The 57,671-nt window shown below is 72.7% G+C and carries 46 protein-coding genes and 2 pseudogenes (1 of these 48 only partly in view); 33 read left to right on the plus strand and 15 right to left on the minus strand.

Annotated elements, in window-relative coordinates; translation table 11 throughout:
- From JD77_RS33950 to istA, 6 genes and pseudogenes are all read left to right on the plus strand, one after another.
- Nucleotides 1-1,797, plus strand: partial view of a WD40 repeat domain-containing protein gene (locus JD77_RS33950; protein WP_246141329.1) — the 3' portion only. It extends 1,305 nt beyond the left edge of the window; the window shows 1,797 of its 3,102 coding nt (coding positions 1,306-3,102); its start codon lies off the left edge, out of view; its stop codon occupies nucleotides 1,795-1,797.
- A 95-nt stretch (nucleotides 1,798-1,892) separates the two neighbouring features.
- Nucleotides 1,893-2,135 (plus strand): annotated as a pseudogene (locus JD77_RS35585) (hypothetical protein); the annotation flags it as partial.
- 130 nt (nucleotides 2,136-2,265) lie between these two features.
- Nucleotides 2,266-3,879, plus strand: coding sequence for a WD40 repeat domain-containing protein (locus tag JD77_RS22275; protein ID WP_145776024.1), 1,614 nt, complete (start codon nucleotides 2,266-2,268; stop codon nucleotides 3,877-3,879).
- Nucleotides 3,876-11,453 (plus strand): WD40 repeat domain-containing protein, encoded by a 7,578-nt coding sequence (locus tag JD77_RS33955; RefSeq protein WP_246141330.1) that lies wholly within the window; start codon nucleotides 3,876-3,878, stop codon nucleotides 11,451-11,453. The genes JD77_RS22275 and JD77_RS33955 overlap by 4 nt, the downstream gene beginning before the upstream one ends.
- Nucleotides 11,336-14,776: a WD40 repeat domain-containing protein gene (locus tag JD77_RS22285; RefSeq protein WP_246141331.1), complete on the plus strand. Its 3,441-nt coding sequence runs from the start codon at nucleotides 11,336-11,338 to the stop codon at nucleotides 14,774-14,776. Before JD77_RS33955 ends, JD77_RS22285 begins: the two co-directional genes overlap by 118 nt.
- 675 nt (nucleotides 14,777-15,451) lie before the next feature.
- Nucleotides 15,452-16,243 (plus strand): IS21 family transposase, encoded by a 792-nt coding sequence (gene istA / locus JD77_RS22290; RefSeq protein WP_246140622.1) that lies wholly within the window; start codon nucleotides 15,452-15,454, stop codon nucleotides 16,241-16,243.
- On the opposite strand, the gene JD77_RS22295 is transcribed toward istA, so the two are convergent.
- On the minus strand, nucleotides 16,232-17,638 hold the full coding sequence (locus tag JD77_RS22295) for an IS4 family transposase (protein WP_145773096.1): 1,407 nt from the start codon (nucleotides 17,636-17,638) through the stop codon (nucleotides 16,232-16,234). The two genes, istA and JD77_RS22295, sit on opposite strands and share 12 nt — an antisense overlap.
- A 113-nt stretch (nucleotides 17,639-17,751) precedes the next feature.
- On the opposite strand from JD77_RS22295, the gene JD77_RS22300 reads away from it, so the two are divergent.
- From JD77_RS22300 to JD77_RS22310, 3 genes are read left to right on the plus strand one after another with little or no spacing between them, the layout of a single operon-like run.
- On the plus strand, nucleotides 17,752-18,417 hold the full coding sequence (locus JD77_RS22300) for a Mu transposase domain-containing protein (protein WP_246140623.1): 666 nt from the start codon (nucleotides 17,752-17,754) through the stop codon (nucleotides 18,415-18,417).
- A complete protein-coding gene (gene istB, locus JD77_RS22305; RefSeq protein WP_013289162.1) occupies nucleotides 18,414-19,175 on the plus strand; it encodes an IS21-like element helper ATPase IstB in 762 nt (253 codons plus the stop codon). Before JD77_RS22300 ends, istB begins: the two co-directional genes overlap by 4 nt.
- Nucleotides 19,175-19,426 (plus strand): hypothetical protein, encoded by a 252-nt coding sequence (locus tag JD77_RS22310; protein WP_145776027.1) that lies wholly within the window; start codon nucleotides 19,175-19,177, stop codon nucleotides 19,424-19,426. The genes istB and JD77_RS22310 overlap by 1 nt, the downstream gene beginning before the upstream one ends.
- Before the next feature lie 21 nt (nucleotides 19,427-19,447).
- Here the strand turns inward: JD77_RS22310 and JD77_RS33960 are convergent, their stop codons facing one another.
- The 7 genes and pseudogenes from JD77_RS33960 to ccsA form a co-directional block, all read right to left on the minus strand.
- Nucleotides 19,448-19,864, minus strand: a complete 417-nt coding sequence (locus tag JD77_RS33960; protein ID WP_246140835.1) for a tryptophan-rich sensory protein — start codon at nucleotides 19,862-19,864, stop codon at nucleotides 19,448-19,450.
- Between the two features lie 48 nt (nucleotides 19,865-19,912).
- The gene (locus JD77_RS22325) at nucleotides 19,913-20,842 is read right to left on the minus strand and encodes a cytochrome c-type biogenesis protein CcmH (protein ID WP_145776028.1); all 930 of its coding nucleotides are present in this window, start codon (nucleotides 20,840-20,842) and stop codon (nucleotides 19,913-19,915) included.
- A complete protein-coding gene (locus JD77_RS22330; protein WP_145776029.1) occupies nucleotides 20,839-21,393 on the minus strand; it encodes a TlpA family protein disulfide reductase in 555 nt (184 codons plus the stop codon). The genes JD77_RS22325 and JD77_RS22330 overlap by 4 nt, the downstream gene beginning before the upstream one ends.
- Nucleotides 21,390-23,441, minus strand: a complete 2,052-nt coding sequence (locus tag JD77_RS22335; protein ID WP_145776030.1) for a heme lyase CcmF/NrfE family subunit — start codon at nucleotides 23,439-23,441, stop codon at nucleotides 21,390-21,392. The genes JD77_RS22330 and JD77_RS22335 overlap by 4 nt, the downstream gene beginning before the upstream one ends.
- Complete coding sequence (locus tag JD77_RS22340) at nucleotides 23,431-23,841, minus strand: cytochrome c maturation protein CcmE (protein ID WP_145776031.1); 411 nt, start codon at nucleotides 23,839-23,841, stop codon at nucleotides 23,431-23,433. Before JD77_RS22340 ends, JD77_RS22335 begins: the two co-directional genes overlap by 11 nt.
- Complete coding sequence (locus JD77_RS22345) at nucleotides 23,838-24,119, minus strand: hypothetical protein (protein ID WP_145776032.1); 282 nt, start codon at nucleotides 24,117-24,119, stop codon at nucleotides 23,838-23,840. The genes JD77_RS22340 and JD77_RS22345 overlap by 4 nt, the downstream gene beginning before the upstream one ends.
- Before the next feature lie 104 nt (nucleotides 24,120-24,223).
- Nucleotides 24,224-24,715, minus strand: a pseudogene (ccsA, locus tag JD77_RS35590) (cytochrome c biogenesis protein CcsA); the annotation flags it as partial.
- A gap of 15 nt (nucleotides 24,716-24,730) precedes the next feature.
- Here ccsA and coxB point away from each other — a divergent pair.
- From coxB to JD77_RS22400, 10 genes are all read left to right on the plus strand, one after another.
- Entirely contained in the window at nucleotides 24,731-25,774 is a 1,044-nt protein-coding gene (gene coxB / locus JD77_RS22355; RefSeq protein ID WP_145776033.1) for a cytochrome c oxidase subunit II, read from the plus strand.
- A gap of 11 nt (nucleotides 25,775-25,785) precedes the next feature.
- Nucleotides 25,786-27,711, plus strand: a complete 1,926-nt coding sequence (gene ctaD, locus JD77_RS22360) for a cytochrome c oxidase subunit I (RefSeq protein ID WP_145776034.1) — start codon at nucleotides 25,786-25,788, stop codon at nucleotides 27,709-27,711.
- Complete coding sequence (locus JD77_RS22365; RefSeq protein WP_145776035.1) at nucleotides 27,708-28,334, plus strand: cytochrome c oxidase subunit 3; 627 nt, start codon at nucleotides 27,708-27,710, stop codon at nucleotides 28,332-28,334. The genes ctaD (JD77_RS22360) and JD77_RS22365 overlap by 4 nt, the downstream gene beginning before the upstream one ends.
- On the plus strand, nucleotides 28,334-28,732 hold the full coding sequence (locus JD77_RS22370) for a hypothetical protein (protein WP_145776036.1): 399 nt from the start codon (nucleotides 28,334-28,336) through the stop codon (nucleotides 28,730-28,732). The genes JD77_RS22365 and JD77_RS22370 overlap by 1 nt, the downstream gene beginning before the upstream one ends.
- The gene (locus JD77_RS22375; protein ID WP_145776037.1) at nucleotides 28,720-29,631 is read left to right on the plus strand and encodes a cytochrome c oxidase assembly protein; all 912 of its coding nucleotides are present in this window, start codon (nucleotides 28,720-28,722) and stop codon (nucleotides 29,629-29,631) included. Before JD77_RS22370 ends, JD77_RS22375 begins: the two co-directional genes overlap by 13 nt.
- Complete coding sequence (locus JD77_RS22380) at nucleotides 29,628-30,020, plus strand: c-type cytochrome (protein WP_145776038.1); 393 nt, start codon at nucleotides 29,628-29,630, stop codon at nucleotides 30,018-30,020. Before JD77_RS22375 ends, JD77_RS22380 begins: the two co-directional genes overlap by 4 nt.
- A gap of 29 nt (nucleotides 30,021-30,049) precedes the next feature.
- Complete coding sequence (gene qcrC / locus JD77_RS22385) at nucleotides 30,050-30,883, plus strand: cytochrome bc1 complex diheme cytochrome c subunit (protein WP_170286511.1); 834 nt, start codon at nucleotides 30,050-30,052, stop codon at nucleotides 30,881-30,883.
- The gene (locus tag JD77_RS22390; protein ID WP_170286512.1) at nucleotides 30,880-31,791 is read left to right on the plus strand and encodes a QcrA and Rieske domain-containing protein; all 912 of its coding nucleotides are present in this window, start codon (nucleotides 30,880-30,882) and stop codon (nucleotides 31,789-31,791) included. The genes qcrC and JD77_RS22390 overlap by 4 nt, the downstream gene beginning before the upstream one ends.
- Nucleotides 31,788-33,563, plus strand: a complete 1,776-nt coding sequence (gene qcrB / locus JD77_RS22395; protein WP_145776041.1) for a cytochrome bc1 complex cytochrome b subunit — start codon at nucleotides 31,788-31,790, stop codon at nucleotides 33,561-33,563. The genes JD77_RS22390 and qcrB overlap by 4 nt, the downstream gene beginning before the upstream one ends.
- A gap of 82 nt (nucleotides 33,564-33,645) precedes the next feature.
- A complete protein-coding gene (locus tag JD77_RS22400; protein WP_145776042.1) occupies nucleotides 33,646-34,098 on the plus strand; it encodes a PPC domain-containing DNA-binding protein in 453 nt (150 codons plus the stop codon).
- Between the two features lie 171 nt (nucleotides 34,099-34,269).
- Here the strand turns inward: JD77_RS22400 and ctaD (JD77_RS22405) are convergent, their stop codons facing one another.
- On the minus strand, nucleotides 34,270-36,273 hold the full coding sequence (ctaD, locus tag JD77_RS22405; protein ID WP_145776043.1) for an aa3-type cytochrome oxidase subunit I: 2,004 nt from the start codon (nucleotides 36,271-36,273) through the stop codon (nucleotides 34,270-34,272).
- A gap of 576 nt (nucleotides 36,274-36,849) precedes the next feature.
- Here ctaD (JD77_RS22405) and JD77_RS33970 point away from each other — a divergent pair.
- From JD77_RS33970 to JD77_RS22430, 6 genes are all read left to right on the plus strand, one after another.
- Nucleotides 36,850-37,206, plus strand: a complete 357-nt coding sequence (locus JD77_RS33970; protein ID WP_246140838.1) for a hypothetical protein — start codon at nucleotides 36,850-36,852, stop codon at nucleotides 37,204-37,206.
- Nucleotides 37,203-37,346, plus strand: coding sequence for a hypothetical protein (locus tag JD77_RS32415; RefSeq protein ID WP_170286313.1), 144 nt, complete (start codon nucleotides 37,203-37,205; stop codon nucleotides 37,344-37,346). Before JD77_RS33970 ends, JD77_RS32415 begins: the two co-directional genes overlap by 4 nt.
- Before the next feature lie 222 nt (nucleotides 37,347-37,568).
- On the plus strand, nucleotides 37,569-38,483 hold the full coding sequence (locus JD77_RS22415) for a hypothetical protein (RefSeq protein ID WP_145776044.1): 915 nt from the start codon (nucleotides 37,569-37,571) through the stop codon (nucleotides 38,481-38,483).
- A 134-nt stretch (nucleotides 38,484-38,617) separates the two neighbouring features.
- Nucleotides 38,618-44,446 carry a hypothetical protein gene (locus JD77_RS22420; RefSeq protein ID WP_145776045.1) on the plus strand — a complete coding sequence of 1,943 codons (5,829 nt, stop codon included), beginning with the start codon at nucleotides 38,618-38,620 and terminating at the stop codon, nucleotides 44,444-44,446.
- 21 nt (nucleotides 44,447-44,467) lie between these two features.
- Nucleotides 44,468-44,725: a hypothetical protein gene (locus JD77_RS22425; protein WP_145776046.1), complete on the plus strand. Its 258-nt coding sequence runs from the start codon at nucleotides 44,468-44,470 to the stop codon at nucleotides 44,723-44,725.
- A 545-nt stretch (nucleotides 44,726-45,270) separates the two neighbouring features.
- Nucleotides 45,271-45,762 carry a type II toxin-antitoxin system PemK/MazF family toxin gene (locus JD77_RS22430; protein WP_145776047.1) on the plus strand — a complete coding sequence of 164 codons (492 nt, stop codon included), beginning with the start codon at nucleotides 45,271-45,273 and terminating at the stop codon, nucleotides 45,760-45,762.
- A 106-nt stretch (nucleotides 45,763-45,868) separates the two neighbouring features.
- Here JD77_RS22430 and JD77_RS22435 read toward each other — a convergent pair whose 3' ends face one another.
- The gene (locus JD77_RS22435) at nucleotides 45,869-46,534 is read right to left on the minus strand and encodes a GGDEF domain-containing protein (protein WP_145776048.1); all 666 of its coding nucleotides are present in this window, start codon (nucleotides 46,532-46,534) and stop codon (nucleotides 45,869-45,871) included.
- Between the two features lie 264 nt (nucleotides 46,535-46,798).
- Between JD77_RS22435 and JD77_RS22440 the strand changes: the two genes are divergently transcribed.
- The 3 genes from JD77_RS22440 (at nucleotide 46,799) to JD77_RS22450 (ending at nucleotide 49,782) form a co-directional block, all read left to right on the plus strand.
- On the plus strand, nucleotides 46,799-47,038 hold the full coding sequence (locus JD77_RS22440) for a DUF397 domain-containing protein (protein ID WP_145776049.1): 240 nt from the start codon (nucleotides 46,799-46,801) through the stop codon (nucleotides 47,036-47,038).
- A gap of 145 nt (nucleotides 47,039-47,183) precedes the next feature.
- Nucleotides 47,184-48,071 carry a helix-turn-helix domain-containing protein gene (locus JD77_RS22445; RefSeq protein ID WP_145776050.1) on the plus strand — a complete coding sequence of 296 codons (888 nt, stop codon included), beginning with the start codon at nucleotides 47,184-47,186 and terminating at the stop codon, nucleotides 48,069-48,071.
- Between the two features lie 151 nt (nucleotides 48,072-48,222).
- On the plus strand, nucleotides 48,223-49,782 hold the full coding sequence (locus tag JD77_RS22450; RefSeq protein ID WP_145776051.1) for a serine/threonine-protein kinase: 1,560 nt from the start codon (nucleotides 48,223-48,225) through the stop codon (nucleotides 49,780-49,782).
- 3 nt (nucleotides 49,783-49,785) lie between these two features.
- Here JD77_RS22450 and JD77_RS22455 read toward each other — a convergent pair whose 3' ends face one another.
- Genes JD77_RS22455 through JD77_RS22460 form a run of 3 tightly spaced genes read right to left on the minus strand, consistent with a single transcriptional unit; the run spans nucleotide 49,786 to nucleotide 51,633 of the window.
- Nucleotides 49,786-50,607: an alpha/beta fold hydrolase gene (locus JD77_RS22455; RefSeq protein WP_145776052.1), complete on the minus strand. Its 822-nt coding sequence runs from the start codon at nucleotides 50,605-50,607 to the stop codon at nucleotides 49,786-49,788.
- A gap of 52 nt (nucleotides 50,608-50,659) precedes the next feature.
- A complete protein-coding gene (locus JD77_RS34830; RefSeq protein ID WP_281292112.1) occupies nucleotides 50,660-50,794 on the minus strand; it encodes a hypothetical protein in 135 nt (44 codons plus the stop codon).
- On the minus strand, nucleotides 50,791-51,633 hold the full coding sequence (locus JD77_RS22460) for an IS5 family transposase (RefSeq protein ID WP_145773437.1): 843 nt from the start codon (nucleotides 51,631-51,633) through the stop codon (nucleotides 50,791-50,793). The genes JD77_RS34830 and JD77_RS22460 overlap by 4 nt, the downstream gene beginning before the upstream one ends.
- Nucleotides 51,634-51,747: 114 nt before the next feature.
- Between JD77_RS22460 and JD77_RS22465 the strand changes: the two genes are divergently transcribed.
- From JD77_RS22465 to JD77_RS22480, 4 genes are all read left to right on the plus strand, one after another.
- Entirely contained in the window at nucleotides 51,748-52,500 is a 753-nt protein-coding gene (locus JD77_RS22465; RefSeq protein ID WP_145776053.1) for a DedA family protein, read from the plus strand.
- Between the two features lie 533 nt (nucleotides 52,501-53,033).
- Nucleotides 53,034-53,633: a hypothetical protein gene (locus tag JD77_RS22470; RefSeq protein ID WP_145776054.1), complete on the plus strand. Its 600-nt coding sequence runs from the start codon at nucleotides 53,034-53,036 to the stop codon at nucleotides 53,631-53,633.
- 88 nt (nucleotides 53,634-53,721) lie between these two features.
- Nucleotides 53,722-54,693, plus strand: coding sequence for a pirin family protein (locus tag JD77_RS22475; protein ID WP_145776055.1), 972 nt, complete (start codon nucleotides 53,722-53,724; stop codon nucleotides 54,691-54,693).
- Nucleotides 54,694-54,758: 65 nt separating this feature from the next.
- Nucleotides 54,759-55,424: a hypothetical protein gene (locus JD77_RS22480; RefSeq protein ID WP_145776056.1), complete on the plus strand. Its 666-nt coding sequence runs from the start codon at nucleotides 54,759-54,761 to the stop codon at nucleotides 55,422-55,424.
- Between the two features lie 242 nt (nucleotides 55,425-55,666).
- On the opposite strand, the gene JD77_RS22485 is transcribed toward JD77_RS22480, so the two are convergent.
- Both JD77_RS22485 and JD77_RS22490 read right to left on the minus strand, forming a co-directional pair.
- Nucleotides 55,667-56,365, minus strand: coding sequence for a DUF1345 domain-containing protein (locus JD77_RS22485; protein ID WP_211372631.1), 699 nt, complete (start codon nucleotides 56,363-56,365; stop codon nucleotides 55,667-55,669).
- Entirely contained in the window at nucleotides 56,362-56,637 is a 276-nt protein-coding gene (locus tag JD77_RS22490) for a DUF2795 domain-containing protein (RefSeq protein WP_246140840.1), read from the minus strand. Before JD77_RS22490 ends, JD77_RS22485 begins: the two co-directional genes overlap by 4 nt.
- 168 nt (nucleotides 56,638-56,805) lie before the next feature.
- On the opposite strand from JD77_RS22490, the gene JD77_RS22495 reads away from it, so the two are divergent.
- Nucleotides 56,806-57,219, plus strand: coding sequence for a DUF2267 domain-containing protein (locus tag JD77_RS22495; RefSeq protein WP_145776057.1), 414 nt, complete (start codon nucleotides 56,806-56,808; stop codon nucleotides 57,217-57,219).
- The last annotated feature ends 452 nt before the right edge of the window (nucleotides 57,220-57,671 follow it).

The following is a 57,671-nucleotide window of genomic DNA, read 5'->3' on the forward strand; positions in this document are numbered from 1 at the left end:
CGGATCTGGGATGCGGCCGACGGCCGCCTGGTCCGGACGTTGGAAGGCCACACCGACTGGGTGTCGGCGGTGACGTCGTGGCAGGAGGAGTCGGGCCGGCGGCTGCTGGCCTCCGCCGGCGACGATCGGACGGTGCGGATCTGGGATGCGGCCGACGGCCGCCTGGTCCGGACGTTGGAAGGCCACACCGACTGGGTGTCGGCGGTGACGTCGTGGCAGGAGGAGTCGGGCCGGCGACTGCTGGCCTCCGCCGGCGACGATCGGACGGTGCGGATCTGGGATGCGGCCGACGGTAGCCTGCTCCGGACGTTGGACGGCCACACCGACCCGGTGTGGGCGGTGACGTCGTGGCAGGAGCAGTCGGGCCGGCGGCTGCTGGCCTCCGCCAGCATGGATCAGACGGTGCGGATCTGGGATGCGGCCGACGGCCGCCTGCTCCGGACATTGGAAGGACACACCGACCCGGTGTGGGCGGTGACGTCGTGGCCGGCGGGGCCGGGCCGGCGGCTGCTGGCCTCCGCCAGCGGGGATCGGACGGTGCGGTTGTGGCCCCTGCCGGATGGTGCTGCGGGGCTGGCGGGGTTGCCTGCCGTGCCGGGTGGGCGGGTTGCCGCTGGAAACAACCCCGCACCTGTGCCCGCGACCAGTGTCGGGGAGTTGAGCGGCCGGATTGGCCAGGGTGAGGCAGCGACCGCGGAGTCGGACGTGCACGTCGGGCAGGCTCCCGCCGGTGCTGCCACGCCGCCGCCGGCGGTGGTGTCTCCGCAGTTGCTGACCGGCCACACCGGCGCGGTGTGGGCGGTGACGTCGTGGCAGGAGGAGTCGGGCCGGCGGCTGCTGGCCTCCGCCAGCACGGATCGGACGGTGCGGATCTGGGATGCGGCCGACGGTCGCCTGGTCGGGACGTTGGAAGGCCATACCGGCCCGGTGCGGGCGGTGACGTCGTGGCAGGAGGAGTCGGGCCGGCGGCTGCTGGCCTCCGCCGGTGCGGATCGGTCGGTGCGGATCTGGGATGCGGCCGACGGTCGCCTGGTCGGGACGTTGGAGGGCCATACCGGCCCGGTGTTGGCGGTGACGTCGTGGCAGGAGGCGTCGGGCCGGCGGCTGCTGGCCTCCGCCAGCGGGGACGAGACGGTGCGGATCTGGGATGCGGCCGACGGCCGCCTGCTCCAGACATTGGCAGGCCACACCGACGAGGTGTCGGCGGTGACGTCGTGGCAGGAGGCGTCGGGCCGGCGGCTGCTGGCCTCCGCCAGCGACGACGAGACGGTGCGGATCTGGGATGCGGCCGACGGCCGCCTGCTCCAGACATTGGCAGGCCACACCGACGAGGTGTCGGCGGTGACGTCGTGGCAGGAGGCGTCGGGCCGGCGGCTGCTGGCCTCCGCCAGCGACGACGAGACGGTGCGGATCTGGGATGCGGCCGACGGTAGCCTGCTCCGGACGTTGGACGGCCACACCGGCGCGGTGTGGGCGGTGACGTCGTGGCAGGAGCAGTCGGGCCGGCGGCTGCTGGCCTCCGCCGGCACGGATGGGACGGTGCGGATCTGGGATGCGGCCGACGGCCGCCTGCTCCGGACGTTGGAAGGCCACACCCGCGCGGTGTTCGCGGTGACGTCGTGGCCGGCGGGGCCGGGCCGGCGGATGCTGGCCTCCGCCAGTCATGACCGGACGGTGCGGTTGTGGACCCTGCCGGATGGTGCTGCGGGGCTGGCGGGGTTGCCTGCCGTGCCGGGTGGGCGGGTTGCCGCTGGAAACGACCCGAACCTGTGCCCGCGACCAGTGTCGGGGCGTTGAGTGGCCGGATTGGCCAGGGTGAGGCAGCGACCGCGGAGTCGGACGCACACGTCGGGCAGGCTCCCGCCGGTGCTGCCACGCCGCCGCCGGCGGTGGTGTCTCCGCAGTTGCTGACCGGCCACACCGGCGCGGTGTGGGCGGTGACGTCGTGGCAGGAGGCGTCGGGCCGGCGGATGCTGGCCTCCGCCGGTGCGGATCGGTCGGTGCGGATCTGGGATGCGGCCGACGGTCGCCTGGTCGGGACGTTGGAAGGCCATACCGGCACGGTGTCGGCGGTGACGTCGTGGCAGGAGGCGGGCCGGCGGCTGCTGGCCTCCGCCGGTGCGGATCGGTCGGTGCGGATCTGGGATGCGGCCGACGGTCGCCTGGTCGGGACGTTGGAAGGCCATACCGGCACGGTGTGGGCGGTGACGTCGTGCAGGAGGGGCGGGCCGGCGGCTGCTGGCCTCCGCCGGTGCGGATCGGTCGGTGCGGATCTGGGATGCGGCCGACGGTCGCCTGGTCGGGACGTTGGAAGGCCACACCGGCACGGTGTGGGCGGACGTCGTGGCAGGAGGCGGCCGGCGGCTGCTGGCCTCCGCCGGTGCGGATCGGTCGGTGCGGATCTGGGATGCGGCCGACGGTCGCCTGGTCGGGACGTTGGAAGGCCACACCGGCACGGTGCGGGCGGTGACGTCGTGGCAGGAGGCGTCGGGCCGGCGGCTGCTGGCCTCCGCCGGCGAGGATCGGTCGGTGCGGATCTGGGATGCGGCCGACGGCCGCCTGGTCGGGACGTTGGAAGGCCACACCGACCCGGTGTGGGCGGTGACGTCGTGGCAGGAGGCGTCGGGCCGGCGGCTGCTGGCCTCCACCAGCGGGGATCGGACGGTGCGGATCTGGGATGCGGCCGACGGCCGCCTGCTCCGGACGTTGGAAGGCCACACCGGCCCGGTGTTGGAGGTGACGTCGTGGCCGGCGGGGCCGGGCCGGCGGATGCTGGCCTCCGCCAGTCATGACCGGACGGTGCGGTTGTGGACCCTGCCGGATGGTGCTGCGGGGCTGGCGGGGTTGCCTGCCGTGCCGGGTGGGCGGGTTGCCGCTGGAAACAACCCCGCACCTGTGCCCGCGACCAGTGTCGGGGAGTTGAGCGGCCGGATTGGCCGGGTTGAGGCAGCGGCCGCGGAGTTGGACGCGCACGTCGGGCAGGCTCCCGCCGGTGCTGCCACGCCGCCACCGGCGGTGGTGGTGTCTCCGCAGTTGCTGACCGGCCACACCGGCGCGGTGTGGGCGGTGACGTCGTGGCAGGCGGCGTCGGGCCGGCGGCTGCTGGCCTCCGCCGGTGCGGATCTGTCGGTGCGGATCTGGGATGCGGCCGACGGTCGCCTGGTCGGGACGTTGGAGGGCCATACCGGCGCGGTGGTGGCGGTGACGTCGTGGGAGGAGGCGTCGGGCCGGTGGCTGCTGGCCTCCGCCGGTGCGGATCGGTCGGTGCGGATCTGGGATGCGGCCGACGGTCGCCTGGTCGGGACGTTGGAGGGCCATACCGGCCCGGTGGTGGCGGTGACGTCGTGGCAGGAGCAGTCGGGCCGGTGGCTGCTGGCCTCCGCCGGCATGGATCGGACGGTGCGGATCTGGGATGCGGCCGACGGTCGCCTGGTCGGGACGTTGGAAGACCACACCGGCCCGGTGCGGGCGGTGATGTCGTGGCAGGAGGCGTCGGGCCGGCGGCTGCTGGCCTCCGCCGGCGCGGATGGGACGGTGCGGATCTGGGATGCGGCCGACGGTCGCCTGGTCGGGACGTTGGAGGGCCATACCGGCCCGGTGGTGGCGGTGACGTCGTGGCAGGAGGCGTCGGGCCGGCGGATGCTGGCCTCCGCCGGCGCGGATGGGACGGTGCGGATCTGGGATGCGGCCGACGGTCGCCTGCTCCGGACGTTGGAAGGCCACACCGGCCCGGTGCGGGCGGTGACGTCGTGGCAGGCGGGGCGGACGAGTGGCTGGTGGCCTCCGCCAGCGGGGATCGGACGGTGCGGATCTGGGATGCGGCCGACGGTCGCCTGCTCCGGGCGTTGGAAGGCCACACCGGCCCGGTGTTGGAGGTGACGTCGTGGCCGGCGGGGCCGGGCCGGCGGATGCTGGCCTCCGCCAGTCATGACCGGACGGTGCGGTTGTGGCCCCTGCCGGATGGTGCTGCGGGGCTGGCGGGGTTGCCTGCCGCGCCGGGTGGGCGGGCTGCCGCTGGAAACGACCCCGGACCTGTGTCCGCGGTGTCGGGGGAGGTGTTCCGGACGGTTCGGGGTTTCGCCAGTGCTGCCGGCCCCGCCGAGGCGGTGGTGGTGTATCCGGATGGTGTGGGCGCTGAGGTTGATCCGCGAGGTCTGTCGGTGGTGGCGCAGCGGCAGGCGGTGACGGATGCCGAAGCGTGGGCGGCGAGGGCGGTTGAGAGGACGTGGGATCGGTCTGCGGATGAGCTGCTGGACGAGGTGCAGGGCCGTGGTGGGGTGTGGCGGGTGGTGCTGGCGTTCGGCGATCGCGGGCATGAGGGTGTGCTGGATCTGGTGGGGCGATTGCTTGATGGCCGGCTCTCGGGGGTGCGGGTGCCTGCGACGGCGGTGATCGAGTTGTCGCCGTATGGTGCTGGTCCGTTGGTGGAGCCTCGGACGGTGGTCGAGGTCGCGGCGTTGCGGGTAAGGCGTGGCCAGTCGGGGGCGGTAGCGATCCGTTCGCGTTATGTGGCGGGCGCGGTGGCGAGGTCTGTTCCTCAGGGTCTGATTCCTGTCGATTTCTCGGGTCGGGAGACGTTCGCGGGTGGGGCGTTGCTGTGGGAGTTCCACGCGCGTCCGATCCGTCCGGAGGATGCCCGGTCGGCTCAGTTCTACCGGGAGGCGCGGGGATTGCACGGTGCGCATGCGCCGTACCTCCTGCCGCCGGACCGGCGTTGGGCGCGGTTCGGGCAGCGGGCGGCCTCGTATATGCGGGATTGGGTGTTCCCTCCGGTGCCGTCGTCAGGGCTTGGTCGGTGGCGGGTGGTGGAGTTGCGGCAGGCGGGGTTGCTTGCCGGGGAGAGTGTGGCGGGGGCGACGCCGGACGTGGGGCCGGTGGGGTGGGTGCCGGATGGCGCGCGGGTGTTGGTGGTGGGTGTGCCGGGGCCGCATCCGGTGCATCCCACGGCGGTCGTGGACACATTGTTCGACACGTTCCTGAACAGTGCGTTGCCGCCGGTGGAGTCGGGGTTGCGGGAGCCGGTGTATGTGGTGGTGCACGGGTTCGGTGGGCGGGTATCGCCGGTGGTGTTGGCGCATGTGGCGGAGGGTGACCTGTGGCCGGTGCGGTTGGGTGAGATGGCCGCTGGCGAGCCGGTGGTAGGCACTCGGGAGGTGTCGAATCTCGTCGAGGCGCAGAGTTGGACCCGGGTGCGGTCCGAGTTGCCCCCGATCGCGGCGGCGCTGCAACCGGGTGGGGCGGCTGAGCAGTGGCGGGCTCGGGTTCCGGAGCTGACGGCGATGCTTCCCGATGTGACCGTGACCGATCCGGTGGCGGTCGACCTGTCGACCCCGGACGCCGCCGGCACGGCAGGGGTGCGGGCGCATCGCCGGATGGGTGAGCGGGTGGAGCAGCTGGTCGCGTTGGGTGAGGAGTTGGTCCGGCATACACGCGAGTGGGTGGGTGGGGCTGGGGAAACGGATCGGCTCGATCTGCGGCTGGAGGAATGGGCGGGGCACCGCGACAGTCAGCAGTTGGTGACGGCGTTGGCGAGGGCTGGGCGGTTGACCGGTGAGGTGGAAGGCCTGGTAGCGGACCAGATTGGGCGGGTGTGGGCCGCGGCGGTGCCACCGGGGATCGTCTTGGCCGGAGAGGGAGCGACGGTACCGGACGCCGTCCGGGACGTGTTGCGGGCGGTGTATCTGGGCGCCTGGGTCCTCTCTACGGGATCGGACGGACCGGTCGTGGTTCGAGGATACGGCGGGTGGCAGCGTGCTGACCTGTCCCACATGCGATTACGCAGTGGGGCGGAGTTCACCCGGTTCCTGGCTGATCATGGCGGGGACGTGGCGTTGTTGTGGTCGGCGGACGGTCCGGCAGACCCGGGAGCGCAGGTTTCCAGGCTCCGGGCTGCCCTGGACGTGCCGCTGGTGCCGCGGCGGGTGGACGTGGTGGGGCGGGTGCCGGGGGTGTCCGAGCAGCGGAGCGCGGAGTTGCTCTCCGCGGTGAGCGCGTTCGGGTTGGCGCGGGAGTTGTTGGAGGAACAGATCCGGTTGCTGCCGGCTCGGGCGGCGGTGTTGCCGGGGCAGGCCAGCGTAACCGTGCCACCACCGCAACCGGCACCGTCACCACACGCCGGCGATGCTCCGGTGTTGTACGAGTGGGTGGCCGGGCCGGACGGTGTGGTTCCGGGTGGGGGGCAGCCGTCGGCGGGTGGGTTGCCGGAGTGGATGCACCGGGGGGATCGCCGGGGTGACGGGCTGTTGTGTTTGCTGGACTCGTTGGCGCAGACGCTCAGTGGTGTGCGGCCGGGCCTGTATCGCGGGTTCGACAACGTGGAGACACGGGCGCAGGCGCTGCTGGACCGGATGGAGGGGCGGCTGGGTTCCGATCATGTGGTGATCCGGGATCTGCGGTCTGCGCGCGGTGCCGAAGTGTATTCGGGTGGGTTCCTCAACGAGTTGGCGGAGCTTTTCCAGGTGCGGGTCCAGGTCGTCGAGCAAGGAGGCGACCGCAGGTGGTACGGACACCCGGTGGTGGGACGGGACGGAAACGCGCCGTTGATGTTGGTCGAGTTCGTGTCACCCGGTGGTCGGGGCGGTCTGGCCGATGAGGAAATGGGTACGTTCTATCCGTTGTTCGTCGATACGGTGCATGCCGCCGCTCTCGGTGGCGCGGCCACCATCACCGATCATCTCATCCAGCGGTGGGAGGCTCTGGTGGGTGGCCATGCGGCGCGTATTGACAGACTTGAAGCCGCTGAGAGGCCGTTGGTGGAGGCGGCCGAACGCGGCCAGGACGTCGGCCAGGCGCGGTCGGTCCTGGATCGGCTGTCCGGCCGGTACCTCGACGGGCTGCGGGACCTCAGGCTCGCGCGGGGGTTGCGTGACATGAGCGAGTACGTCCGATCGGTGTCCGACATCGCTGCGTTGAGCGGCCGGATTGGCCGGGTTGAGGCAGCGGCCGCGGAGTTGGACGCGCACGTCGGGCAGGCTCCCGCCGGTGCTGCCACGCCGCCGCCGGCGGTGGTGTCTCCGCAGTTGCTGACCGGCCACACCGGCGCGGTGTGGGCGGTGACGTCGTGGCAGGAGGAGTCGGGCCGGCGGCTGCTGGCCTCCGCCAGCACGGATCGGTCGGTGCGGATCTGGGATGCGGCCGACGGTCGCCTGGTCGGGACGTTGGAAGGCCATACCGGCACGGTGTCGGCGGTGACGTCGTGGCAGGAGGCGTCGGGCCGGCGGATGCTGGCCTCCGCCGGTGCGGATCGGTCGGTGCGGATCTGGGATGCGGCCGACGGCCGCCTGCTCCAGACATTAAGAGGCCACACCGGCCCGGTGCGGGCGGTGACGTCGTGGCAGGAGGAGTCGGGCCGGCGGCTGCTGGCCTCCGCCAGCTTGGACGAGACGGTGCGGATCTGGGATGCGGCCGACGGCCGCCTGATCCGGACGTTGGACGGCCACACCGGCACGGTGTTGGCGGTGACGTCGTGGCAGGAGGAGTCGGGCCGGCGGCTGCTGGCCTCCGCCAGCGGGGACGAGACGGTGCGGATCTGGGATGCGGCCGACGGCCGCCTGCTCCAGACATTTAGAGGCCACACCGACGCGGTGTGGGCGGTGACGTCGTGGCAGGAGGAGTCGGGCCGGCGGCTGCTGGCCTCCGCCGGCGAGGATCGGACGGTGCGGATCTGGGATGCGGCCGACGACCGCCCGGTCCGGACGTTGGCAGGCCACACCGGCACGGTGCGGGCGGTGACGTCGTGGCAGGAGGGGCCGGGCCGGCGGCTGCTGGCCTCCGCCAGCGGGGATCGGACGGTGCGGATCTGGGATGCGGCCGACGGCCGCCTGCTCCGGACGTTGGAAGGCCACACCGGCACGGTGTTCGCGGTGACATCGTGGCAGGAGGAGTCGGGCCGGCAGGTGCTGGCCTCCGCCAGCGCGGATCGGACAGTGCGGTTGTGGACCCTGCCGGATGGTGTTGCGGGGCTGGCGGGGTTGCCTGCCGTGCCGGGTGGGCGGGTTGCCGCTGGAAACGACCCCGCACCTGTGCCCGCGACCAGTGTCGGGGAGTTGAGTGGCCGGGTTGGCCGGGTTGAGGCCGCGGCCGTGGAGTCGGACGCGCACGTCGGACAGGCTCCCGCCGGTGCTGCCACGCCGCCGCCGGTGGTGTCCCCGCAGCTGCTGACCGGCTACACCGGCACGGTGTTCGCGGTGACGTCGTGGCAGGAGGAGTCGGGCCGGCGGCTGCTAGCCGCCGCCGGCGACGAGCGGACGGTGCGGATCTGGGATGCGGCCGGCGGTCGCCTGGTCGGGACGTTGGAGGGCCACACCGGCCCGGTGTTGGCGGTGACGTCGTGGCAGGAGGAGTCGGGCCGGCGGCTGGTGGCCTCCGCCAGCTTGGACGAGACGGTGCGGATCTGGGATGCGGCCGACGGCCGCCTGCTCCAGACGTTGGAAGGCCACACCGACGAGGTGTTGGCGGTGACGTCGTGGCAGGAGGAGTCGGGCCGGCGGCTGCTGGCCTCCGCCAGCTTGGACGAGACGGTGCGGATCTGGGATGCGGCCGACGGTAGCCTGCTCCGGACGTTGGCAGGCCACACCGGCGCGGTGTCGGCGGTGACGTCGTGGCAGGAGGCGTCGGGCCGGCGGCTGCTGGCCTCCGCCAGCGTGGACGAGACGGTGCGGATCTGGGATGCGGCCGACGGTAGCCTGCTCCGGACGTTGGAAGGCCACACCGACACGGTGTCGGCGGTGACGTCGTGGCAGGACGAGTCGGGCCGGCAGCTGCTGGCCTCCGCCAGCGTGGACGAGACGGTGCGGATCTGGGATGCGGCCGACGGTCGCCTGGTCCGGACGTTGGAAGGCCACACCGACACGGTGTCGGCGGTGACGTCGTGGCAGGAGGGGCCGGGCCGGCGGCTGCTGGCCTCCGCCAGCATGGACGAGACGGTGCGGATCTGGGATGCGGCCGACGGTCGCCTGGTCCGGACGTTGGAAGGCCACACCGACGAGGTGTTGGCGGTGACGTCGTGGCCGGAGGAGTCGGGCGGGCGGATGCTGGCCTCCGCCGGCGGGGATCAGACGGTGCGGTTGTGGCCCCTGCCGGATGCTGCTGCGGGGTTGGCGGGGTTGCCTGCCGTGCCGGGTGGGCGGGTTGCCGCTGGAAACGACCCCGCACCTGTGCCCGCGACCAGTGTCGGGGAGTTGCGTAGCCGGATTGGCCAGGGTGAGGCAGCGGCCGCGGAGCCGGACGCGCACGTCGGGCAGGCTCCCGCCGGTGCTGCCACGCCGCCACCGGCGGTGGTGTCTCCGCAGTTGCTGACCGGCCACACCGACACGGTGTCGGCGGTGACGTCGTGGCAGGAGGCGTCGGGCCAGCGGCTGCTGGCCTCCGCCGGCGACGAGCGGACGGTGCGGATCTGGGATGCGGCCGACGGTCGCCTGGTCGGGACGTTGGAAGGCCACAGCGGCCCGGTGTGGGCGGTGACGTCGTGGCAGGAGGCGTCGGGCCGGCGGATGCTGGCCTCCGCCAGCGGGGATCAGACGGTGCGGATCTGGGATGCGGCCGACGGCCGCCTGATCCGGACGTTGGAAGGCCACACCCGCACGGTGTGGGCGGTGACGTCGTGGCAGGAGGAGTCGGGCCGGCGGATGCTGGCCTCCGCCAGCGGGGATCAGACGGTGCGGATCTGGGATGCGGCCGACGGCCGCCTGATCCGGACGTTGGAAGGCCACACCGAGTGGGTGCGGGCGGTGACGTCGTGGCAGGAGGAATCGGGCCAGCGGCTGCTGGCCTCCGCCAGCGGGGACGAGACGGTGCGGATCTGGGATGCGGCCGACGGTCGCCTGCTCCAGACGTTGGAAGGCCACACCGACGAGGTGTTCGCGGTGACGTCGTGGCAGGAGGAGTCGGGCCAGCGGCTGCTGGCCTCCGCCAGCGGGGATCGGACGGTGCGGATCTGGGATGCGGCCGACGGTCGCCTGGTCCGGACGTTGGAAGGCCACACCGACGAGGTGTCGGCGGTGACGTCGTGGCAGGAGGCGTCGGGCCAGCGGCTGCTGGCCTCCGCCAGCGGGGATCGGACGGTGCGGATCTGGGATGCGGCCGACGGTCGCCTGGTCCGGACGTTGGAAGGCCACACCGACTGGGTGTTGGCGGTGACGTCGTGGCCGGAGGAGTCGGGCGGGCGGATGCTGGCCTCCGCCGGCGGGGATCAGACGGTGCGGTTGTGGCCCCTGCCGGATAGTGCTGCGGGGTTGGCGGGGTTGCCTGCCGTGCCGGGTGGGCGGGCTGCCGCTGGAAACGACCCCGCACCTGTGCCCGCGACCAGTGTCGGGGAGCTGAGCGGCCGGATTGGCCGGGTTGAGGCAGCGGCCGCGGAGTTGGACGCGCACATCGGGCAGACTCCCGCCGGTGCTGCCACGCCGCCGCCGGTGGTGCCCCCGCAGTTGCTGACCGGCCACACCGAGGAGGTGCGGGCGGTGACGTCGTGGCAGGAGACGTCGGGCCAGCGGATGGTGGCCTCCGCCAGCGACGACCGAACGGTGCGGATCTGGGATGCGGCCGACGGTCGCCTGGTCCGGACGTTGGAAGGCCACACCGACGAGGTGTTGGCGGTGACGTCGTGGCAGGAGGAGTCGGGCCGGCGGCTGCTGGCCTCCGCCAGCGTGGACGAGACGGTGCGGATCTGGGATGCGGCCGACGGTCGCCTGCTCCGGACGTTGGAAGGCCACACCGACGAGGTGTTGGCGGTGACGTCGTGGCAGGAGGAATCGGGCCGGCGGCTGCTGGCCTCCGCCAGCGTGGACGAGACGGTGCGGATCTGGGATGCGGCCGTCGGCCGCCTGCTCCAGACGTTGGCAGGCCACACCGACGCGGTGTCGGCGGTGACGTCGTGGCAGGAGGAATCGGGCCAGCGGCTGCTGGCCTCCGCCAGCGCGGACGAGACGGTGCGGATCTGGGATGCGGCCGACGGCCGCCTGCTCCAGACGTTGGACGGCCACACCGACCCGGTGTTCGCGGTGACGTCGTGGCAGGCGGCGTCGGGCCAGCGGCTGCTGGCCTCCGCCAGCTGGGACGAGACGGTGCGGATCTGGGATGCGGCCGACGGTCGCCTGCTCCAGACGTTGGAAGGCCACACCCGCCCGGTGTCGGCGGTGACGTCGTGGCAGGCGGCGTCGGGCCAGCGGCTGCTGGCCTCCGCCAGCGGGGATCAGACGGTGCGGATCTGGGATGCGGCCGACGGCCGCCTGCTCCAGACGTTGGAAGGACACACCGACTGGGTGTGGGCGGTGATGTCGTGGCCGGCGGGCCGGGCCGGCGGATGCTGGCCTCCGCCAGCGGGGATCGGACGGTGCGGTTGTGGCCCCTGCCGGATGGTGCTGCGGGGCTGGCGGGGTTGCCTGCCGTGCCGGGTGGGCGGGTTGCCGCTGGAAACAACCCCGCACCTGTGCCCGCGACCAGTGTCGGGGCGTTGAGCGGCCGGATTGGCCGGGTTGAGGCAGCGGCCGCGGAGTTGGACGCGCACGTCGGGCAGGCTCCCGCCGATGCTGCCACGCCGCCAGCAGTGGTGTCCCCGCAGCTGCTGACCGGCCACACCGGCATGGTGTCGGCGGTGACGTCGTGGCAGGAGGAGTCGGGCCGGCGGCTGCTGGCCTCCGCCAGCGGGGATCAGACGGTGCGGATCTGGGATGCGGCCGACGGCCGCCTGCTCCAGACATTGGACGGCCACACCGGCCCGGTGTACGCGGTGACCTCGTGGCAGGAGGGGCCGGGCCAGCGGCTGCTGGCCTCCGCCAGCAGGGACGAGACGGTGCGGATCTGGGATGCGGCCGACGGTCGCCTACTCCGGACATTGGCAGGCCACACCCGCTCGGTGTTGGCGGTGACATCGTGGGAGGAGGAGGGGTCGGGCCGGCGGCTGCTGGCCTCCGCCAGCATGGACGAGACGGTGCGGATCTGGGATGCGGCCGACGGTCGCCTGCTCCAGACGTTGGAAGGCCACACCGACCCGGTGTTCGCGGTGACCTCGTGGCAGGAGGGGCCGGGCCGGCGGCTGCTGGCCTCCGCCAGCATGGACGAGACGGTGCGGATCTGGGATGCGGCCGACGGTCGCCTGCTCCAGACGTTGGAAGGCCACACCGACCCGGTGTGGGCGGTGACGTCGTGGCAGGAGGAGTCGGGCCGGCGGCTGCTGGCCTCCGCCAGCGCGGACGAGACGGTGCGGATCTGGGATGCGGCCGACGGTCGCCTGCTCCAGACGTTGGAAGGCCACACCGACACGGTGTCGGCGGTGACGTCGTGGCAGGAGCAGTCGGGCCGGCGGCTGCTGGCCTCCGCCAGCGGGGACGAGACGGTGCGGATCTGGGATGCGGCCGACGGTCGCCTGGTCGGGACGTTGGAAGGCCACACCGACACGGTGTTGGCGGTGACGTCGTGGCCGGCGGGGCCGGGCCGGCGGATGCTGGCCTCCGCCGGCAGGGATCAGACGGTGCGGTTGTGGACCCTGCCGGGCGCTGCTGCGGGGCTGGCGGGGTTGCCTGCCGTGCCGGGTGGGCGGGTTGGCGCTGGAAACGACCCCGGACCTGTGTCCGGGACCAGTGTCGGGGAGTTGAGTGGCCGGGTTGGCCGGGTTGAGGCAGCGTCCGCGGAGTCGGACGTGCACGTCGGGCAGGCTCCCGCCGGTGCTGCCACGCCGCCGCCGGCGGTGGTGTCCCCGCGGCTGCTGACCGGCCACACCGAGTGGGTGCGGGCGGTGACGTCGTGGCAGGAGGAGTCGGGCCGGCGGATGCTGGCCTCCGCCGGCATGGATCGGACGGTGCGGATCTGGGATGCGGCCGACGGCCGCCTGATCCAGACGTTGGAAGACCACACCGGCCCGGTGCGGGCGGTGACGTCGTGGCAGGAGGAATCGGGCCAGCGGCTGCTGGCCTCCGCCGGCACGGATGGGACGGTGCGGATCTGGGATGCGGCCGACGGTCGCCTGATCGGGACGTTGGAAGGCCACACCGACGCGGTGTTGGCGGTGACGTCGTGGCAGGACGAGTCGGGCCGGCAGCTGCTGGCCTCCGCCAGCGGGGACGAGACGGTGCGGATCTGGGATGCGGCCGACGGCCGCCTGCTCCAGACGTTGGAAGGCCACACCGACCAGGTGTCGGCGGTGACGTCGTGGCAGGACGAGTCGGGCCGGCAGCTGCTGGCCTCCGCCAGCGACGACGAGACGGTGCGGATCTGGGATGCGGCCGACGGCCGCCTGCTCCAGACATTGGAAGGCCACACCGGCGAGGTGTTGGCGGTGACGTCGTGGCAGGACGAGTCGGGCCGGCAGCTGCTGGCCTCCGCCGGCAGGGATCAGACGGTGCGGATCTGGGATGCGGCCGACGGCCGCCTGCTCCAGACGTTGGAAGGCCACACCGACGAAGTGTGGGCGGTGACGTCGTGGGAGGAGGCGTCGGGCCGGCGGCTGCTGGCCTCTGCCGGCAGGGATCAGACGGTGCGGATCTGGGATGCGGCCGACGGTCGCCTGCTCCGGACGTTGGAAGGCCACACCCGCGCGGTGCGGGGGGTGACGTCGTGGCCGGCGGGGCCGGGCCGGCGGATGCTGGCCTCCGCCAGTCATGACCGGACGGTGCGGTTGTGGCCCCTGCCGGATGGTGCTGCAGGGCTGGCGGGATTGCCTGCCGCGCCGGGTGGGCGGGCTGCCGCTGGAAACGACCCCGCACCTGTGCCCGCGACCAGTGTCGGGGCGTTGAGTGGCCGGATTGGCCGGGTTGAGGCAGCGGCCGCGGAGTCGGACGCGCACGTCGGGCAGGCTCCCGCCGGTGCTGCCACGCCGCCGCCGGCGGTGGTGTCCCCGCGGCTGCTGACAGGCCACACCGGCCCGGTGTACGCGTCGACGTCGTGGCAGGAGGCGTCGGGCCGGCGGATGCTGGCCTCCGCCAGCGGGGACGAGACGGTGCGGATCTGGGATGCGGCCGACGGCCGCCTGATCTGGACGTTGGAAGGCCACACCGGCCCGGTGTTCGCGGTGACGTCGTGGCAGGAGGCGTCGGGCCGGCGGATACTGGCCTCCGCCGGCATGGATCGGACGGTGCGGATCTGGGATGCGGCCGACGGCCGCCTGCTCCGGACATTGGAAGGCCACACCGGCCCGGTGCGGGCGGTAACGTTGTGGCCGGCGGTGTCGGGCCGGCGGATGCTGGCCTCCACCAGCACGGATCGGACGGTGCGGATCTGGGATGCGGCCGACGGTCGCCTGATCCAGACGTTGGACCACACCGGCCCGGTGTGGGCGGTGACGTCGTGGCAGGAGGCGTCGGGCCGGCGGATGCGGGCCTCCACCAGCAGGGATCGGACGGTGCGGATCTGGGATACGGCCGACCGTCGCCTGCTCCGGACGTTGGAAGGCCACACCGGCCCGGTGTTGGCGGTGACGTCGTGGCAGGAGGAATCGGGCCGGCGGCTGCTGGCCTCCGCCAGCGCGGATCGGACGGTACGGATCTGGGATACGGCCGACGGCCGCCTGCTCCAGACGTTGGAAGGCCACACCGGCCCGGTGTGGGGGGTGACATCCTGGCAGGCGGGGCCGGGCCGGCGGATGCTGGCCTCCGCAAGCCATGACGAGACGGTGCGGTTGTGGCCCCTGCCGGATGATGCTGCGGGGCTGGCGGGATTGCCTGCCGTGCCGGGTGGGCGGGTTGCCGCTGGAAACAACCCCGAACCTGTGGCATTGACCGCCCAAAATGACTCGGACTCGCCAATGGAAGATGTGGACGACAACCCGGACTCGTCCATGTCGTAGATGGACGAGGTAGCGACGCCGTTGTTGACTCCGCTCGATGGTGGGTCGGTGGATGGCTTCGTACGGGCCCCTGGTATGGATGCTTGCCCGCCGCCGGGGCGTACGACGGGCCGAGACCCGCTCGAAGGCATTGCCGCCACGGCGGACGATCCCGGTCCGCTCACCGACGCTCAGCGGAATCCAGTACACGTCCACAGTAGTCGATCATTCCGTGCGTATGCTGCCGATCGGCAGGCCCATCGCGCTTACCATGGCCTGCCGTTCGGCCCGCACCTGTTCCTTGCGGGCCAGCACAGCAGGGCGGTGTACTCGGCGATGTCGTCCGTTCCCGGCACGGCCCGTTGGACCAACGGCCGGGAATCCGGCGCTAAAGCGTTGGGGTGGCGGGCTGCACGGCCGGATCGACGGGCCGGATCAGCCGTCCCGGAAACGCTCGTTTCCGGGACGATCCACTACCGGGCGCGGCCGCCGATGTTCCCGCAGGCCGCCGAGTCCCGAAACCCGTCCCGGAACCGGCGTGTCGTCGCCGTGTGTCGGGGTACGGCCTGGAGTGCAGAGCTAAGTACAGCTGATCTTGCAGAGGTGCGCACTGTTTGTCCGTCGTCAGCGGGTGACTGAGGGTGAGGCTGCTCGGGTCGTGATCGGGCAGACGTGGGGCGGCTGGCGATGGGAGCGATGGATGAGCAGCGGTGGCTGGATGTGCGCCGGTTCCGGGCGTTGCACGAGGCTGGTGCGAGTGTCTCGGAGATCGCTCGTGAGACGGGCCTGAACTGGCGGACGGTGAAGAAGTACCTGGCTGCTGGTAGCGGCGAGGTGGTGCCGCCGGTTCGGGCGCGGCCGGCTCGGGGGCAGTTGATCGACGTGTTCGCGCACGTGGTCGATGCGTGGCTGCGGGCGGAGTTGCTGCTCAAGGGCACGGTGATCCATGAACGCCTTGTCGAGCAGTACGGGTTCACCGGCAACTATCAGCGGGTGAAGCTGTATCTGCAGCAGGCCCGGCCGCGGATCGCTGCGGAGTTGGGGATCAGTCCGGATCAGCTGGCCGGGCTGCACCGCCGGTTCGAGGTCGTTCCGGGCGCCCAGGCGCAGGTGGACTGGGGCGACGAAGGCGGCATCCTGGCCCATGTCGGGATCCCGAAGGTGTACTCGTTTCACATGGTGCTGTCGTACTCGCGGGACCCGTTCTGCTGTTTCACCACCAGCCGGGACCTGGCCGCGTTCTGGGAGTGTCACCGGCGGGCGTTCGCGCACTTCGGCGGGGTTCCCGGGGCGATCGTCTACGACCGGACCAAGACCGTGGTCCGCCGGCATGTCGCCCCGGGCCAGGCGGTGCCGCTGCACCCGGAAGCGGTCGCGTTCGCCGGGCACTACGACTTCGACATCGATGTGCTGGCCGCCTATCGGCCGACCGGCAAAGGGCGGGTCGAACGGCAGGTCACCACAACACCGTTGCGTTTAGCGCCGTGAGCGGGAGGCAAGCCCCTTTTCGAAGATTGTGATGTCGGCGTGGAAGGTGTAGGTCTGCGTGGTTGCGGGGTGCTGTCCGGCGTTCGGGCTGTACTTGCTGGTCGGGTTCTTGCGGGAGCGGGCCTTGATTCGAGGGCGGCGCCAGGCGGGTAGGAGGTCGGCCAGCGCGGCGTGGCCTATCGTGCCGAGGAGGTCGGTTGAGCTGCCGGGAAGGATTCCGCTGGCGGTGGTGATCGTGTCGGCGGCGGCGTCGATGAGGACGGTGAAGCTGATCCGGTCCATGTCCAGGCCGGGCTGGGTGCAGGTGGCGTCTGCTGCCGCGCGGATGAGGGCCTGGTAGGCGGTGAGCAGGGCGTACACCTCCTGCTCGATCCCGGGGATGCTGCGGGAGCGCAGGACGCGGCCGTCGAGCATGGTCGCTTTGATCGAGAAATACGTGGTTTCGGCCTGCCAGCGTTCGTGGTAGAGGTCCACGAGTTCGTGGGCGGGGTAGCGGGTGTGGTCTGTCAGGCTGGTGATCAGCCGCCACTGCTCGCGCCGCAGGCTGCCGTCGGCCAGTGTGACGGTGACCTGCGCTTCGATGACCCGCACCAGGATGAGAGCGGGTAGGCTGCCGTAGCCGATGCGGGCCAGGTAGGAGCCGTCGGGTAGGCGACGCTGGATGGTCGGGCAGCGGCGGGCGGATGAGCGGACCAGGAACTGCGCGCCGGTGGCGCCGACGTCGCGCAGGAATTCCGCGGCGTCGAAGCCGGCGTCGGCCAGCAGCAGCATCGTGCGGTCCAGGACGCCCAGAAGCCGCCGCGCGTAAGCCAGTTCGCCTTCTGTTTCGGGGCCGAAGGCCGCGGCGAGCAGGGCGCGGGTCCCACACTCGATCACCACGAGCAGCCGTAGCAGCGGGTAGCCGAACTCCAGCTTGTCTCCTACGCGTTTGGGGTAGCGCCAGGTGACCCGTTCCTCGTCGGGCACGTGCAGGTGGGTGCCGTCGATGGCCACGGTACGCAGGCCCCGGTAGAACACGCCGGGCTGGCCGAGCAGACCGACGGCACCGGCCAGGGTCTCGAACAGGCGCCGTAGCGGCGCTACTCCGACCCGGCGGCGAGCGCGTGACAGTGAGGAGATACTCGGCCGCGTCAGGCACAAGCCGGCCAGGGCCGCGGTCAGCTTCCCCCACGTCGCTCGGTAGGAACAGCGGTCGAGCAGGGCGAGTGCGAGGACGAAGTACACCACGACCCGAGACGGCAGCAGCCGCAGCCGCTTCTCGCGTGTCCCGGTTTCTTCCAGCACCGCGTCGACCAGGTCGAAGTCGATGATCTGGGTCAACTCGCCCAGATGTCCGGGCGCGTGCACACCCCCGGCTACCTCGATCGACCGGGTGATGACAGACTTCTCCTGCAACGGGACTCCTGAGGCATGATCTTCTTGCTCGACACAAGTTGATCTATCAGAAGTCCCGTTCGCGTCTTCAAAGTCCCCCTTGACTCATCCGCCGATCGCCAAACGCAACGGCGTTGCAGGTCACCATCATCCGCGATCATGTCCTGGCCGGGCGGGCGTTCTCGTCGCTGGCCGAACTCGACGCCACGTTCATGGCCTGGGTGCCACAGCGGCGGGCCGTAAGGCATCGCACCCACGGCGAGATCATCGGCGTGCGGGCGGTCCGCGACCACGCCGCGCTGCGACCGATCCCCGCCCGGCCGTATGTGGTCGCCGACCGGCATCTGCGGCACGTCGGCAAGGACTGCCTGGTCGCCTACGCCGGCAACCTCTACTCCGTGCCGGCCCGACGGGTCCGCCACCGCCAACTCGTGGAGATTCGGGCGACCGCCGCCACGATCACTATTCACGCCATCGTGCCCGGTCTGGACGGCACCACGCTGCTGGCCACGCACCAGCGGGCCGTGGGCCGCGGCGCCCGCGTGGTCGACGAGAGCCACTGGGACGGTCTGCCCGACGGACACACCCGGGCCGTCACCATCGGCGACCCCGACAGCGGGCAGTCGACCGCACGCCGACCGGCCCGTCACGACGGCGGCCAGGGGCCGCTGCAAGCCCTGCTCAACCGGGCCGCCGCCGCCCAGATCGCCGTCGAGGCCCGGCCGCTGTCGGTCTATGAGCAGATCGCTGCGGCCAGCCCGTTCACCAACCGCCCACACCTGAAGGACGTCTCGAAGTGAGTGAGCTGGTCACCAACCGCATCCACGCCAGCGCCACCAAACTCGGCCTGCCTCACCTGGCCAAGACGCTGCGGGAACTCACCGGCCGGGCCGACACCGAAGCCATGGGCTACCTGGAGTTCCTCGACCTCGTCCTGGAAGAGGAACTCGCCGTCCGCGACGAACGCCGCTTCCGCGCCGGGCTACGCCTGTCGAAGCTGCCGCACCACAAGACCCTCGACGACTACGACTTCAGCTTCCAACCCGACCTGGACCCCCGCAAGGTCCGTGACCTCGCGACCCTCGCATTCGTGCAGGCCAAGGCCAACGTCGCTCTCCTCGGCCCACCCGGCGTCGGCAAGACCCACATCGCCGTGTCCCTCGCGGTCGCCGCCTGCCGAGCCGGATTCACCGTCTACTTCACCACCCTCGACGACATGGTCCGCCACCTCACCGCCGCCGACGCGATCGGCCGCCTGGCCCGCAAGCTGCAAACCTACCTACGCCCCACCGTCCTGGTCATCGACGAAGTGGGCTACCAACCCCTCGAACGACCCGAGGCCAACCTCGTCTTCCAAGTGATCTCGAAACGCTACGAGAAGGGCTCCACCCTGCTGACCTCGAACAAAGGCTTCGGCGAATGGGGCCAAGTCTTCGGCGACGAGGTCCTGGCCACCGCCATCCTCGACCGGCTCCTGCACCACTGCGACGTCGTCCCCATCAACGGCCCCAGCTACCGACTCAAGAACCGCCTCACCGCCATCGAGAACGTCGCCTGATGCCCACCCCGGACGACCCCGCAGCCACCAGCGACACCAACCGCGGCGACCTGCTGCAACTCCTGCTCCAGATCTGCGAGGACTTCCTCGCCCGCACCACTCCGGCGACCCACCACGAGGTCGACACCCTCCTACGCGCCCGCGGCATCACCGGCGGACCCGGATGGCTGATCGACATGCTCGGCCTCACCCGCCTGCGCCTGCAAGACGCAACCCACCGTGACGAACAAGGCGCCCACCACGACACCTGACCTCTGCAAGATCAGCCGTACTCACCTCTGCACTCCAACGAGTACCCCGACACCGTGGTTGCGGGACGTTTCCGAGACGATGTCCGGCATGACGATCGCCTCCGCCGTCGCGCCGGCCGGCGGCGCGCAGCCGCACGACCGGATCCGCGTCGGGTACGCGCGGGTGTCGACCCGCGGCCAGGACGAGCAGGTGCTGCAGGACAGCGGTGCTGCTCGCGCCGAGAGCCGGTTGACCAGCGTTACCGTTGTTTTCGGGCTGGAAGCTACGGCTAGGCCGTACAGCGGGGTCCACACGGCGGGGAAGGCCGCGGCGGGTGGCTGCCAGGAGGGCTTGCGCAGCCGGCGGTACCAGCGGGTCGACGGGTCTGTCGCCGCGGCGCCGATCGCCGCGGTCAGCGCGACGGCGGCGCTGGTTCTGATCCACATCGGCGTCCTCATCACAGTTGCATACCCGGAAAGCCGGAGATCGAGCGTCGCGCCGGCCGGTCAGCCGGCGGCGGCGACGAGCCGGCGGATCTCGGCGGCGGCCGGATGCTGCGGCGCCAGTGCGAGGAACCGGCGCAGCGTCGCCGCCGCCTCGGGGGAGCGGCGGTCGCGCTGCGCCAGCCCAAGCACCAGCAGGCCGTCGGGGGAGTCCGGGGCGCGGGCCAGCACCGCCCGCGCCGACTCCTCCGCCCCGGCCGAGTCGCCGGCCCGCAGCAGCGCGAACGCGAGGCGCAGCCGGATCGCGTCGTCGGGCCGGTCCCGCAGTGCCTCCTCGTACATCCGCGCGGCGGCGTCGTAGCGCTGCTGTTCCTCCAGGTCCCGGGCCAGCCCCACCGCGACCGTCACCGGGTCGGCGGGCTCGGGCCGCGCGCCCGGCCGGTCGAGCCGGCCGGCGGCCACCGCGACCGACGCGACGAGGGCGACCACCCCGACCGAGCATGCCTGCCATGCCCGGCGGGTGCCCCGGCCGGTCGGCGTCGTCCCGTCGGCGGCGGGGCGCCCGTCCCCTGCCGGTTGCTCGCGGCGCGGGACGGGGGCGGCCGAAGCCGCGCGGGGCCGCAACGTGCGCAGGGCCGCGTACCCGGCGCCCAGCAGGGCCAGCGCGGGTACGGCCCAGAGCAGCGGGCCGGCCGGGCCGGGCGCGTCGGCCAGCACCTCCCGGCCGTACCGCTCGACGAACCACCGGCGGATCTCCTCGGCGTCCCGGCCCTGCGCGACCTGGTCCGCGACCGCCTGCCGCATCGCCGCCGCGATCGGTGAGCGGGAGTCGGCGACCGACTCGCCCTCGCAGGCCGGGCAGCGCAGCCCGGCGGCCACGGCGCGTACCGGGTCCTGACCGTCGGCGCCGCCCGCCGACCGGGCCAGTCCGGCACCGGCCGCGGCGAGCAGCGCCGCGGCCACGAGCGCCCCGAGGGCCCGACGCCACCTCATCCGGCCAGCAGCGGCGCCACCCGCTGTTCCAGCCACTGCCGGCTGACCACGCCCCGCTGTCGGTCGACGACCCGGCCGTTGCGGTCCACCAGGAACGTCTCGGGCACGCCTCGCACGCCCCAGTCGACCGCCCGGGTGCCGTCGGGGTCCGGCAGCACGGTCAACCCCTGTGCGCCGGTCTGCTCCAGCAGCGCCCGGACAGCCTCGGCGCCGTCCCGGACGTTCAGCCCGACCAGCCGCAGCCCGTGCGGGGACCAGCGCCGGCCGGCGTCGACCAGCAGCGGCAACTCGTCGCGGCAGGGCCCGCACCAGGAGGCGAAGACGTTCACCAGCACCACCTCGCCGCGGGCGTCGGCCAGGTCGAACCGGCCGCCGTCGAGGGTGGCGCCCGCGAGCGCCGGGGCCGGCCCGGGTGTTGCGCCGTTCGTGGCGGTGTCCGGCGGCGGCGCGGGCGAGCGCAGGCCGAGAGCGAAGACCGCGCCGAGGACGCCGGTCAGCGCCAGCACCAGCGCCGGGCCCGGACGGGGCGGCCGGAAACGGCGGCGGATCATCCCGCCGCCCCGGCGACCGGCTCGGACCGCGTCCCGGCCGGACCCGGCTCGGACCGCGTCTCGGCCGGACCCGGCTCGGACCGCGTCTCGGCGGCGACCGGTTCGGACGTGGCCGGGGCGGCGGGCCGGCGGCGTGGGCGGGTGACGCCGACCGCCGCCACCAGACCCCCCGCGGCGGTCAGCGCGCCGCCGGCCCAGAGCAGCCCGACGAGCGGGTTGACCGCCAGCCGTACGGTGGCGCTGCCGCCGTCCGGGGCCACCGCGAGCAGCGTGACGTACGTGTCCCGCAGCGGCCCGGTGCGGATCGCCGGCACGGTGACGGTGGCGTCCCGACCGGGGTGGTAGCGCAGCGCGGGTGCCACCGTGCGCTCGCCGCCCGCCCCGGTCAGCCGCAGCCGCGCGCGCACCGTCATGGTGCCCGCGTCGGCGCTCCGGTCCACGCCGACCAGGCGCGCGGAGGCGCCGGGCACCCGCAGCGTCTCCCCGGTGCGGACCACCCGCTCCGCGTCGCGGCCGTACGCGGCGGACCCGGCCACGCCCACGGCGACCACGGCGATCCCGGCGTGCGCGACCAGCCCGGCGAACCGGCCGGGCGACCGCCGCCGGTGCCCGGTGGCGGCGGTGCCCCGGTCGCGCCGCAGTCGCTCGGCCAGCTCCGCGGCCACGCCGGTGAGCACGAACGCCGCCGCCCCGAACGCGGTCAGCGCGGCCGCGCCGGGCCGGCTGAGCAGCCCCACCGCCGCGACGGTGGTCAGCGCCACGCCCCCGGGCACGGCGAGCCGCCGGAGTCCCCCCGCGCGGGCCGTGACCGCCGGCAGCGTCCCCATGACCAGCAGCACGGCGACCGCCAGCGGTACCGCCGTCCGCTCGTAGTAGGGCGGACCCACCGACGCGCGGACGCCCCCGAGCGGGCCGGACAGCAGCGGGAAGACCGTGCCGATCAGCACCACCGCCGCGATCGTCACCAGCAGCACGCCGTTGACCAGTACGGCGGTGCCGCGGGACAACGCCGGCGCGCCGCGACCGGGATCGGCGGCCGGGCCGGCGCGGCGGGGCGGCTCGGGCACCCGGCGGCCCGCCAGGAGGGTCGCCGCGACCACCGCCAGCAGGACGAAGCCGAGCAGCATCGGCCCCAGCGGCGAGTCCGTGAAGGCGTGCACGCTGGACACCGCCCCGGAGCGGGTGAGGAACGTGCCGAACAGCACCAGCACGAAGCTCGCGCAGGCCAGCACCAGGTTCCAGCCGGCCCGGCCGGTGCCGCGGCGGGTGGCGGTGTGCAGGAACGCGGTGGCGGTGAGCCACGGCAGCAGGGAGGCGTTCTCCACCGGGTCCCACGCCCAGTAGCCGCCCCAGCCCAGCACCGCGTACGACCACCAGGCACCGAGCCCGATGCCCGCGGTCAGCGCCGCCCAGGCGGCCAGCGCCCACGGGCGGGCGGCCCGCAGCCAGTCCCGCCCCTGCGGCCCGGCCAGCGGCGCGGCGAGCGCGAACGCGAACGGCACCGCCAGGCCCAGGTAGCCGGCGTACAGCAGGGGCGGGTGCAGCCCCATCGCCGGGTGCTGCTGCAGCAGCGGGTTCGGGCCGGGGCCGTCGGCGGGCACCGGGCTGACCGGCCGGAACGGGTTGGCCGCGAACGCGGACAGCGCGAAGAAGAACACGGTCAGCGTGCTGACGACCGCCATCGCGTACGCGTGCAGCCGGGCCGGGTACCGGCGGCGGCGGGCCAGCAGGGCGGCGTACCCGGCGAGGACCAGCAGCCAGAGCAGCAGCGACCCGTCCAGCGCCGCCCAGAGGCTGGTCACGGTGTAGTAGACGGGGACGTGCCGGCCGCCGTTCTCCGCCACGAACGTAACGCCGAAGTCGTGCCCCAGCAGGGCGGCCTCCAGCAGGGCGCAGGCGGCGGCGGCAGCGCCGAGGGTCGCGGCGGTGGCCAGCCGGGCCGGTCGGGCCGGCGCGGCGAACAGGGCCACCCGCAGCCAGAGCAGGGCGGTCAGGGTCGCGCAGAGCAGCCCGGCGGCGAGGCTGGCGGTGCCGAGGTCACCGAGCACCGGCCGGCTCCGGGGATGCCGTGACCGGGCCGTACTCGTTGCCGTGCCGGACCACGACGTGGTCGGCGCGGAACACGCCGTCGGTCGACAGGATGCCCTCGACCACCGCCCCCTCGCCCTCCCGGAACGTCTCCGGTGGCGCGCCGCGCTGCTCGACGGTGATCTCGCGGCCGCCCTCGGCGAGGCGGAAGACCACGAGATCGCCGCTGCGGCGCAGCGACCCGGGCACCACGTCGCCGCCGAGCCGGATCCGCTCCCGGGCTCCGGCGGGGTCGCCGAGCACCTCGGCGGGCGTGCGGTAGTAGGTGAGCGTGTCGGCCAGCGCGGCGGCGACCAGCAGCGCGCCGCCCGCTAGCGCCACGGCGACGACGGCGACCCGGCCGGCCCGGCGGCGGCTCATCCGACCCGGGCCGGGAGGCGGTCGGTGGCGGGGGCCGCGTCGGCGGCGAGCCGGCGTTCCAGGCGGACCACCCGGTGCAGCAGGACGCAGAGCGCGGCGAGCGTGGCGGCGGCCACGGCGAGCAGCAGGGCGGCGCCCATCCGCGGGTCGATCGGCGGACGCTCGGGGGCGAGCACGGTGGCCTGCTGGTGCAGCGACCGCCACCAGACGACGGAGAAGTGCACCACCGGCACGAGCAGGAACCCAGCCGCGCCGAGGACCGCCGCCGCCCGGGCCACCCGGTGGTCGCCGCCGTCGCGGGCCCCGTCCGCTCGGCCACCGCGCGGCGCAGGGCCAGGTAGCCGGCGTACGCGAGCAGCAGCAGCGCGGTGCTGACCAGCCGCGGGTCCCAGGCCCACCAGGTGCCCCAGACCAGCCGGCCCCAGATCGACCCGGTGGCGATGGCCACGCCGGTCAGGGTCACGCCGATCTCGGCGCCCGCCCGGGCGAACCGGTCCCAGCGCAGGTCGCCGCCGATCAGGTACGCCCCGCCCCCGGCGAGCACGACGGCGAACGCGGCGTACGCCACCCAGGCGACGGGGACGTGGACGTACATCAGCCGCTGTGCCTGGCCCTGCACCTCGTCCGGCGGGGCGACCCAGCCCCCGGCCACCGTCGCCGCCGCCGCGAGTCCCCCGGCGAACCACGCCATGCTCCGGCGTGCGGCGGCCGCTCTGGCGGTGTCCGCGACGAGGTCCACGCTGCGGGCGCGCATGATCTCCCTGTCCGCGCCCCGGGGCGCTGGCTCACGAGTGGTGGTGAAGCAGACGATAGCCCGTTGTGACCAATAATCCGGAGCCTTGGGAGAAAAGGGGGGATCTGGACCGTATGGCATCTAGTGTCCCTCCTGGTGGACACGACAGCGGACACGACCAGGACGGCGGCCCGGCGCGCCGGGCGGCGCGGGCGGCCCCGTCCGCTCCCGGCGCTGCCGGCGGCATGCGGCCTGCTCCTGCTCGCCGGCTGCTCCGGCGGCTCGCCGTCCGCCCTGGACGCCCACGGCGCGGGGGCGATCCGCGTGGCCAACCTGTGGTGGCTGCTGTTCTGGATCTCCGTGGCGGTCTTCGTCGAGGTCATGGCGCTGCTGGCCTGGGCGCTGGTGTTCCGCCGGGGAGCCGTCCGGGTGCGGCACGGCCAGCCGTTGCGCTTCGTCGCGATCGCCGGTGCGGGCGTGCCCCTGCTCATCCTCGTCGCCGTCTACGCGGTGGGCCTGCGCGACCTCGCCGCGCTCGGCACGACGTCCGACCCGGACGCGCACACCGTCGAGGTGATCGGCCACAAGTGGTGGTGGGAGGTGCGGTACGAGGGCAGGTCGGGGGCCACGGCCAACGAGATCCACATTCCGGTCGGCGAGCGGGTACGGGTGCGCCTGCGCACCGCGGACGTGCTGCACAGCTTCTGGGTGCCGCAGCTCATGCCGAAGACCGACCTGATCAGCGGCGAGGTGCGCGAGACGTGGCTGCGGGCCGAGCGGCAGGGCAGCTACCGCGGCCAGTGCGCGGAGTACTGCGGGACCCAGCATGCGCACATGGCGTTCCTGGTCGTCGCCGAGAGCCGCGCGGACTTCGACGCCTACCTCGCCCGCCTCGACGCGCCGGCCCCCGCCCCCCGGACCGACGCCGAACGCCGCGGCCAGCAGACGTTCGTGCAGGGCACCTGCGCCGCCTGTCACTCGGTGCGGGGCACCGACGCGTCGGGACGGGTCGGACCCGACCTGTCGGACGTGGGCGCGCGCTGGAGCATCGGCGCCGGGGCGGTGCCCAACGACGCGGGCCACCTCGGCGGCTGGATCGCCAACTCCCAGACGGTCAAGCCGGGCAACTACATGCCGCCACAGCCGGTCCCCGCCGCGCAGCTGCCCGACCTTCTCGCCTACCTCCGCTCGCTGAAGTAGCGGGGGCGGACATGTCCACGACGAGCACGCCATCGGCCGGCGTCGGCCGGGAGGACCTGGAGCGGCTGGCGGCGCACTGGGAGGAACGCCCCTCGCTACGGGCCTGGCTCAGCACCGTCGACCACAAGAAGATCGGGCGCCGCTACCTGGTCACCGCCGGGTTCTTCTTCGTCCTCGCCGGGCTCAGCGCGCTCGTGATGCGTACGCAGCTCGGCCGGCCCGAGTCGGGGCTCGTCGCGCCGCAGGAGTACAACCAGCTCTTCTCCATGCACGGCACGGCGATGGTCTTCCTGTTCGCCACCCCGATGCTCTTCGGCTTCGGCAACTTCCTCGTCCCGTTGATGATCGGTTCCCGGGACATGGCGTTCCCGCGGCTGAACGCCTTCGGCTACTGGGTGTTCCTGTTCGCCGGGCTGTTCATGTGGGCGAGCCTGCCCTTCGGCGCGGCCCCCAACAACGGCTGGTTCGGGTACGTGCCGCTGAGCGACGAGCAGAACAACCCCGGCCTGCACATGGACGTCTACGCGCTCGGGCTGCTCTTCCTCGGCATCTCCACCACCTCCGGGGCGATCAACTTCATCGTCACCGCGCTCAAGCTGCGCGCGCCCGGGATGTCGCTCAACCGGGTCCCGCTGTTCGTCTGGGCGATCGTGGCCACCGCGTTCATGGTGGTCTTCGCCCTGCCGGCGCTGAACGCGGACAACGCCATGCTGTTCCTCGACCGCCGGTTCGGCACGCACTTCTTCGACCCGTCCCACGGCGGGAACGTGCTGCTCTGGCAGCACCTGTTCTGGATCTTCGGGCACCCCGACGTGTACATCATCGTGATGCCGGCGCTGGGCATCGTCTCGGCGGTGCTGCCCGCGTTCACCCGCCGGGGAGTGGTCGGCTACGTCCTGGTCGTGCTGGCGATCGTGTCAATCTCGATCATCTCGTTCGGGGTCTGGGTGCACCACATGTTCGCCACCGGACTGCCGCAGCTGTCGTTCAGCTTCTTCAGCGCGGCCAGCACGATCATCACGATCCCGTCCGGCGTGCAGATCTTCGCCTGGCTGGCCACCATGCTGCTCGGCCGGCTGGTCCTGCGGGTGCCGCTGCTGTTCGTGATCGGCTTCATCGTGACGTTCGTGCTCGGCGGGTTCACCGGCGCGATGTTCGCCGTGACCGCGTTCGACCAGCAGACCACCGACACCTACTTCGTGGTGGCGCACTTCCACTACGTGCTCATCGGCGGCGCGGTCTTCCCGATGCTGGCCGGCGTCTACTACTGGCTGCCGAAGATCACCGGGCGGATGTACCACGAGGGGCTGGCCCGCTGGGCGTTCTGGCTGTTCTTCACGGGCATGCACGTCACGTTCTTCCCGATGCACCTCTACGGTCTGTTCGGCATGCCCCGGCGCGTCTACACGTACCCGAACATCGCCGGCTGGGCCGGCTGGAACCTGGTCAGCACGATCGGCTCGTACCTCCTCGCCCTCGGGGTGCTGCTGACGATCGTCGGCGTGGTGCACACGCTGCGCCGCGGGCGGCCCGCCCCGCCCGACCCGTGGGGCGGCGACACGCTGGAGTGGTCGACCGCGTCGCCGCCCGAGCCGTACAACTTCCCCGTCCTGCCCCGCGTGCACAGCCTGCACCCCACCTGGGACGCCCGCACCGCCGAGTCGACCGGCCCGGGGGCGAGCGCCGACCGCGTCCTCAGCGGGGGACGCCGCACGCTGCTCACCAGCGAACTGGACGCCCGCCAGGAGCGGGCGGTGGCGATGCCGGAGTCGACGCTGAAACCACTCGCGCTCGCCGGCGCGCTGCTGCTCGGCTTCACCGCCCTCCTCCTGGCCTGGTACCCGGTGGCCGTCGTCGCGGCCCTGGCCGTCGCCGCCACCCTGGCCGTCTGGCTCTGGCCGCCCCGGCTGCCGGAGCAGGAGGAGGTGGGCCCGTGAGTGGGCGAAGCGGAGTCGCGGCCGCCACCGGCGCCGAGGCGTTCAGCGCGGAACTGCCGGCGGGCCGGCCCACCGGCTGGTGGGGCATGGTGATGTTCGTGGCGACCGAGGCCACGCTCTTCGCCTGCCTGCTCGGCAGCTACTTCTACCTGCGCTTCCAGTACGGCCCGCAGTGGCCGCCGCCCGGCATCGAGGAGCCGACGCTGCTCAAGCCGCTGGTGATGACCGCGATCCTGGTGCCCAGCAGCCTGCCGGTGATCTGGGCGGAGCACGGCATCCGCCGCGGCCAGCGCTGGCGGCTGCGCTGCGGGATGGCCGCCACCCTGGTGATGGGGACCAGCTTCCTCGCGCTGCAGGCCACCGAGTACGACGAGAAGCTGCACATGTTCACCATGACCACCAACGCGTACGGCTCCCTGTTCTACGTCATCACCGGCTTCCACGGCCTGCACGTCCTGGTCGGACTGACCATGATCAGCTGGCTGCTCGCCGCCTCGCTGCGCGGCGGCGGCTTCGGCCCGCGCCGGCACGAGCGGGTCCGCAACGTCGCCATCTACTGGCACTTCGTGGACGTCGTGTGGGTGGGCATCCTGTTCACCATCTACCTCTCCCCGCGGCTGTGATGAGCGCCCCGCCCGGACCCCACGCCCGCCTGGCCGGCGGCCTGCTGCTCTGGTACGGCGTGCTCGGCGGCGCCGTCGCCTGGTCGGTGCACGCGCTCGCCGCCTGGAGCCTGAGCGAACTCGCCTGCGCGTCCGGGTCCGAGCGCGTCGCCGCCGTACCGCTCTGGGAGGCGGTGGGGCTCGCCGTGGTGATCCCCGGCCTGGCGGCCGTGGGGTCGCTGCTCGTGGCCGTCCTGGCGTGGCGGCGGACGACGCGGGCGCGGCCGGCCGGCGGGGACTCCGCGCTCGGCCGGTCCCGGATGCTCGCCGCGGTGGGCATCTGGAGCAACCTGCTGTTCCTGACGATCATCGCGCTCGGCGGGGTCGCCGTGCTGGTGCTGCCGCCATGCCAGCGCTGACCCTCCACCGGGCGCACGGGCCCGGACAGGACCCGCTGGCCGAGGGCCTGCTGACCATGCTGGTCCTCGTCGCGGCCTGCCTGCTGCTGGCTGGCTACGGGCGCGGGGTCCAGGAACTGTGGGCACGGCGCGGGCGCGGGCGGGTGCTGCCCGGCCGGCGGGTGGCGGCGTTCGGCGCGGGTGCGGTGGTGACGCTCGCGGCGGACCGCGGGCCGGTGCACGAGCTGGCGGAATCCTCGTTCGCCGGGCACATGGCACAGCACATGCTGCTCCTGCTGGTGGCCGGGCCGCTGCTCGCGGCCGGCGCGGCGGGCCTGCCGCTGAGCCTGGCCGTCCCGCGGTCGGCGCGCCGGCTGCTCGCCCGGTGGCGGGTGGCGCCGCCGCTGCGCCGGCTGCGCCGGCCGACCGCGTACGCCCTGCTGGCCGCCGCCGCCCAGACCGGCGTGCTGTGGTTCTGGCACCTGCCCGGGCCGTACGTCGCCGCGGTGGACCGCCCCGCCGTGCACGCCGCCGAGCACCTGTGCCTCGTGGCGACTGCCTGGCTGTTTTGGGCACCGGTGCTCGGCGCGTCCCGGCACCGCGCGCCCGCCCCGGTGGCGGTGCTGCTGCTGGTCGGCGCCATGCTCCCCGCCTCGGCCCTCGGTGCCGTGCTCACGTTCGCGCCGGAACCGGTCTACCCGGCCCGGGTCCTGGGCCCGGACCCGCTGACCGACCAGCAGCTCGCCGGCCTGCTGATGTGGGCGCCGATGGACCTGGTCGCCCTGCTCGTCGCGCTGGCGCTGCTGCTGCGGTGGCTGCTGCGGATGGACCGGGCCCGGCCCGGCGGCCTGCCCGCCGGGCCGGGCCCGGCCGGCGGCCCGCCGGTGCCCACGGCCGACACGGAAGGGATGCTGCGATGAGGCTGCCCCCTCGGCTCTGGGCGCTCGGCGCGGCCCTCCTGGTCCTGCCGGCCGTGGCGGTGACCGGCTGCGACTCGACACCCCCGCCGCCGCCACCCGAGTCCCGCGCCGGACACCCGGACCGGGGAGCCCGGCTGATCGCCGAGTACGGCTGCGGGTCGTGCCACACCGTGCCCGGCGTGCGCCAGGCCGACGGCCTCGTCGGTCCGCCCCTGACCCGGTTCGGCGCCCGCTCCTACATCGCCGGTGAGTTGCCCAACAACGCCGACAACCTGCGGAGGTGGATCTCCGACCCGCAGTCGGTCGAGCCGGGCACGGCCATGCCCAACCTGGGCGTCGGCGCGATCGACGCCCAGGACATCGCCGCCTACCTCTACACCCTGGACTGACGATGCGACGGCCGGCACAGCACGCACGGATGGGGCCGCGCCCCCGCCGGGCCCTCGCCGTGGGCGCGGTGCTGCTGCTCGCCGCGGGTCCGTCCGCGCTCGCCGCGGCTCCGGGGCCGGGTCCGTCCGCGCTCGCCGCGGCTCCGCGGCCATACTCGGCCGCGCACGCCGTGGCTTCCCGGCCCGGCGGCACGCCGTCGGGCGCGGTGGCGTCCTCCGGCCCCGGCGACCGCGGCACCCAGCTCTACCTGCAGAACTGCGCGAGCTGCCACGGGCCGCGGGGGCAGGGGGCGCAGCGCGGGCCGTCGCTGGTGGGCGTCGGCGCGGCCAACGTGGACTTCCAGCTCTCCACCGGGCGTATGCCGGCGTCCCACGAGGTCCAGCAGGCCCCGCGCCGCAGGCCGGTGTTCTCCGCCGAGGACATCGCCGCGATCGTCGAGCACGTGGGGACGTTCGGCGGCGGGGGACCGGCGATCCCCCGGGTCGCCCCGGGGAACATGCCCGCCGGCCGGGAGGTCTTCGCCGCGAACTGCGCGCCCTGCCACGGCGCGGCCGGCGCCGGAGCCGTCCTCACCAACGGGTGGGTCGCCCCGCCGCTGTACGAGTCCACGGCGGTGCAGGTGGCGGAGGCCGTCCGGGTCGGCCCCGGACTGATGCCGGCCTTCCCCAGCCAGGTGCTCAGCGACGCGCAGGTGGACGACCTGGCCGCCTACGTACGGCAGCTGCGCGGCGAGCGGCTGGACCGCGGCGGCCACCCGCTGGGCCGGCTCGGCCCGTCGACCGAGGGCCTCGTCGCCTGGCTGGTCACGCTGGCCCTGCTGGTGGGCGCCGTGCGGTGGCTGGGCAGCAGGGCGGGCCAGTGACCGGCCGGCAGCGGGCCGAGGGCGAGGGCCAGGTCGTCGCGGTGCGGGCCGACCGTCCACCGTCGCCGACCGGCTCCGGGGCGAGCCGCGGAATCGTCGCGGCGTTCCTCGTCAGCGCGGCGGGGGCCGTCGGCTTCGCCGCCGCGTACGGGCTGGGCGGGGGGACCCGGTGGGAGGGCGTCGGGCTCGCGGTGGCGTTCGCCGGGCTGGCCGTGGGCCTCGCCCTCTGGGGGCGGCACCTGGCGCCCGGCGGCGGCTACGTCGAGGAGCACGAGGGCTTCGCCCCCGCCCCGGACGAACAGGCGCTGACCGCGGCGGCGCTCACCGCGCCGGACAGCCCCGTACGGCGCCGGGGCCTGCTCGCCGCGCTGGGGCTGGCGCTGACCGCCCTCGGCGCGGCGGCGCTGTTCCCGCTGCGCTCCCTGCTGCCCCGGCCCGGTGCCCGACCCGTCCGGGCGCTGGGGGAGACGCCGTGGGGGCCGGGCGTACGGCTGGTCGACGACAACGGCCGGCCGCTGCGGCCGCGGGACGTGCCCGCCGACACCCTCGTCGCCGTGTTCCCCGAGGGCGACGCGGGCGCCGGGGACGCCCCCGCGTTCGCGGTACGGCTCGAACCGGCCCGGTTCTCCCGGCCCCCCGCCGGCGGCCACCTCGACGGGCTGGCCGCGTGGTCGCTGCTCTGCACGCACGCCGGCTGCCCGGTGCGGCTCTACCTCAAGGGCACCGGTCGGATCCTGTGCCCCTGCCACCAGTCGTCGTTCGACCTGCTGGCCGGAGCCCGCCCGGTGGCCGGGCCGGCCGCCCGCGCGCTGCCCGGGCTGCCGATCGAGGTCGGCCCGGACGGCTTCCTCCGCGCCACCGGCGACTTCACCGCGCCGCCCGGCGCCGGCTTCTGGGACACGCCGTGATCGTCGACCGGCTGGCCCGGGCGCTGGACGACCGGCTGCGCCTGTCGCCGGTCGCCCGCCGGGCGCTCGCGAAGGTGTTCCCCGACCACTGGTCGTTCATGCTCGGCGAGATCGCGCTCTACTCGCTGGTCGCGCTGATCCTCACCGGCGTCTACCTCACCTTCTTCTTCGACGCCAGCTCCGCCGACCGCGTCTACCGCGGCGGGTACGCCCCGCTCGACGGCGCGACCACGTCCGCCGCGTACGCCTCGACCGTGCGGCTGAGCTGGGACGTCCGGGCCGGCCTGCTGATCCGGCAGACCCACCACTGGGCCGCGCTGGTGTTCGTCGCGGCGATAGCCGTGCACCTGACGCGGATCTTCTTCACCGGCGCGTTCCGCAAGCCGCGCGAGCTGAACTGGCTGGTCGGCGTGACCATGCTGACGCTCGCGCTGGCCAACGGGTTCACCGGGTACTCCATGCCGGACGACCTGCTCTCCGGGATGGGGCTGCGGATCATCGTCTCCGTCGTCGAGTCGATCCCGCTGGTCGGGGCGTGGCTGGCCGCGCTGGCCCTGGGCGGGGAGTTCCCGTCGGAGGAGATGATCCCGCGGTTGTTCGTCACCCACGTCCTGCTGGTCCCGGCCGCCCTCGTCGCCCTCGTCTCGCTGCACCTCGGGGTCATCGTGCGGCAGAAGCACAGCCAGTTCCCCGGCCCGGGCCGCACCGAGCACAACGTCGTCGGCTCCCGCCTGTGGCCGAGCTACGCCCTGCGCTCGCTCGCCCTGTTCGCCTGGGTGCTGGCGGTCCTGTTCGCCCTCGGCGGCCTGGTGCAGATCAACCCCGTCTGGCTGTACGGCCCGTTCGAGCCCGCCCAGTCCACCTCGCCCGCCCAGCCAGACTGGTACGTCGCCTGGGGCGACGGCGCGCTGCGGCTCTTCCCGCCGTGGGAGTTCCGGATCGCCGGGCACCTCGTGCCGGCGCCGTTCCTCCCCGGCGTGGTGCTCGGCGGGCTGACCTTCCTCGCCCTGTACGCGTGGCCGTTCGTCGAGCGGCTGTGCACGAGGGACCGGCTGCCACACCAGTTGCTCGACCGCCCCCGCGACCACCCCGTCCGGCTGGCGATCGGCGTGGCTGTGCTGACCTTCTTCGCCGTCCTCGTGGTCGCCGCGGGCGACGACATCCTCGCCCGGCTGCTGCGGGTGCCCGTCTACGACCTGCTGAACACCTTCCGGGTGCTGGTGTTCGTCCTGCCGGTCCTGTCCGGCGCGCTCGCGTTCCTGGCCGCCCGGGCGCTGCGCCGCGGCGACGCGGCCGGACCGGGCGAGCTGACCCGGGCGGACCTGCGTGCCGCCCGGCGCCCCGCGCCCCGACGAAAGGCGGTCGACGCCCCGGAGCGGCCCGCGCGGGACCGGCCGGGCGAGCGCGTCGAGATGTGGACCGAGGACGGCGTGTGGCGCTGGCGCTACCGCGACGAGCCCCGGCGGTCGGTGATCACCGGCAACCAGGCGCTGCGGTCGGAGGACGAGGCGGCGTCCGCCGCGCGGCTCGCGTACCCCGGGGTCGACCAGGTGGTGGTGCCCGGCCCGCCGCCGCCCCCGCCGCCCGGCCCGCTGCGGACCGCCCTGCGCCGGTGGGGCCGCGCCGCCGCGGCCGGCTCGCTGCTGGTCGGGATCGTCCTCGACTGGCGGCGGAACCGCCGCCGGCCGGCCCAGGACCGGGCGACAGGCGAAGGGGCCGCGCCGCGGCCGGAGTCCCGGGACGAGGCGCCCACGGGCGGTGGGCCGACATGAGCCACAGGAGAGGAGAGGCGATGGACGCGAGGACGGGGACGCCCCGGCAACGTCGGTCGGCGGCCGGACGGGACGGCCGGCCGTGAGGGCCCGGGAGGTACGCCACCAGACCGGACGGGTCCTCGTGCTGGTGTGCGACAAGGGGGAGGAGGCGGTGGCGGCCGTCGGGGCGGCCCTGCGCGAGCAGCGGGTGCTCGCCGCGCGGGTGACCGCCGTGGGCGGCTTCGCCGACGCGGAGGTCGGCTGGTTCGACCGGGACCGCGGCGACTACCGCCGCATCCCCGTGACCGAGCAGGTGGAGGTGCTGTCCCTGATCGGCGACGTGGCGGAGCAGGACGGCGAGCCCGCCCTGCACGTGCACGCGGTGCTGGGCCGGTCGGACGGCGGCACCGTCGGCGGGCACCTGCTGCGGGGCCGGGTCTGGCCGACGTTGGAGGTGGTCGTCTCCGAGGTGGCGCCCGAGTTGGCCAAGCGGGTCGACCCGGAGACCGGCCTGGCCCTGATCTCGGGGGAGCCCCCGGCGCCCGGGCCGTAGCCGCCCGCCCGTCGAGGGGCAGGCGCGTCACCGGCCGGCGGGCGACACCCCGCACGACCGGCTCGGCCGGGCGCGCCGGCCCGTGCGGGGGCGGCACGGGGCCTCCCGCCGCGGTGCTGCTGTCCGCCGGAGAGCTGGGCGGGGCGGCGGCGCCCGCAGGGGCGGCGCTCGCTACCTGTCGCGGTCCGCCTCGCCGGGATCGCGCCACTCCGGCGGGCTCAGCCGGGCCCCGTCGCGCTCCGAGTCCAGCGGGTCCGAGTCGGCCTCGCGGGTCTCCTCGAAGCTGGGCCGGCGTACCTCCTCGGGCGCGGGGACGTGGACCGGCCGGGCGCCCGACTGGGGCAGCGGCTGGAACTCCTCCACCTCCTCGACGCCGCGCGCGCCCGTGGGGCTCGGCGCCTCGGGCCGGCGCGGCACGTGGTGCAGTTCCTCGGCGAAGTGCTGCGGCGGCCGGGCGGCGCGCTGGGGCAGGTCCCGGCCGAGGTCGGCGACCAGGGGGCCGTACTTGGCGTCGAAGGCGGGGCGCTCGGAGCGGATGCGGGGCATGCGGTCGAAGTTGCGCAGCGGGGGCGGGCACGTGGTGGCCCACTCCAGCGAGTTGCCGTACCCCCAGGGGTCGTCGACGGAGACGGTGGCGCCGAAGCGCCAGGACTTCCACACGTTGTAGATGAAGAACAGGGTGGACGTGCCGAGGATGAACGACCCGATGGTGGAGACGGTGTGCAGCGTGGTAAAGCCGTCGCCGGGCAGGTAGTCGGCGTAGCGGCGGGGCATGCCCTCGTTGCCCAGCCAGTGCTGCACGAGGAACGTGGTGTGGAAGCCGACGAGCATGGTCCAGAAGTGGAGCTTGCCGAGCCGCTCGTCGAGCAGCCTGCCGGTCATCTTCGGGAACCAGAAGTAGACCCCGGCGAACGCCGCGAACACGATCGTGCCGAACAGCACGTAGTGGAAGTGCGCCACCACGAAGTAGGAGTCCTGGACGTGGAAGTCCACCGGCGGGCTCGCCAGCAGGACGCCGGTGAGCCCGCCGAGCAGGAACGTGACCAGGAAGCCGACGGCGAAGAGCATCGGCGTCTCGAAGGTCAGTTGTCCCTTCCACATGGTGCCGATCCAGTTGAAGAACTTCACCCCGGTCGGCACGGCGATGATGAAGGTCAGGGCGGAGAAGAACGGCAGCAGCACCTGGCCGGTGGTGAACATGTGGTGCGCCCACACGTTCATCGAGTAGAAGAAGATCACCCACAGCGCGAGGACCATGCTCTTGTAGCCGAACAGCGGCTTGCGGGAGAAGACGGGAATGACCTCGCTGATGATGCCGAAGAACGGCAGCGCGACGATGTACACCTCGGGATGGCCGAAGAACCAGAACAGATGCTGGTAGATGATCGGCCCGCCGTGGTCGGCGTCGTAGACGTGGGCGTCGAGGACCCGGTCGGCCAGCAGGGCCAGGAGCGCGGACGACAGCAGGGGGAAGACCACGACCGCCATCAGGGCGGTGATGAACATCGCCCAGGTGAACAGCGGCATCCGGAACATCGTCATGCCGGGCGCCCGCAGGATCAGGACCGTGGTGATCAGGTTGACCGACCCGAGGATGGTCCCGACGCCGGACAGCACCAGCCCGATGATCCACATGTTGCCGCCGACGCCGGGCGAGTGCTCCGGCTCGCTCAGCGTCGCGTAGGCCGTCCAGCCGAAGTCGGCCGCGCCGCCGGGCGCGATGAACGAGCCCAGCACGATCATGCCGCCGAACAGGTACAGCCAGTACGCGAGGGCGTTCAGCCGGGGGAACGACACGTCCGGGGCGCCGATCTGCAGCGGCACCAGGTAGTTGCCGAAGGCGAACGCCAGCGGGGTGGCGAACAGGAACATCATGATCGTGCCGTGCGAGGTGAACAGCTGGTTGTACTGCTCGGGCGACAGGAACTGCATCCCCGGGCGGGCCAGTTCGGCGCGCATGAGCAGCGCCTCGATGCCGGCGGCGATGAAGAAGAAGAACGACGTGACCAGGTAGAGCAGGCCGATCTGCTTGGCGTCCGTGGTGCCGAGCAGCTTGATCAGCTTGTTGCCGGGCAACGCCGGACGCACCGGGCCCGGATAGCCGCCGAAGTGGGCCGGTGCCAGGACCGCGGTCCCGCGGTCCCGGCCGGTCCCAGCTGGTGTCCGTTCGGGCATGGCTCACCCCATGGGAGATGGCGAGGAGCGGATGACTTGTCGACCTTATTTGGCCAAAGGTGCACAAGGGTGGTATCGCCGTATAGTCCCTCGTACGGGCGGGCCCGACCGGCCGCGCACCCGTCCCGCGCGGCGGATCTGCTGGCGTTGACGCTGCTGTGCCCGCCCGCCCGGCGGGTCGGGCCGACCCGACTCGCCGGCCCGTGTCCCGCCCCGCGGTCGGGCCGGCCGGGCGTCTGCTTCACGTAGGCCCTCGGGGCACTACACCAGGTCAACGTCTCCGAGGAATGCGCCATGCTCCGCCTGGTAGCTGTCGGCGTCCTCGTCCCACCAACGTCGGCTCACCGCCCTGCCTTCTGGGTCGGACACGGTGCGGCGGCTGACGACGGGTTCGGGGGGGCGGTGGGGGCTCGGCCATGCTTGCAACCTGCCAAGATGAGCAGAGGTGGCTCATTCAGGCTCTTCGAAGTTGAGCGGGGTTCGTGGCTGAAGTCGACCCGAGTGTGAAGGGCTCGCAGCCCGTCGGTGATCATCTGAGTGTCTAAGTCGGATGGTCACAAGTGAAGAGCTGCGAGCATGGTCCACGCCGGCGACTTCACCGCCGCACCGAGCGACGAGCTGACCCTTCGGACCCTGCCCACGTTCTTCACAGTGCTGCAGCTGCTCCTGACCGCAGGCGTCACCACGGTCGCCGAGGCGGCTTTCCAGGACCGCCTCTGGCGACCCGGCTGGCCAGCGCCGCAGCGACACGCGGCATCCCTGCGCCAAACCATGGGGGACGAAACGGTCAAGCTGACGCGGACGACGAGGGATCAAACCCCTCGGACGCCGATACGCCGAGTCACTGTGGACAACCCGGGTCGACAGTCGCCTGGTGGCGGCGTTTCGACGGTGCCACTGCCCGCATGGACACAGGATGCATTCATGGCGTGACCTGGTACGCCCATCGGCTCGGCTCCCATGTCGTCGCGCTGGCCCGTAACCTCTCGAAACCGGTGCTGCCGACGCTCGTCGATGCAATCGACCGGCGAGGGCAGGAGGGGCTCGGGTCGCCGCCCTCCGTCTACGGTTAGCCTTTGGTGAGGGGCGCATAGCGGAAGGTGATCTACGTCTGTGGTGGCGGTGGAGGGCGTGGGTCGGATCGCGGGGCGAGCTGTGGGGTCTTGGCCGCCGGGTGGGGGGGCGGTGCCGAGGTCATCGTCGACGAGGTGGTCGGGGCTGGGGTGGGCGGCCTGCGCGGTTGACTGATCCGCACCGGGTGCCCCTGATTCGGGGCAGGAAGGGAGCGTTGCGCGTTGGCCGCCGCCGTTGCGACCCTTGAGCTCAACGAGAGCGCGTTGCGGGCTTTGGAACGGTTCACCGGGATGAGGGTGTCCCGGGCGAAGCTGCCGTTGTTGCGGGATGACATCGGCACGCTGGGAACGCTGGCGGGTCGGGTGCGTACGGTGCTGGGTCCGTTGCTGGAGCAGACGATCAGGGCGGTCCGGCAGGCGGGGGAGGGTGAGGCCTTCGACCGGTTCGTGGCGCAGACCGCTCCGTTTGTGGGGAAGATGGCCGAGACGGCCGACCTGATGCTCGCCGTGGTCGAGGCGGAGAAGAAGTTCTTCGTGGAGACGGAGGTCGGCAAGCGTACGGCGTTGGCCATGTTCAACTTCATGATTGCCGAGTTCGCTGTCGCCGCGGCGATGTGGTTCTGGAATCCGGTGGGGGCGGCGGCGCACGTCGCGCAGACGCGGACGATCATTCAGGCGATTCTGCGTTCGGCGTTGGTGCGGTCGGCGGCGAGTGGCACGGCGATGCAGATGTTGTTCATGCCGGGTTCTGCGCTGCTGGCCGAGGTGTCGATGATGACCGATGGTCTGCAGCCGGGGGTGAACTGGTCGACGGTCGGTAAGCAGGCGGCGTTCGCGGGGGCGGTGGCGTTCCTCGGCACGGTGGGCGGGCCGGCGTTGGGCAGGGTCGCTGGCGTTGTCGCGGGCGCGGTCGGCAAGCTCGCCGTGTCGGACACCACCAAGCATCTGCTGACCGATCTGCTGACGCGGCCGGTGACGGAGACCCTCGGGGAGGGGCTGTTCGGTATCGGTGCCAGCTTGATGGTCGAGCGGCACTACGACTTCGGTAATCTCGGTGCGGACCTTATGTCCGGGGCGATTTCGGGGGCGGGGGGTCGGCCGCGGCCGTGGCCGGGGCCGTGGCCGGTCGCGTCATGAATCGGCCCCGGGTGCAGGTGCCTCACATCGGTCTCACGACGGACGGTAAGTCGGTCCTGCCGGTGGGGCCGATACCGGTTGGTGGGGACACGTCCACGGGGTACCAGGCTGGGGTCGATGATCCGAAGCCTGTGGTGACCGGCGGGCAGGCCCCGCCGCCCCCGTCTGCGCTGCCGGCAGCGGACCTGCCCGCGCCGAAGCTGGACCTGTCGGTGCCGTCGTGGTCGGTGTCGAACCTGTCGATGCCGGCTGCGCCGGTGCCGGCGTGGGTCGCGGCAGCGGGTGGGCCGGTGGTCGAGCAGTGGCATCGGTTCCAGCAGGAACTGGCGGACCGTTATGGTGGGTTGTTGGCCGGGACGGGGCAGGCGCGGCAGTTCCCGACCGCGCTTCCGGTGCCGGTCGAGCAGGTGTTCACCGAGTGGGCCGATGCCCGGCAGGGTGATCCGGCCGTCCCGGTTTTCCTGTCTCAGGTCGGTCTGCCCGCGACCGCCCTGACCAGCGAGTTCCTGTTCGGTGTCCGGGACCGGGCGGTCGCCCGGGTCACCGAAACGCTCGCGGGGCAGGTCCCGGCGGGTGGGCAGATCCCGGCGGCGGTACGCCCGGAGCAGGTTGTCGCGGCGCTGCCCGGGGAGTTCGACCGGCAGGCGTTGCGTTCGATCGCGCACCTGGCCGTCCAGCACCACCTCGATCAGTACTTCACCATGGGCACACCGGCGACCGCTCCCCTGCCAGGCGGCGTCGTCCCGCCCGGGGGCGTCGTCCCGCCCGGGGGCGCTGGCGTGCCAGGGGGTTCCGGGGCGGCGGCGCCGCCGTCGGACGCCGTGCGCGCGGCCGAGTGGCAGGTGCGGGCCCACGTGGACCGGAGCCTCGATGCGATCCTCGGCACCACCCCCCTACCGACCGCACCGCTGACCGTGCCGCCCGCCGTGCCGTCGGCTGTGGTGGTCAGGCCCGACGCCGCGCAGGTGAGCGCCGTGGCGGACGTGGTCCGGCAGGCGGTCACCGACCTGCCCGCCCGTGTCGCGGCCGCGGCCATTCCCGACATCACCGCACCGCACGCCATCCCGTTCCCGGCGGACGCCCCGGCAAACTGGCGTACCGACGCGCCGGCAGTGTCGGTGACTCTCGAGCAGCGCACCGCAGCAGCGGCCAGCCAGGCAGAAGATCAATTCACCGCCCTGGCCCGCAAGTACGGCGTCGCCCCGGCCAGCCACGACACCCTCGCCAAATCCTTCCAACGGGACTGGGTCGACGGATACCACCAGGTACTCGCCCAGGCCGGCATCAGCGACACGCCCGCCACCCCCAGTGCCGATGGCACGCCGATCCACGCCAGTGACGGTGCCAGTGACACGGCGTCGGTCAGTGACATGTCTGTCTTCAGCGATGACATGTTCGACCGCGACCGCTTCAGCCACACAAGTACGACCAGTGACGTCTCCTTGCCGGACGCGCCGATCAGTGGCGACGCCGGCGGCGGTGAGCCGGCCGTCGCGGCAACCGGGCCGGCGGCGGCGATGATCGAGTCTGGAAAGCCGGTCGCCGGGTGGGTCGCCCGGGCGCAGGCGTCTGCTGGCAACAGCGGTGACTCGTGGTGGTGCGTGGCGGGCACTCTTGATGAGTTCACCGCCGTGTACGGGCGGTTGGGTAACCGTGCGGTGTTCGACGACCGGATCATCGGGCCGGATGGTCGGCTCGCGCCCACCATGGGTTGGCCGCAACTGATGGAGATCCTCGACACGGTACCCGAGCGTGTCGCCCGCCCGGACGGGGTCGCGGGAGAGGACGTGCTGGCCGCGTTGCGGGCGGCGCCGGGGTCGATGGTCGTGGTCAGGGCCGCGCCACCGAACGAACCGCAGCACGTGTTCGCCCTCTACAGCCAGCCGCAGAAGTCCGGGCTGCCGAGAATCCAGGTGCGGGACTCTCTGGCCCCCGGCAGCGTCGACCGACCCGAGCCGAACGATGCGATACGTGATCCGTGGCTGCGACACCTGTTCGCATCGGGTACCTTGCTGGCGGCGTTCGACGGGGCCGGGCGGCCCGCCACAATCGCGGATCTGCTGCCCGGCCAGAGCGCCGGCCACCCGCGGCCGACCACGACCGGCGTTGACGTCAGCACGGCCCTGCTCGCCTCCACCAGCACACCACGCGGCCCGTCCCAGGCGATGCGGGCAGACATCACCTCCCCCGACCCGTCCCTCGGGCGGCCATCCGATCCAACGGAGAACGACGGTTTGTCCGGGGTCGGCCTGGCGCATCTTGACCAGGCATTCCAGGACGTGCTGGACCTGGACCTGGGCCTGGATCGAATGGACACGCCGACCGTCGATAAGGATTGGGTGCCGGGGGGTACCGATCAGGACGAGTCCTTGTATCCGCCGCACGGGGTGTCCGGGATGGATGTCGCGTGGACGCCGTCGATGGTGGGAGACGACGCGACCGCACCGGTTGAGTGGAATGCGGAAGCCTACGACCTGACTTCTCTTGACCCGGCCCTTCTTGACCCGGCATCCACGTCGGGGGATCTATTGATGCCGGACCCGGATCTGGATCGGATGGGCACGCCGACCATCGATGAAGATTGGGTGCCGGGGGGTACCGATCAGGACGGGTCCTGGTATCCGCCGTACCGAATGTCCGGGATGGATGTCGCGTGGACGCCGCCGATGGTGGGAGACGCGACCGCACCGGTTGAGTGGAATGCGGAAGCCTACGACCTGACTTCTCTTGACCCGGCCCTTCTTGACCCGGCATCCACGTCGGGGGATCTATTGATGCCGGACCCGGATCTGGATCGGATGGGCACGCCGACCATCGATAAGGATTGGGTGCCGGGGGGCACCGATCAGGACGGGTCCTGGTATCCGCCGTACCGAATGTCCGGGATGGATGTCGCGTGGACGCCGCCGATGGTGGGAGACGACGCGACCGCACCGGTTGAGTGGAATTCGGAAACCTACGACCTGACTCCTCTTGACCCGGCCCTTCTTGACCCGGCATCCACGTCAGGGGATCTATTGATGCCGGACCCGCGTCTGGAAGGGGTGGATCTGTCGCCTGTTCCCGCTCCTGTTCCGTTTCCTCCCGTGCCGGCCGGGTTGCTGCGGTCAGGCGAGTGGGACCGGTTGTTCACGCGATTCTCGCGGGCGATGGGGCTTGGGTTCGCGACGGGTGAGGATGAGCGGACACGGATGCGAGGAGCTGGGGATGTGCGCCATCGTCTGCGGGTGGAGTTCGATCCCCTGATCGACAGAACCGACTTCGCTGAAAGGAACGGTTTGTCCCCGGCAGACGTGGCGACGTTGCGGCAGGCTCTCGACGCGCGCGGGACGTCTGCTTTGCACCTGAAGGAGGCGCTGCTACGCCTGATGTCCGAGGTGTACGAAGTCAACATCATCCTGGCCTCGGCCGGATCCCTATTTCACGACAACTATGGTTCTGCGCCCTCGTACCCGAGGATGGTCGCACTGGACCTCTCCGACACCCCGATCATGCCCGGCCCGGCGTCTCTACACGCGAAGGAATTCATACCGGCCTCTACAGCCAGATCGGCAATCCCGCACCCTTCACCACAGCCGTCCCCACCCGTATTTACAACCGCATTGTCACTACCAGAACCGCCACCGCCGCACGTGGTCAATTGGCGGCCCCGCGATGGTGGCCCCACCACCCTGCGCGAATACCTGGAGACGCTGGAACTCCCCACCGGGGTATCCCTGAACACCGACAGGCAGGGGGGGCTGACGCCGGGGATGGCCGAATGGGTGAAAGCCTGGGCACTGGGACTGCAGAACGAGACCACCCCTGACGGCCACCGCTACACCCAGGATGCGGTAGCCGAACTGTCCGGCAACCTGATCACCCAACCATCGGTCGGGAAATGGTGGAAAGAGGCGGGGCCGTCGCTGCCCCCGCCGCCACCGGACGTGGTCAATTGGCGGCCCCGCGATGGTGGCCCCACCACCCTGCGCGAATACCTGGAGACGCTGGAACTCCCCACCGGGGTATCCCTGAACACCGACAGGCAGGGAAGGCTGACGCCGGGGATGGCCGAATGGGTGAAAGCCTGGGCACTGGGACTGCAGAACGAGACCACCCCTGACGGCCACCGCTACACCCTGAAGGCGGTAGCCGAACTGTCCGGCAACCTGATTACCAAACCATCGGTCGCGAGATGGTGGAAAGAGGCGGGGCCGTCGCTGCCCCCGCCGCCACCGGACGTGGTCAATTGGCGGCCCCGCGATGGTGGCCCCACCACCCTGCGCGAATACCTGGAGACGCTGGAACTCCCCACCGGGGTATCCCTGAACACCAACAAACAGGGAAAGCTGACGCCGGGGATGGCCGAATGGGTGAAAGCCTGGGCACAGGGAATGCAGAACGAGACCACCCCTGACGGCCACCCCTACATCCTGAAGGCGGTAGCCGAACTGTCCGGCAACCTGATCACCCAAGGATCGGTCGGGAAATGGTGGAAAGAGGCGGGGCCGTCGCTGCCCCCGCCGCCACCGCACGTGGTCAATTGGCGGCCCCGCGATGGTGGCCCCACCACCCTGCGCGAATACCTGGAGACGCTGGAACTCCCCACCGGGGTATCCCTGAACACCGACAGGCAGGGGGGGCTGACGCCGGGGATGGCCGAATGGGTGAAAGCCTGGGCACTGGGACTGCAGAACGAGACCACCCCTGACGGCCACCCCTACAGGCAGAGGGCGGTAGCCGAACTGTCCGGCAACCTGATCACCCAACAATCGATCGGGAAATGGTGGAAAAAGGTGGGGCCGTCGCTGCCCCCGCCGCCACCGCACGTGGTCAATTGGCGGCCCCGCGATGGTGGCCCCACCACCCTGCGCGAATACCTGGAGACGCTGGAACTCCCCACCGGGGTATCCCTGAACACCGACAGGCAGGGGGGGCTGACGCCGGGGATGGCCGAATGGGTGAAAGCCTGGGCACTGGGACTGCAGAACGAGACCACCCCTGACGGCCACCGCTACACCCAGGATGCGGTAGCCGAACTGTCCGGCAACCTGATCACCCAACCATCGGTCGGGAAATGGTGGAAAGAGGCGGGGCCGTCGCTGCCCCCGCCGCCACCGGACGTGGTCAATTGGCGGCCCCGCGATGGTGGCCCCACCACCCTGCGCGAATACCTGGAGACGCTGGAACTCCCCACCGGGGTATCCCTGAACACCAACAAACAGGGAAAGCTGACGCCGGGGATGGCCGAATGGGTGAAAGCCTGGGCACAGGGAATGCAGAACGAGACCACCCCTGACGGCCACCCCTACACCCTGAAGGCGGTAGCCGAACTGTCCGGCAACCTGATTACCAAACCATCGGTCGGGAAATGGTGGAAAGAGGCGGGGCCGTCGCTGCCCCCGCCGCCACCGGACGTGGTCAATTGGCGGCCCCGCGATGGTGGCCCCACCACCCTGCGCGAATACCTGGAGACGCTGGAACTCCCCACCGGGGTATCCCTGAACACCAACAAACAGGGAAAGCTGACGCCGGGGATGGCCGAATGGGTGAAAGCCTGGGCACAGGGAATGCAGAACGAGACCACCCCTGACGGCCACCCCTACACCCTGAAGGCGGTAGCCGAACTGTCCGGCAACCTGATCACCCACCAATCGGTCGGGAACTGGTGGAAAGAGGTGGGGCCGTCGCTGCCCCCGCCGCCACCGGACGTGGTCAATTGGCGGCCCCGCGATGGTGGCCCCACCACCCTGCGCGAATACCTGGAGACGCTGGAACTCCCCACCGGGGTATCCCTGAACACCGACAGGCAGGGGGGGCTGACACCGGGGATGGCCGAATGGGTGAAAGCCTGGGCACTGGGAATGCAGAACGAGACCACCCCTGACGGCTACCCCTACAGGCAGAGGGCGGTAGCCGAACTGTCCGGCAACCTGATCACCAAACAATCGGTCGGTAGATGGTGGAAAAAGGTGGAGTCGTAGCTTCCCCCGCCGCCACCGGACGTGGTCAATTGGCGGCCCCGCGATGGTGGCCCCACCACCCTGCGCGAATACCTGGAGACGCTGGAACTCCCCACCGGGGTATCCCTGAACACCGACAGGCAGGGAAGGCTGACACCGGGGATGACCGACTGGATGAAAGCCTGGGCACTGGGACTGCAGAACGAGACCACCCTGACGGCCACCCCTACACCCAGGATGTGGCGCCGCCACTGCTGCCGCCACCACCCGAAACGAGTCAAGGCCTTGAGTGCCGAGTAGCTCGGGAGCGGCGGCCTCTGCTGATTCGTGACTTGCCGTCGATAGGGCGTGCCACCATGAGAGACATGGCTGAATCCCGCAACGTACAACGTCGCTGGGCACCCGAACTGACGGAGGCGGCACCTGAGCAACGCATCGGCACGCCCCGCCCCGGGCACGGGACCATCTACGTTTACCTGAGTGGGACCGGTGAGCGGGTACGCCGCACGGTCTGGACCGCCACGTGGGAGGACCCCTTCGACCCGCCGGGGGAGGATGGGGAGGTCGCCGGTATCGAAACCCGGGAGGGAACGCGGCAGGAGATCCTGTCGTGGGTTCGATCTCAGCCAGCGGCCACGCTGCTCCTGGCCGATCCTGACAAGGGTGGACACCCCTACCCGTCAACGACGACGAGGTGGTCCTCCAGGAACCCACGCCGATCAGGCGTGCCCCGCGACCGGGTGACCGGGCAGGGCCGACAAGCGCATGAGGCGTTGACCTGCTGTCGGCGATCCCGGTCATCCGCGTGTCGGCGGGAGTGACGGCGACGGGTTAGGCTGCCCGCCGTGGCAGGTCTGTTGAGGAGTGTGGCGTCCCGGCTGGGCCGGGTGACCCGGGGTGCGGCCGCGACGCGTACGCCGGGGCCGATCCCGGCGCAGGTCGCGCGGCGCCGGCAGGTCTCGGCGTTGCAACGGCGGCAGCTGAGCTACGCCCCGGAGCCGGACGGGCAGGCCGACCCGGGCGAGATCGTCTGGACCTGGGTGCCCTACGAGGACGACCCGAGGCAGGGCAAGGACCGGCCGGTGCTGGTCGTCGGCCGGCAGAGCCAGACCCTGTTCGGGCTGATGCTGTCCAGCCAGAGCGAGCGGGACGGCCAGCGGCACTGGCTGTCCCTCGGCCCCGGCGCGTGGGACCACGAGAATCGGCCGAGCTGGGTCCGGCTCGACCGCGTGCTCACCATGCGCGAGGACAGCATCCGGCGCGAGGGCGCGGTGCTCGACCGGGCCCGCTTCGACCGGGTCGGGCAGGCCCTGCGCGCCGGCTACGGCTGGCGCTGATCCCCGGACGCGCGCTCCGCCCGCGGTGCGCGCGTCCGCCCGGCCGGGTGGTCGGCGACACGATGCGCGCTCCTTCCGCGGCCGTGCGGTCGGCACCGCGGCGCGGTCAGGCGCTGTCGACGAGCTGGACCGGGCCAGGGAGGTCGCCGAGGAGCTGGCGGGCGGCCCGGGGCGCGCCGACGCTCTTCGCCCGGTACATCGCCGCGTCGGCGCGGTCGAGTGCCTCGGTGAGCTGGTTCGGGCAGGTGACCGGCGCGAGCCCGACCGACGCGGTCACCCGCAGGGTGCAGGTGTCGAGCGAAATCGGCGCGGCGAGTGACTCGCAGAGCCGCCGGGTGGCGTGCTCGATCCACCGCCGGTCGACGGTCGGGCTGGTCAGCAGGCCGGCGAACTCGTCGCCGCCGAGGCGGGCCACCAGGTTGTCGCCGGCGAAGGCGGCCAGCCGCTCGGCCACGCAGATCAGCACCTTGTCCCCGGCGGCGTGCCCGTACCGGTCGTTGACCTGCTTGAAGCCGTCGAGGTCGAGCACCACCGCGATCAGTGGCTGGCCGGCGGCGTCGGTCAGCAGCGCCGCCGCCAGCCGGAAGAACGCGCGCCGGTTGGGCAGCCCGGTGAGCGGGTCGTGACTGGCGGCGTGCCGCTCGGCGGCCAGTTCGGCCTGCAGGTGGGCGATCTCCGCCTCGGCCAGCAGGGCGCGGCGTCGTAGCTGCCAGGCGGAGACGAGGGCGCCGGCGGCCGAGATCCCGGACGCGATGGTCAACGGATCCGGCACGAGCCCTCCCCTCGCCGCGTCGGCCGGCGGGTGCCGGCAGGCGATGGCCGACGCCCCTCCGGTACCACGTTTGCCCTGGTCTGAGCCCAGGTCGGGTAACCCAAAGTGAGCGGATGGGTACTGCCCATGTGCAGTATCATGCTCGGTGTCCGATGCAGATGCAATAGCAGATGCACGTGCAGATGCAACCGTTTCGGCCCGCAACCCTCGCCAGCACCGCTCCTCCCGCGGCATCGGCAGGCGCCCGAGGAGAAAGACGTCCCCATGCAGCAGCCGACCAACGGCGTTCCCACGGCCCAGCTACCCCCGCTGAACTGGCAGAAGAGCCGGCGGAGCAATCCCAGCGGCAACTGCGTCGAGCTGGCCGCGCTCCCGGGTGGTGCCGGGATCGCGGTACGCAACTCGCGCCATCCGGAGGGGCCGGCGCTGATCTACACGGTGGACGAGATCGCGGCGTTCGTGCTCGGCGCCCGCGACGGGGACTTCGACCATCTGATCAATTGACGCGGCGTCACCGGTCAACCGCGTCCCGTCAGGTGGGAGCGGGGGGTCGGTCCACGCCGTTCACCTCACTCTCGGTCCGTGGCATGCTTACACGTCGGCCGGGGTGGGGCCCGGCCGGCGAGAGGTGCCAGGTGGAGGGTCAGGCGTGATGACGGTTCCCGCCGAGGGGGGTCCGGCCACCGGTCCCACCGTGCTGCGCATGCTGCTCGGCGCGCAGCTGCGCCGGCTGCGCGAGGCCAGCGGGGTGACCCGGGAGAGCGCCGGGTGGGAGATCCGCGCCTCCGAGTCGAAGATCAGCCGGATGGAGCTGGGCCGGGTCGGTTTCAAGGAACGCGACGTCGCCGACCTGCTGACCCTGTACGGGGTGGTCGACCCGGACGAGCGGGAGGCCATGCTCAAGCTCGCCCGGGACGCGAACAACCCCGGCTGGTGGCACCGGTACGGCGACGTGCTGCCCTCGTGGTTCCAGTCCTACCTGGGCCTGGAGGCCGCCGCCGCGCTGATCCGCAGCTACGAGGTCCAGTTCGTGCCCGGCCTGCTGCAGACCCCCGAGTACGCCCGGGCGGTCGTCCTGCTCGGCCACGCCCGCGCGGGCACGGAGGAGATCGACCGCCGGGTCGGCCTGCGCATGCGGCGCCAGGAACTGCTGAGCCGCCCGGAGCCCCCGCAGCTGTGGGCGGTGCTCGACGAGGCGGCCCTGCGCCGGCCGATCGGCGGGCCCGAGGTGATGCGCGGCCAGCTCACCGCCCTGATCGAGGCGACCCGCTCGCCGCACGTGCGGCTGCAGATCATCCCGTTCGACGCGGGCGGGCACGCGGCGGCGGGCGGTGCGTTCACCATCCTCCGCTTCGGCGACCAGGACCTGCCGGACATCGTCTACATCGAACAGCTCACCAGCGCCCTCTACCTCGACAAGCGGGACGACCTGGACTACTACGCGGCGGCCATGGAACGGCTCTGCGTCGAGGCCGAGCCGCCGGAGCGGACGCCGGACCTGCTCGCCCGGCTGCGCGACGAGCTGTACCCGGGCTGAGTGGCGGCCCGGCCTCGGGGCGGCCCGGGAGTTCACCCCATGTGGGGACCGGCGCCCGGTCCGCCCGTCCGGGCACGGACCGGACGATCCGACCCGCACCGGGCACCGTGGTTGGTGCCCGGCGGCGGCCGGCAGGCAGACTGGACCAATCATGTCGCCGTTCACTCCCACCCTCCGGCTGCACGACCGGTACGTCCTGCGCGAGCGCATCGGCCTCGGCGGGATGTCCGAGGTGTGGCGCGCCGACGACGAGGTGCTGCACCGACCCGTCGCGGTCAAGGCCCTCGCGGCGCAGTTCGCCACCGATCCGCAGCTGCGGGCCACGATCCAGCGCGAGGCCCGGGCCGCCGCCCGGCTCACCCACCCGCACGTCACCCAGGTGTACGACTACGGCGAGGCGACCCTCGACGGCGGCAGGGTGGTGCCGTACCTGGTGATGGAGCTGGTCGAGGGGCGCAACCTCGCCGACCGGCTCGACGCCGGGCCGCTGCCCTGGCCGGAGGCCGTCCGGACGGCCGGCCAGGTCGCCGCCGCGCTGGCCGCCGCCCACCGCATCGGCGTGGTGCACCGGGACATCAAGCCGGGCAACGTCATGCTCACCGAGACCGGCGCCAAGGTGCTCGACTTCGGCATCGCCGCGCTCGCCGGGCCGCACCACCCGCTCGCCGGCCAGACCGGTGAGCTGGTCATGGGCACCCCCGCGTACTTCGCGCCGGAGCGGCTCACTCCCGGGCCGCCGAACCCGGCCAGCGACGTCTACGCCCTCGGCGCCCTGCTCTACCGGACCCTCACCGGACGGGCCCCGCTGCCCGTGCAGAGCTGGGAGGACGCCCTCGCGGTGCACGCCCGGCCCGCCCCCGTCGCGCCGCCGCGGGTCCCCGGGCTGCCCCCGGACGTCGCCGCGCTCACCCTGGCCTGCCTGTCCGCCGACCCGGCCGGCCGGCCCACCGCCGCCCAGCTCGCCGCCCGGCTCGGCGCGCCGACGGCCGACCAGCCGACGGCGGCGCTGCCGACCGTGTCCCGCGCCGCCGCGCACCCGCCCACCCTGATCGACCGCGCCGGTCCGGCCGCCCGACCGGCCCCGCCCCGCGCCGCGGCGGCGGCCCCGGTCCGGTCCGGGTCGCCGCCCGCCGGTCCGGTCCGGTCCGGGTCGCCGCCCGCCGGTCCGGTCCGGTCCGGGCCGCCGCCCGTTGATCCGGTCCGGCCGGTCCCGCCGCGCCGCGGCAACCGCCTCGTCGGCGTCCTCGTCGCGGCCGGCGTGGTGCTGCTGCTCGGGCTCGTCGGGCTGCTCGCCCTCGGTGACGAGTCGCCCAACCCCCCGGTCGCCGGCCCCGGGACCAGCGCGCCGGCGGACGAGCAGCCGACCGGGGCCGCGACGCCGTCCGAGGCGGCCACCCCGAGCGGCGCCCCGCCGACCACCGGGCGGACGCAGCCGGTCAGCCTCCGCGAGCTGGCCGCCGCGGTCGTCGCCGTCGTCGACGAGGCGGAGACCCGGGGGGAGATCGACCCGAAGACGGCCGACGAGCTGCGCGACAAGGTTCGGGACCTGGAACGCGGCAAGCCGAAGGACCGGATCAAGCGGATCCGGGACCTGCGCGAGCGCGTCGCCGAGGCGATCGAGAAGGACCGGATCCGGGGGGAGGCCGCCGGGCAGCTCGGCGCCCTGCTCGCCCCCTACCGGCAGTCGGGCGGGGGCGGCGAGGACGACTGAGCCTCACGCGACCGGGCCTGCGGCCTCCTCGCGCCGCGGGCCGAGGAGGAACTCCGCCAGGACGGGGGCCAGGGCCTCCTCGGGCACCTGGTGCCAGTCGCCCGCCATGCCCCGCAGCCGGCCGGCGGGCAGCGCCTCCGCCACGCCCCGCGCCCAGCCGCGCAACCGCTCGTCGCTGCTCTCGCTGTGCACGACCAGCGCGGGGACGGTCACCGCCGACACCTCGGCCCGCGACAGGCAGCCGGTGACCGTCAGGTCGTAGACGAGGGTGTGCGCCAGCCCCTCCAGCGTCGGCCAGAGCGGCCCGTGCCGCATCCCCTCGACCAACTCCGCGGGCACCCCGATCTGGCGCTGGAAGTGGGCCACCGCGTCGCCGCGCCGCCCGGCCGCCACCAGCGCGGCGATCTCGCCGGCCAGGCCCTCGCCGGGCGGTGTCGGCGGGGCGGCGAAGTCCAGCGGCGGCTCCAGCAGCGCCAGGCCCGCGACGGGCACCCCGCGGGCCGCCGCGAGCAGTGCCAGGACCGCGCCGGAGGAGAACCCGAACAGGTACGCCGACCCGCCCGCCTCCGCCACGAGCGCGCGCAGGTCGTCGACCTCCCGGTCCACCGTGTACGGCGGTGTGTCGCCGCTCTCGCCCCGGCCCCGGCGGTCGTAGCAGAAGACGGTGAACCGGTCGGCGAGCAGGGCGGCCAGGCCCCGCATCGGGCCGAAACCCCGGAAGCCGCTGGCGGCGTCGACCATGACCAGCGCCGGCCCCCGCCCGACGCGCTCGTACGCGATCACCGTGCCGTCCGCCGAGCGGACCGTCTCTGTCGTCGGCGTCATGCCCGGTCACCCCGTCCGTGCTCGTGCGCCCCGGCCGCTCCGGGGCCCTGGGTCAGAACCTAGGGGTCGGGTACGACGCTTCGGCGTCCAGGGCCGCGACGCGCCGTAGCCGGGCGTGCAGCCGGCCGAAGGCGTGGCAGTCGGCGAAGACGGTCACTAAGAGGTCGCGCAGATAGGTCAAGATCATGGGCGCCGGGTGGGACGGTTGTCCCAGCGGTAGAGGGTCCATGCCTGCCGGATCAGGCTACGTAGAGTGATGATCGCGTCGGCGAGGTCGAAGAACGCGTCGATGACGCGTTCTCGGCGTTCGTAGCAGCGTTGCAGGCGGTTGAAGGCGTTGTGCCAGGCGTTCGTCCGCTCGACATGCCACCTGCGGCCCGCCTGGATGGGTGCTTTGTCGCCCTTATGGGCTATTTCGGCGTGCAGGTTACGGCCGGCCAGAAGCTCGCGGGTGACCGCCGAGTCGTAGCCGGCGTCCAGGTGTACTGTCACCTTCTCCGGCAGCGGACCGAACACATCCAGCTTGTCCAGAGTAGACGCCAGTAGTGGTGAATCATGACGGTTCGCGCCGGCCAGAACCCGGTCGAGAGGGATCCCCCGGGCCTCGACCATGCTGGAGCGTTTCATCCCCTGCTTGCCCCGGTCGACCGGAGACCGGCCGGCGACCTCACCGCCACCGGGAGCCTTGGTGATACACCCGTCCACCGAGATATCGTCCAGAATCAGTCCGACAATCCGGTCATAGGTGTCCAATACGATGGCCTTCAATTGTTCGAACACGCCCAGCGTGATCCACTCGTCACGCCGGTTCCGGATCGTCGTCGCCGAACAACCACTGTCCGCGATCGACTCGTACGCACACCCGAACCGCAGCACCTGCAACAACTTCTCGAATATCAGCCGATCCGCCACCCGCGGCCGGTGACACCCCAGCGGATGCGACGGATCAACCCGCGGCCGCTCGGGCAACAGCGCGGCGAACTGGTCCCACAGCGGGGTCATCAGCCATGATGGAACAACGGGCACGGACACTCCTGGCGATCACGAGGCGTAAGCACCTTCATGATCATGGATGTCCGTGCCCGCCTCGTATCTGGGGCAGCGCGTCTGACCTATTTGCGCGGGCTCTAACTTTGTCTGATGATCACAGCGCAGTCGATCCTGCCCTTCCCCCGTACGGTGGCCTCCGCTCCGGAGCCCGGCTCCGACGGGCCGGTCGGGTTCGTCACGGGCCTGGTCGAACGGCTCGGCGGCCCCGGCGCCGGGCTGGCGGTCGCACTGGAGAACCTGTTCCCGCCGATCCCCAGCGAGGTGATCCTGCCGCTGGCCGGGTTCGCGGCCAGCCAGGGGAAGATCAGCCTGGCCGGCGCGATCGGCTGGACGACGCTCGGGTCGGTGCTCGGCGCGCTGGCGCTGTACGCGATCGGCGCGGCACTGGGCCGGGACCGGATGCGCGCCATCGCCGCGCGGCTGCCGCTGATCAAACTGGAGGACGTCGACCGGACGGAGGCGTGGTTCCTTCGGCACGGGGTGAAGGCGGTGTTCTTCGGCCGGATGATCCCGGTGTTCCGGAGTCTCATCTCCATCCCGGCCGGGGTGGAACGGATGCCGGTGCGGACCTTCCTGGTGTACACGACCCTGGGCAGCCTGATCTGGAACACCGTTTTCGTGATGGCGGGGTATCTGCTCGGGGAGAACTGGCACGTCGTCGAGAGCTACGTGGGCACGTTCCAGAACGTGGTGATAGCGGTGTGCGCGGTGGGGTTGGGCTGGTTCGTGGTGACCCGGGTGCGGCGGGCGCGGACGCCGCGCCGGGCACCCGTCGACGAGCCGGCCGAGGCGAAGCCCGACTACCAGGGAACCATCTACCGCAGCAGCTCCTGGCGGGGGTGATCGACTCCATGGCGGAGACATGGGGGTATCCGAGCGGCACGGATGCCCCCATGTCGGCGACATGGAGTGGATCACCCGAGTGTCCGGTTCGCGAGGGTGCCCGGTGGGTGTGACCGGCGGCATCGTGGCGGCGGAATCGTGGGCGGGGTGGGGTCGTTACACCTGACGCACGACCGAGCAGCATGGCCCCGGGCAGCACCACGCCCCGCCGGTGCCGCCCCTCGAACGAGCCCTCGCCGGGCTCTCCCGAACGGGGCCGGGCCAGGCCGGAATGATGGTGGGCCGCCGGTCGTTGGACATGGTTCCCGGCACCGCGACGAGGCCCCCTCGCCCGCGACGAGGCCCCCGCCCGCGACGAGGCCCCCGCCCGCGACGAGGCCCCGCCCGCGACGAGGCCCCGCCCCGACGAGGCACCCGCCGCCCCGCGGTCGCACCGGGCAGAGACTTTCCCCTTCGAGCTTTCGAGCGCCTGGCGGTGCTTGCGCACGCCGTCCCCCTTTGGTGTGCGTCGACCCCCGAATGGAGCTTTGATCATGAACACGATGCTGCTGCGTAAGAGTGTTCTCGGTGTTGCTGGTCTGGCGTTCGCCGGTGGGCTGGCCGCTGGTCCGCTGCATGCCACCGCCGCCCACGCCGAGACCCCGGTGCAGGGCAAGCCGGTCGCGGTGACGGTGCAGGCCGACAAGCCCGACAACACCAAGCTGATCCCGCACGGTGTGCAGGGCCAGCAGTCCCACATCGACCTGAACGACGAGCAGACCGCGAACGCGAAGGCGATCATCGCGGCGACGAAGAAGGCCGGTCTGCCGGAGCGGGCGGCGGTGATCTCGATCGCCACCAGCCTGCAGGAGTCGAAGCTGGAGAACCTCGGCCACCTGGGTGACGCCAACGACCACGACTCGCTGGGCCTGTTCCAGCAGCGCCCGTCGTCGGGTTGGGGCACCCCGGAGCAGATCACCGACCCGGAGTACTCGACGACCGCGTTCCTGAAGGGTCTGCGGCAGGTCGACGGGTGGCAGGACATGCCGCTGACCCAGGCCGCGCAGACGGTGCAGGTGTCGGCCTACCCGGACGCGTACGCGCAGTGGGAGCAGCAGGCCGCCGACCTGGTCGCCCAGCACTGGAACAGCTGACAGAAGCACGATCCGCTGGCCGGGTCCCCGAACCGGGGACCCGGCCAGCGGCGTCTTCCGCGGCGGCGGTGCGCGTACAGTCGGGCCGGTGGACCGTACCGAATCGTTGCCGGCACAGACCCGCGCCCCCGGCGTGGCGGCCGTCGAGCCGCCGACCGTGCTGCTGCCCGGGCACGACGTGCCGCTCGGCCGCTACACGGTGGTGCGCCGACTGCTGCCGCAGCGCACGCGCCGGATGGTCGGCGCGTGGTGCTTCGTCGACCACTTCGGCCCGGACGACGTCGCCGACCGGCCCGGGATGGAGGTCCCGCCGCACCCGCACACGGGCCTCCAGACGGTCACCTGGCTGCTGGACGGGGAGATCGTGCACCGGGACAGCCTCGGCAACGTCCAGCCGATCCGCCCCGGGCAGCTCAACGTGATGACCTCCGGCCACGGCATCGCCCACTCCGAGCGCTCGCCCGCCGAACACCCGCCGGTGATGCACGGCGTACAGCTGTGGGTGGCCCTGCCGGACGGGGCGCGGGCCGGCGCCGCCGATTTCGCCCACCACGCCGACCTGCCCGTGTGGCGCGACGGCGACCTCGACGTGACGCTGCTGGCCGGCGAGATCGCGGGGGAGCGGTCCCCGGCCGTCGTGCACACGCCGCTGGTCGGCGCGCAGCTCGTCGCCCGCGGCGCGGCTCCGGCCGGGCTGCCGCTGCGCCGCGACTTCGAGTACGGCCTGCTGGCGATGTCCGGCTCCGCCGAGGTGGACGACGTGTCGGTGGCGCCGGGCGCGCTGCTCCATCTCCCGGCCGGGCGGGAGAGCCTCACCCTGCGGGCCGCCCCGGGCAGCCATCTGCTGCTGCTGGGCGGCGTGCCGTTCGAGGAGCCGCTGGTGATGTGGTGGAACTTCGTGGGCCGCTCGCACGAGGAGGTCGCCGCGGCCCGGGAGGACTGGATGGCCGGCCGCCGCTTCGGCGTGGTCGCCGACGATCCCGCCCCGCCACTGCCGGCGCCCGAGCTGCCGACGACCCGGCTCAAGGCCCGTACCCGGCACGGCGACGTCCTGCGCTGACCGCCGGGACGCCCCGGGCTGACCGCCGGCAGGAGTGAGGGCCGTCGCCGCGGGTAGTCGCGGGCATGCCGACCAGTGTGATCTCCAGCATCGAGGACAAGAAGCGCCTGGTACGCCGGCTCGCCGGCAGCGGGCGCGGCTTCGCCGAGCAGTACGGCTTCCCGGTCACCAACAACCCGTCGCGGCTGTTCCAGCTGCTCGTCCTGTCGGTCCTGCTGGCCCGGCGGGGCGACTTCCGGCGGGCGGTGGACGCCGCGGCGGCGCTGCGTGACGCCGGCTGGGACAGTGCGGCCCGGCTGGCCCGGTCGCTGCACGCCGACCGGGTCCGGGTGCTGCGCGAGGCCGGGCAGCGCGGCGACGTCGACGCGTTCGCCGACACCCTCGGCGATCTCGCCCGGACCGTCGTCGACCGGTACCGGGGTGACCTGCGCCGGCTGCGTGGGGCCGGGCACTACGACGCGGCCGGCGAGCGGGCGCTGCTGTCCGAGCTGCCCGGGGTGAACGCCGAGGCGGCGGAGCTGTTCCTGCGCGAGGCGCAGGCGCTGTGGCGGGAGGTGGCCCCGGTGGCGGACCGCCGGGCACTCGCCGCGGCGCGCCGGCTGGGCCTCGGGCGTACCGCGCGGGACCTGGCAGGCCTGGCCGGCAGCGGGGAGTCGGAGCGGCTGGCGTGGCTGGTCGGCGCGCTGGCCCGGGTGGAGCTGGAGAAGCGGTACGCCGAGCTGACCGGATGATCGTGGCCAGTCCCACAGTTGAGCGAAATTTGACCGTACGGCTGATGTAGGCGCTAGGATGATCTCAGCTGTCGCCTCCGCCCGGTTCGGGCGGTCGGCGACCGGTCGGCGGCGCGACCCGGTTCGGGTCGCGGTCAACCGCCAGGGGACAGGCTGTGGTGGCGCCCTGGTCGCGGTTCGCGGCCCGGGCGCCCGCCTGTCCCCGGCGTCTGGTCATGCGCCCGGTGCGCGTGGTCCCGCGCTCAGTGGGCCAGGCCCGCCAGCAGGTTCACCGTCGCCGCGATGACGATCGCCCCGAACAGGTACGACAGCAGCGAGTGCCCCAGCACGGTCGTTCGCATCTCGTTGCTCGTCAGGTTCGTGTCGGAGACCTGGAACGTCATTCCCACCGTGAACGCCACGTACGCGAAGTCCGAGTACCGCGGCGGCTCGCTCTGGTGGAACACCACCCCGCCGTCCGTGCCCGTGTAGTAGACGCGCGCGTACCGGGCGGTGAAGACGGTGTGCACCACCAGCCAGGAGAGCAGCACGCTGGCCACGCCCAGCCCGCTGTAGACGTTGCGGGGTAGCCCCGGCGACACCCTGTGCGCCGACGCCAGCACCACCGCGACCGCGACCAGGCTCGCCAGGCAGGCGCCCAGCACGAGCACGTCCCGGACGATCCGGTTCGGGTCCTCGTGCACGGCCAGCCGCGCGGTGCGCCGCGCGTCCAGCGGCCACAACGTGCGCCAGACCAGTACCAGCCAGCTCAGCGCCGCCGCGTCCCAGCCGATCAGCGGGGCGAGGACCAGCGGGGCCACCACCGCGGACACGCCGCCGGCCAGCGCGCCGGCGAGCGCCATAACGGTGAGCTGTACCGCCGCCGGGGTGTGCCCGTCCGGTCGGGACGTAGCGAACGGCCCCTTCCTGTCGCCTCCGGTAGAGGAGGGTTCCCCGCTCACCGCTCAGATGCGGCGCAGGTGCTGCGACACCCGCGGGTGCCGGTCCCGGGCCTGCGCCGCGCGCTGCGCCGGGCCGACCTCGGGGCCGCCTCGATGCCGGCAGATCGCGCGACCTCGTTGCCGTTGGCGTAGTCCACCGGCGGCAGGGCCCGCAACGCCTTCAGCACGTCCGGCGGGGCGCCCTCCCGCTCCGCCTCGCGGAGCACGTCGGCCTTGCCCGCGGGATAGTCCAGACCGGACAGGTACCGCAGGACGTCGTCGTAGCTCGCCATGGTGTGCGCTCCTCGCCGCTTCTCTTCCCGGTCACGACCGGCCGCGGTTACCCGCCGAGGGGCCGCTCACGCCCGCTCGCGGACCGCGATCCCGCGCGCCGCCGAAGCGGTTTCCGCCCCCTCGGTACGGGTACGCGGGCCGTCCGAGGCAGCGGAGGGAGCACGGCCGTGAACTACGACACCTTCGTCGACCTGGTCGCCCAGCGGGCCCGGGTGGACTCCGCGCGGGCCGTCGAGCTGACCCGCGCCACGCTGGAGACCCTCGCCGAGCGGCTGACCGGCGGGGAGGTGCTCGACCTCGCGGCGCAGCTACCCAAGCCGCTGCAGCTGGTGCTGCGGCCCAGCCCGGACACGGAGGCCGCGGACCGGTTCGGTGCGGCCGAGTTCGTCGCCCGGGTGGGCCAGCGGGCCGGCCTCGACGAGCGGGCCGCGCGGGGGGCGGTCCAGGCCGTGTTCGTCACGCTGCGCGAGGCAATCACGGGCGGGGAGTTCGACGAGGTGGTGGTCCAGTTCCCACGGGACTACCGGGACATGGTGGAGCCCGCCCTCGCGCCGGGCGCCGCCATCATCCGCCGCCCCTGACCAACGCGTGTGGGTTGCTGCTCGGCGGGTGTGATCGGCACGGGGTGGAACGCCTCGACCTCGACTTTCTCGGCTATGCCCGGCGCTATCCCCGGGTGTCCCGTCCCCGGGTGCTGGCCGCGCTTGCCGCCCACGCTTGCCGCCCACGCGCCGGGTCTGCCGCTGGTGCGGCTGCGCGGCCGCGCCGAGGTGCACCGCTGGCTGGCCCGCCTGCCCACCTGCTGAGCGCCCCGCACCCCGCGCCCACGCCCGCGCCCGCGCCCCGCGCCGTCCCTTCCCGCCCTGTCCGCTGCGTATCCCAGCCGTTCGCAGGCCCTGTGTCGGTGGCGGATGGACGCCACCGGTACCGGGGCCGGTTAACAATGTATCGCCGAAATGAACCCGCTGCTACGGCCCGGCCGTGAGATGGCAGAGGGGGTAACGGCATGATGGTGGGCGACGAGGAACTGCTG

Origin of the sequence: Micromonospora olivasterospora (assembly GCF_007830265.1) — a bacterium.
In the GTDB taxonomy this organism is placed as follows: Bacteria; Actinomycetota; Actinomycetes; order Mycobacteriales; family Micromonosporaceae; genus Micromonospora; species Micromonospora olivasterospora.

What these genes read in the sequence shown, in the direction of transcription:
- istA (WP_246140622.1), top strand. Translation starts at nt 15,452, where the DNA reads ATGGATGAGCAGCGGTGGCTGGATGTGCGCCGGTTCCGGGCGTTGCAC.
- JD77_RS22310 (WP_145776027.1), top strand. Translation starts at nt 19,175, where the DNA reads ATGCCCACCCCGGACGACCCCGCAGCCACCAGCGACACCAACCGCGGC.
- JD77_RS33960 (WP_246140835.1), bottom strand. Translation starts at nt 19,864, where the DNA reads ATGAGGACGCCGATGTGGATCAGAACCAGCGCCGCCGTCGCGCTGACC.
- JD77_RS22325 (WP_145776028.1), bottom strand. Translation starts at nt 20,842, where the DNA reads ATGAGGTGGCGTCGGGCCCTCGGGGCGCTCGTGGCCGCGGCGCTGCTC.
- JD77_RS22330 (WP_145776029.1), bottom strand. Translation starts at nt 21,393, where the DNA reads ATGATCCGCCGCCGTTTCCGGCCGCCCCGTCCGGGCCCGGCGCTGGTG.
- JD77_RS22340 (WP_145776031.1), bottom strand. Translation starts at nt 23,841, where the DNA reads ATGAGCCGCCGCCGGGCCGGCCGGGTCGCCGTCGTCGCCGTGGCGCTA.
- ctaD (WP_145776034.1), top strand. Translation starts at nt 25,786, where the DNA reads ATGTCCACGACGAGCACGCCATCGGCCGGCGTCGGCCGGGAGGACCTG.
- JD77_RS22370 (WP_145776036.1), top strand. Translation starts at nt 28,334, where the DNA reads ATGAGCGCCCCGCCCGGACCCCACGCCCGCCTGGCCGGCGGCCTGCTG.
- JD77_RS22375 (WP_145776037.1), top strand. Translation starts at nt 28,720, where the DNA reads ATGCCAGCGCTGACCCTCCACCGGGCGCACGGGCCCGGACAGGACCCG.
- JD77_RS22380 (WP_145776038.1), top strand. Translation starts at nt 29,628, where the DNA reads ATGAGGCTGCCCCCTCGGCTCTGGGCGCTCGGCGCGGCCCTCCTGGTC.
- qcrC (WP_170286511.1), top strand. Translation starts at nt 30,050, where the DNA reads ATGGGGCCGCGCCCCCGCCGGGCCCTCGCCGTGGGCGCGGTGCTGCTG.
- ctaD (WP_145776043.1), bottom strand. Translation starts at nt 36,273, where the DNA reads ATGCCCGAACGGACACCAGCTGGGACCGGCCGGGACCGCGGGACCGCG.
- JD77_RS33970 (WP_246140838.1), top strand. Translation starts at nt 36,850, where the DNA reads ATGGTCCACGCCGGCGACTTCACCGCCGCACCGAGCGACGAGCTGACC.
- JD77_RS22440 (WP_145776049.1), top strand. Translation starts at nt 46,799, where the DNA reads ATGCAGCAGCCGACCAACGGCGTTCCCACGGCCCAGCTACCCCCGCTG.
- JD77_RS22450 (WP_145776051.1), top strand. Translation starts at nt 48,223, where the DNA reads ATGTCGCCGTTCACTCCCACCCTCCGGCTGCACGACCGGTACGTCCTG.
- JD77_RS22455 (WP_145776052.1), bottom strand. Translation starts at nt 50,607, where the DNA reads ATGACGCCGACGACAGAGACGGTCCGCTCGGCGGACGGCACGGTGATC.
- JD77_RS34830 (WP_281292112.1), bottom strand. Translation starts at nt 50,794, where the DNA reads ATGATCTTGACCTATCTGCGCGACCTCTTAGTGACCGTCTTCGCCGAC.
- JD77_RS22465 (WP_145776053.1), top strand. Translation starts at nt 51,748, where the DNA reads ATGATCACAGCGCAGTCGATCCTGCCCTTCCCCCGTACGGTGGCCTCC.
- JD77_RS22470 (WP_145776054.1), top strand. Translation starts at nt 53,034, where the DNA reads ATGAACACGATGCTGCTGCGTAAGAGTGTTCTCGGTGTTGCTGGTCTG.
- JD77_RS22480 (WP_145776056.1), top strand. Translation starts at nt 54,759, where the DNA reads ATGCCGACCAGTGTGATCTCCAGCATCGAGGACAAGAAGCGCCTGGTA.
- JD77_RS22490 (WP_246140840.1), bottom strand. Translation starts at nt 56,637, where the DNA reads ATGGCGAGCTACGACGACGTCCTGCGGTACCTGTCCGGTCTGGACTAT.